This is a genomic window from Pseudoalteromonas sp. S408, from assembly GCF_005886645.1.
GTDB lineage: Bacteria > Pseudomonadota > Gammaproteobacteria > Enterobacterales > Alteromonadaceae > Pseudoalteromonas.
This window is the reverse complement of the sequence record NZ_PNDY01000008.1, coordinates 1-57,671: the sequence shown is the minus strand read 5'-3', so window position 1 is coordinate 57,671 and position 57,671 is coordinate 1. Positions and strand designations below refer to the sequence as shown.

Genomic DNA, 57,671 nt, shown 5'->3' with positions numbered 1-57,671 from the left:
TATCAAACATCGCTAAATTAGCGCTTTTATCGAGCCAGTGAAGAGAGCTTTGTACTAATGTGAGCGTTAAAGTTGACATAAAATATGGGCTGCCTCTTTTAGGGTTTCATCATTTTTTGCAAAACATAAGCGAATAACCTTGTCACCCGGGGGCGTTTGATAAAAAACACTTAAGGGTATTGCCGCAACACCTGCTTGCTCAACTAACCAATGGCAAAATTCAATATCGTTTAAATCAGATACATCACTGTAATCTAACAATAAAAAATAGGTTCCTTGGCTTGGTAAAATTGTAAATCGACTTCCATGTAAATGACGTATAAGTAAATTACGCTTTTGTTGATAAAAATCACTAAGTCTATCTACATGATCGCCTTGTTGTTCTAACATATCGGCCAATGCATGCTGAGCAGGTGTAAAGCTAGAAAAGGTGACATATTGATGAATCTTTCTAAACTCACCTGACAAGTCATCAGGGGCAATGCAGTAACCCATCTTCCACCCTGTGCAATGAAATGTTTTACCAAAGCTCGAAATAACAAAACTTTTAGCTAATAACTCGTGATCGCGTAGTACACTTAAATGTAGTTGCTCATCAAAGGTAATGTGCTCATATACCTCATCGCTAATAACATAAAGGTTGTAAGTACCAACTAATCTTTTAAGCTTTAGAATATCGTGATGTGTAAATATTTTAGCGCTTGGGTTGTGGGGCGTATTTATAATAATAGCGCGTGTTTTTTTTGTGATTTTTTGCTCTACCTTATGCCAATCAATCGTAAAGTCTGGCGCATTTAAAGCAATATGTACTGACCTCCCACCAGCAAGCTCAATAGCTGGCTTATAGGAGTCGTAAGCAGGATCAAATACAATGACCTCATCGTTTGGTCGTACGGCAACAAAAAGGGCTTCGGTTGCACCTGATGTGATAGTTATTTGCTTATCAGCATTAAGCTCTGTAGCGTATTTATTTTGTACCAAATTTGCAATTTGCTGCTGTAATTTAGGCACACCACTTGAAGGGGAGTATTGGTTAAAACCGTTTTGAACATAATGAGTGATCTGACTTTTTAAAAAGTTTGGAGTGTCAAATTCCGGAAAGCCCTGCGAAAGATTAAGTGCAGAGAACTGATTCGCCAACTCGCTCATTTGACTAAATATACTTACGCCAACGTCGGGTAATTTACTATTGAACACGCACTTTCCTTACTTCATTTTTGAAACAGCTCATAATAAACATGCGCCTATTGCGTCTGTTTATTTTTGACTTACTTATAATTTTCGTAAATTTTGTCTAATGGCTCCGAAAGGCCACTTTCTTGCACTATGCGTACATGCTCACGTTTAAGCTCTCGTGCACTTGTTACGCCGCATGAGTGAGCAATAAGCCCCGCGCCATAGTGAATATACTTATTGTAGTTAGCCACTCGCTGCGCTTTATCAGCAACGTTTAAACCGCGCTGCAAGCGTTCGTTATGAGTAGTAATACCGGTAGGGCAAGAATCTTTGTTACATTGCATTGCTTGAATACACCCTAATGCAAACATATGTCCGCGAGCCGATACAACAAAATCGGCCCCAAGCGCTAACGCCCAAGCAACTTTAGAAGGCACAATAAGCTTACCCGAAACAATGACTTTAACGCGATCACGCAGTCCGTGTTTTTCAAGCATATTAACTACTAGCGGTAAACTTTCACGAAGTGGTAATCCCACAGAGTCCATTAAGGGTTGAGGAGCAGCACCTGTTCCACCGTCTGCACTGTCAATAGTAATAAAGTCAGGAGCTGACTCTATACCACGGTGATTTATTTCAGCAAATAAGGTTTCTAACCAGCCATACGCACCAATAACGGCCTTAAAGCCAGTTGGTTTACCTGTAGTATTTCGTACCGTTGCAATCATATCGAGAATATCGCTGGGGTTTTTAATTTCAGGGTGCCCATTTGGACTAATAGAATCTTCCCCCTCAGGGATACCGCGTATTTTTGCTATCTCAGCATTCACTTTACGCCCAGGAAGCATACCTCCCTTACCGGGTTTAGCACCTTGGCTCATTTTAAGCTCAAACATTTTAACCTGCTCGTGTGCTGCAACCTGTTTGAGCTTTTCGATACTGAGCTGCCCATTTTCATCGCGTACCCCGTATTTAGCAGTACCAATTTGAAAAACTAAATCGGCGCCCCCTTCAAGGTGATAAGGGCTCAAGCCACCTTCACCCGTGTTCATCCAACAGCCTGCGAGCTTGGCTCCTTTAGAAAGAGCACGGACAGCGGGTTTAGACAGCGCACCAAAGCTCATTCCCGATACATTAAATAACGAATTGGTTGAATAAGGTGTTTGGCAATAGGGCCCAAGCGTTACTTCACTTGGCGCAAGCGCTTCTTCATCAAGCGTAGGGAAGGCGCAGTTCATAAACATGACCGTACCTGTGACCTCTAAGCTTTGTGTAGATCCAAATGCCGCAGTACGGTCTACGTTTTTTGCAGCACGGTAAACCCAACTACGTTCGGCCCGATTAAAAGGCATTTCTTCTCTATCAAGGGCAAAAAAGTATTGTCTGAAAAACTCGCCTTGGCGTTCAAAAAAATACCTAAAGCGCCCAATTACCGGGTAATTTCGTCTAATTGCATGCTTTGTTTGTGTAACATCGCGGATATAAAAAATAACGACAATTAAAACCAGCAAACCTAAAAAAACAATAAATAGACTCGCAAATACATCAATACTAAACATTATAAAATTATTCATTGTAGGGTTCGCTGCTGTAAAAATAAAAAAGTGCTATGCCCAACATGACATAACACTTTTATGCATTCAAGAATTAACCATCTGTAGGTTAACTCTTCTGTTTGGCTAGCTCTTCATTAATATACAAACGTACTTGCGCCTCTAAAACTGATAAAGGAACAGAGCCATGGCGTAATACCTGATGGTGAAACTCCCTAATATCGAAATTTTGCCCAAGTGCTTGCTCAGCTTCTTTACGTAAACGTTTAATTGTGAGCTCACCAATTTTGTACGACAGCGCTTGGCCAGGCCAAGTTATATAGCGATCGGTTTCGGTTTTCACATTGTGTAACGACAACGCCGTATTTTCGCTCATAAACTGCATAGCACGCTCTCTACTCCAGCCATACATATGCATACCAGTATCAACCACTAAGCGAGCCGCTCGCCACATTTCGTAAGTTAAACGGCCAAATCGGCTATATGGGCTTTGGTAAAAACCGGCTTCAATGCCTAAATACTCAGAGTAAAGCCCCCAGCCTTCACCAAAGGCCGATAAATACGCATCTCGACGATAGCTTGGCAGGGTTTCTAGCTCTGCATTCAATGATATTTGTAGATGATGGCCAGGTACTGCCTCGTGTAAAGTCAACGCTTCTAATACATACAGTGGGCGCTTATCAAGTGCGTACGTGTTTACCCAATAATACCCTGCCTCATCATCCCTATTTGACCCAGAGTATCGACCCGTTGTGTATTTAGGTGCGATGCTCGCAGGTACAGGCGCAACACCATATGGTTTACGGGGTAGCGTATGAAACAGCTTTGGTAGTTGCGCGTCCATTTTTTTAGCTATGTATGCTGCTTCTTTTAGCAGTTGCTCTGGTGTAGTTGCATAAAATTGCGGATCGGTTCGTAAAAAGTGGATGAACTCTGCAAATGTTCCCTCAAATTCTACTTCTTTTATAATTGCTTCCATTTCGCCGCGAATGCGGGCTACTTCCTGCAACCCCAGCTCGTGTATTTCTTTAGGGGTCATTTCGGTAGTGGTGTAATATTTTGCTCTATTTTTATAAAACGACTCGCCGTTTGGCGTATTTGAAATACCTATCGTAGTGCGCGCACCGGGGCGGTATTCCTGTGTAAAAAAAGCTAAATAATTTTTATACGATTCAATTACTTTATCTTTTATTACCAATTTAGCCTGTTGTTGAAGCGATTTAAATTCACTCTCTGACAAAGCTGCGTTATTTTTTAAAAAAGGTTTGTAAAACTCAGATGTTGTAACATCATCAACTATATAGGCCAATATTGACTCTTCGTACCCTTCAAGTACCGCTTTAGGTTGCGTTAAACCTGTTTGAAGACCTTTTTTCATCCAATAAATGTTTTGTTCAAAAAAGCGAGGAAGCTGAGCCAAACGCGCTAAATAAGTTTGATAATCTTGCAGTGTTTTGTATTGGCTACTGTTTACAATATACGATAAGCCAGAATGAAAACCGTACTCAGAAGTTAACGGCATGTAATGAGTATTAAATACATATTCGTCAACACTGTTTTGTACCTGCGCCCGAATAATGTTGAAGTTTATTTGGTTTTCAGCATTTAATTTATTTGTATTAATTGCATCTAACTCAGCCAAAAATTGAATTTTTTTATTGTATTGTTGAGCTAAAAACTCAGGCGATAAATTAGCCAACAAATAACCATTAACGCCCTCAGTGTTAGCATAAGGACTCGTAGTTTGTCGGTAATCTACAATACTGTTAGCTATCGCTGTAAATTGACTATCGACGTTATGGTTTGTGGTTTGACAGGCACTTAAAGTACATAAAAACGTCATGCTGATGAGCGTATTGCGTATTGGCTTGAGTAATAAATGATTCGTCATAATAAAGTTTAGTCAGATAATGAATTTCACAAAACTATCGCAGACTCAGTAAATAGCAAGTAAATGAGATAAGCATCGTTGCTGAGAGTGCCTTTTAGGTTTAAAACTTACTTGATAAAAGAGCTCTTTAAACTCTAAACACTGCTTATAGTACGTATCTTATTTTTATACTAAAAACACAACTGTAAGGTGAGTGTCTAAATAAAAATCAGCCCTAAAAGTACCGTTTAAAATATTTATTAAAACGATAAATCATATTAAATGAGTTAAAAACAAGCCTAATTGATGAGAAAAGCAGCTATTAAGCGACTAAAGTAAAATTTAAGTTCCCTTGGCCCTATTTTTGCTTTTTAATAGCAGTTATAACGATTACTGTAGTAAAAAAATAATAAAAAAGCTCGGACGCACAATCGACTCATGGAATGAAATTATAAATTAAGCATTGATGCGTACTTAGTTGGTATTAAATAATGATGTTCCATGATTCCATGGCTATTGCTCAAGAGAAAATGACTCAAGTGTGTTTGTTCTTAGAACGTTATGCATTGCCGCCAACGCCCCTGAATTTTCAAGTTGTATACACCTATGTTAGCCAAGCAAATCTAAAATTAAATAAAACATTAGATCGCGCTATTTCTACCGATGAAAACATTGATGGTGTATTAATAGAGCAGCTTTACTTTGAGTTTTTAAACGTCGGACACAATACGCAAGTGTCGATGATTCAAAACGTAGACGGTGTTATTACCTCATTATCTAACAATGCACAAAATACAGAAAAGCAAATCAGTCGCTTTGCTGATCAAGTGAGTGAATGTGTTCATTCGCTTGACGAAAATAATATAGAACAAAGCCGCCAAGCACTTAATAAACTTGATAAGCAAACTGCTGAGTTACTCGCCCAGCATAAAAAGTTTAAGCAAGAGCTAGCTAGAGCTAAAAAACTACATGAAAGAACACAAAAACAACTTTCCCAACTTCGAAAACAACACATTATAGACAGTCAAACCGGTTTATTTAAACGTCATTATTTGACCCAGCAAACTGAACTTTGGACAAACCAATCCAAGTCAATTTGTGCCATTGCCATTCAAATAGATAACTTAGCCCATTTTGTGGATAACTTTGGCGATGTTATTGGTGAAGTCATTTTAAATAAAGTGGCTAAACAAGTTCAAAAGTATGTGATGCAAAGTGGTTTACCAGGGCGTACTGCTAAAGATCAGTTCACTGTTTTACTAGCGGACATTGACCCTGAGACAGCAATTCTCATTGCTGAAAAAGTCCGTAAGGGCGTTGAAAAGCTGCGTTTTGTAAGTTCAAAAAGTGGTGCAAAACTGCCTAGTATTAATTTATCATTAGGTATTGCCCAGCATCAGCAAAAAGAAGACTTTAACCAACTGGCTAAAAAAGCGTCTCATGCGGCATTTAAAGCCCGATCACTTGGTCAAAGCAGTTTTACCGCCGGCCAATAAAACACCTGATAAATCATATTCAAATTGCACCTTCGGTGCACAATAAAGTACACTAGTACTTATTGCCACGATAGAGATTAATCATGAACGAAACCCCTGAAAAGACCACGCACTTTGGCTACAAAACCGTTGCTGAAAATGAAAAAGCATCAATGGTTGCAGACGTATTCCACTCTGTTGCGGCTAAGTACGATGTAATGAATGATTTAATGTCTTTTGGTGTACACCGTTTATGGAAACGTCAAACTATAGCCAGTTCTGGCGTTCGTAAAGGCCATCATGTACTCGATTTAGCAGGTGGTACAGGCGATTTAACGGCAAAATTTAGTCAACTAGTCGGTGAAACTGGCCAAGTGGTTTTGGGCGATATAAATTCATCTATGCTCAAAGTAGGGCGTGAAAAGCTTCATAACTTGGGCCTTGTAGGCAATATTGACTACGTGCAAATGAATGCTGAAATGCTGCCATTTCCAGATAATAGCTTTGATGTGATCACCATTGCCTTCGGTTTACGTAATGTAACCGACAAAGACAAAGCACTGCGCTCAATGTATCGCATACTAAAGCCAGGTGGTCGTTTATTAGTATTAGAATTTTCTAAGCCAAAACATGAAGCACTTAGCAAGGCATATGACTTTTACTCGTTCAATTTACTGCCAACAATGGGCAAGCTAGTTGCTAACGACAGTGAGTCTTATCAATATTTAGCAGAGTCGATTCGTATGCACCCAGACCAAGATACGCTTAAAGCAATGATGAATGAAGCTGGATTTGAACAAACAACGTATCAAAACTTAACAGGCGGAATTGTTGCCCTTCACCGTGGTTTTAAATATTAAGGCACAGAGTCATGGCGCTTGATCAAGCAACTGAAAAAACCAGTGATGATACAAATATATCAACCTTTTTGATGCTACCCAACTTTGTACTTTCGCTTGTTGAGCGCATTTTAAACCAAGCACTTAAACTCGACCCTAACGTTGCCCACAAGCTAACTACAGTAAAACAAAAGCGTTTACTTGTTGAAGTTAGAGACTGGCAACAAACCATACAACTTGTTTTTGCTGACGAAAAATTACACCTTTATACCGCAGACAACAGCGATTATAGCGATTGCATGATCAGCGCTGATATCGACACGCTTGTTGCACTTAAAAACCCGGCCATACTTACACAGTTAATTCGCCAAGATAAACTTGATTTACAAGGTGATTTGAATATAGCTCAAGCATATAGCGGTGCATTTTCGGAAATAGACATAGATTGGCCTGAGCAACTATCAGCGTATATCGGCGATGCTCCAGCTCAACAACTTTACATGCATTTAATGTCGCTAAAGCATCAAGGAAGTAAAGTAACAGCAAAACTAAGCTCTACACTTACAAGCTTATTTCAAGACGAATTAGCAGTCACTATTCACCCTTTAGAACTTGCACAATTTAAACAACAAAATAGAGAACTAAAAGGCCAAGTTGCCGCTATAGAGCAGCGTATAAACACTTTATTAAACGCTATAACACGCTAAGGACTTTTTGTGTCTTCTTCACGATTGTATTACATCACTAAAACATTACTTAGCTATGGTTTAGACGAATTAGTACCTAAAAATAAAGCGCCTTGGTTTGCAAAAATTGCCAGAGGGTGCTTATTTTGGTTACGAAATCAGCATAAAGAAAAACCTGCCGGGCTGCGCTTACGTTTAGCATTACAAGAACTGGGCCCTGTATGGATTAAATTTGGTCAAATGTTGTCAACACGTCGCGATCTACTTCCTCACGATATCGCGCAAGAGCTTGCCTTTTTACAAGACCAAGTTCAGCCTTTTGAAGGCGAACTAGCACAAAAAATTATAGAAAATGCACTTGAGATTAATGATATTAGCGAGCTATTTAGTGAATTTTCACAAACGCCATTAGCATCCGCCTCAATCGCACAAGTGCATACTGCAACGCTTATTGACGACAATAATATTGAACAAGATGTAGTTATTAAAGTAATTCGCCCAAACATCCATGAACAAATAAATGCCGACTTAGCATTAATGGAAAAGCTCGCTCAAGTACTTGCCAATGTACATAACGAATCAAAACGTTTGCGCCCCGTAGAAGTAGTAAAAGAGTATAAAAAAACACTGCTTGATGAATTAGACCTAATGCGTGAAGGCGCCAATGGCATTCAATTAAAACGTAATTTTGATGATTCTGATGCGCTTTACATCCCCACTGTTTATAGCGATTACAGCCGAAGCAACGTGTTAGTCATGGAGCGCATTTACGGTATACCCGTGTCAGACACCGAGTCGTTAATAGCGCAAAATACAAACATGAAATTGCTTGCAGAACGCGGTGTAGAAGTTTTTTTTACGCAAGTATTCAGAGATAGTTTTTTTCATGCTGACATGCACCCAGGTAATATTTTCGTATCTCGCGAGCACCCCGAGAACCCTAAATATATTGGTATAGATTGCGGCATTGTTGGCACCCTAAGTAAAGAAGATAAACGCTATTTAGCAGAAAACTTTATCGCCTTTTTTAATCGCGATTATCTTCAAGTTGCACAACTGCATGTTGATTCTGGTTGGGTCCCTGAAGATACCAGTATAGAAGAATTTGAGTTTGCTATTAGAACGGTGTGTGAGCCTATTTTTAATAAGCCCCTTGCTGAAATATCATTTGGTCATGTGCTGGTAAATTTATTTAACACTGCGCGTCGCTTTAATATGCAGGTGCAACCACAGTTGGTATTACTACAAAAAACTTTACTGTATGTAGAAGGGCTGGGAAGGCAACTTTATCCTCAGCTTGATCTATGGAAAACTGCTAAACCCTTTTTAGAACAGTGGGTAAAGGAACAAGTAGGTCCGCTGTCTGTGTTGAAACAAATGTATGCAAACTTACCGTTTTGGGCAGAAAAAATGCCTGAGCTTCCCGATTTGATTTATCAAAACCTAAAGCGCCCCGCACGAAAACAAGTGCCTACACAACCAATATCTCATAAACCTTTAGTGCTTAGTTTGTTGGGGAGTGCTACTTTGGTGGTGTCAGCATTGTGTTATTTACAGCATGATTTCATTGCTGCAGCTCTTACAATAACCTGTTCTATCGCATGTTTTATTGCTGCTTGGCGACACACATAAACAAAGTGCTATTTGCAGTTTAGAGCGTATAATTAGTATTTAAAATATACATTTAATCTTTTTATTAATTGGAGAAAACCATGGGATTGGGCGGCATTAGTATTTGGCAATTATTGATTGTTTTGGCAATCATTGTACTTCTTTTTGGTACTAAAAAATTACGCGGCATGGGTGGTGACTTAGGCGGAGCTGTAAAAGGGTTTAAAAAAGCAATGTCGGATGAAAAACCAACTGAAACAGAGACACCTGAACAAATTCAAAAATCGCAAAATACCGCAGCCACAGACACAGAAAAAACCAAAGATAGTGATAAGGTTTAATTAACATGGGCATGTGGGAGCTAGTTGTTGTTTTTATTGTAGGCTTAGTTGTACTAGGGCCTGAGCGTTTACCCGTAGCAATAAGAACAGTTAGTCGCTGGATCAAAACGGTAAAATCTCTGGCTAACTCTGTTAAAGCTGAGGTCAGTGAAGAGCTGCGCGTACACGAACTCCACGAAAATCTAAAAAAAGCTGAACAGCAGAACCTGCAAGATTTAAGCCCTGAGTTGCAGAGCTCTTTAAGTGAGCTAAAGCAAGCTGCAGAATCGGTAACCCACAGCTATAAAAAACAGCCAAAAGAATCAAAACCTGAACAAATTATTGATGAAAAAAAGTGAATTTAATTTACCTTTATGTGGTCCACTTATTAAATGGTATGAAGAATAATGGCTGAAGAAGTAAAATCGGGATTTGTAGCTCATTTAATAGAGCTACGAGACAGACTTATAAAGTCACTGTTGAGTATATTAGTTATTTTTATTGCAATTGTGTATTTTGCAAATGATATCTATACGTTTGTTGCGCAGCCGTTAGTGTCTCATTTACCAAGCACTGCAACCATGATTGCAACCGATGTAACTGCTCCCTTTTTCGCCCCATTTAAACTGACATTATTTGTCGCTTTATTTGCCTCTATACCCTGGATATTGCATCAAATTTGGGGGTTTATAGCTCCGGGGTTATACCAACACGAAAAGAAAATGCTGATGCCAATTCTTGCTTCAAGCATTTTACTATTTTATGGCGGTATCGCATTTTGCTATTTTGTAGTGCTACCCATTATTTTAGGCTTTTTTACCAATACAGGTCCTGAAATGATGACTCTCGCGCCAGATATAAGTAGTTACTTAGGATTTGTATTAAAACTATTTTTTGCGTTTGGTGTGGCATTTGAAATCCCGGTTGCGATTATGCTGTTATGCTGGAGTGGGGCAACCACAACTACGAGTTTAAAAGAAAAGCGCCCCTACATTGTGGTGGGCGTTTTTGTAGTGGCGATGTTTTTAACACCGCCCGACGTTTTATCACAAACACTTTTAGCCTTCCCTATGCTACTTTTGTTTGAATTAGGTTTAATTTTAGCGAAATTTTACACCGCTAAACCACAAGAAGAAGTTGAGGAATAAAATGAAAAAACAAATACTCTCACTACTGGTTATATTAAGCGCACCTGCATTTTCTGCGCAGTCAGACATTAATACACAAGCACTGAAAGCATGTAGCTTTATCGAAAATGATTTTAACCGTCTATTATGTTACGACAATACAATGGCAGGAAAACCACTTACAAAACCAACAGTGACTCAAAAGCTTACTGCCCCAAGCACTTCAACAAGTACTCCTGCTGTAGCGGTGGTTGATGCGCCAAAAGATGACTTTGGCCTAGAACATAAACAAGATAAAAAAAATAAAGAAAGTGAAATTAAAGCAACGATAACATCAGTTGAAAAAGCCCTTTATGGTGAACTCATTATTACATTAAATAATAACCAAAAATGGCGTCAAATTGGTTCTGATAGCATACGCTTAAAAGCGTCTGATGCTGTAACCATTACCCGCGGGGTATTTAATTCATTTTTACTTAGTAAAGATGGTCAAAACCGTTCTATTCGCGTTAAACGAACCAAGTAATGTCTTACAGACTGGTTGATGCTGGCGTTAACTTAACAAACCACCAGTTTGATGATGAGCATCTGGATGTCATCACCCGCGCTAAAAGCGCGGGTGTTGAAAAAATGCTGCTTATTGGTTGCGACCTTTCATCGAGTGAACAATCTTCAGCGTTAGCTAAAACCTATCAACTTTTTTCGACCGCTGGTATTCATCCACACGATGCCAAAACAGCAACTCACTCACTAGAGAGCCAGTTAACATTGCTTGCCAATCAACCTCAGGTTATTGCAATTGGTGAATGTGGGCTAGATTATAACCGTGATTTTTCCCCTCGAGATATTCAACGCAGCGTATTTAGGCGCCAACTTGCGCTAGCCGAACAGTTAAATTTACCGGTTTATTTGCATGAACGTGATGCGAGTGATGACATGATCAATATTCTTAGCGAGTTTAATGTACGCGGCATACTCCACTGCTTTACAGGAGATGAAAGTGCACTCGAAAGTTATTTAGCATTAGGCCTATACATTGGTATCACAGGGTGGGTTTGTGATGAAAGACGCGGACAAGCATTGCAAGCTTTAGTCCCAAGTATTCCCTTAAAACGCCTACTTATTGAAACTGACGCGCCTTTTTTAATTCCACGAACAGTTGAACCTAAACCGAAGTCTCGCAAAAACGAGCCTTCATTGCTGCCCTATATTTGCCAAACAATTGCTGAACTTTACCAACTTGAGCCTCATGTTATTGCTAAGCAAACAACCGATAACTTTTATACTCTTTTTGGTTTAGAAGCTCGTTAATGAACAGTTTAAAGGCTGCTATTTACCTGTTTATACTGTTTTGCACTTTTTCAGGTGTTGCTTCTACGGTAACAATAAACTCTGATTTTTCGTCCTACTCTGTTAAAAATATCACGTATTCTTTTGAGCCTTCATCAGTAGAGGCGGCTTTAAAACTTGAGCCTAAAAAATGGCATTCGGTTAATCAAAAACTTTTAAACTTTGGCCTAGAAAGTCGCCCTGTTTGGATCTCATTTGAAATAAATAACACGTTAAATAGTCGCTTTAGTCCATTAGTTTTAATAGACAATCCATTTTTAAATGAAGTTCAGCTTTTTCACTTAAATAATGCACAGATATTGTCAGAAATTAGGCTGGGTGATTCATTCTCACTTAATGAACGTCCCATAAAAAGTGAGTTTTTGTTAGCTAAACTGACGCTTCCAGCAAGCTCCACAACTCGGGTTATTCTTAAGGTGAACAATCCATCAGGTTTACGTATTCCGATTAGTTTATGGCAACAAGATATTTATTTAACTAAAAAAGAAGGCTTCAACTTAGTTTATGGATTAATGGTCGGCTTTTTGGCAGCACTAGCATTAAGCTGTTTATTTTTGTATGGATTTTCTCGTAAGCGTTATTTTGCACTAGCGGGAGCGATTACTTTTACCCTAGGCCTTTTTTTAGCGTATTTAGGCGGGTTTGGCTTTCGTTATTTACACCCGAGTATTCCTGCAATTCAACAAGTAATAATGCCAATATTACTTATTTTAATCGCGTTGTTGTTTTTCCCTTTACAGCTACAAATGTGCAAGCTAAACACTTGCAAAATAGCACGTGTGCAAAAGTTAATAACAAAATTGCTCGCGGTATCTCTATTATTTATTTGGCTACTTCCTGACTGGTTAATCACTGCATATTGCCTAATAATAACCCCTATTGTTTTGAGTTTGTATCTTTTAACAACCTACTTATCTACTCGCGCCCACCCTTCAAAATCTAAAAATGCCTTATTACTAGCTTTGGGCTTTTTTAATGCAGTAGCGGTTTATTTTGTTATAACCGTAATGGGGTGGTACACCTTCGAAACAATGGGTTTGATCATTATATCTGTATTCTTTTTTGGTTGTACCTTTTGCTTATGTTACGCGGTTATGAAGCAATTCATAACTGAACGAGATGAGCAGATAATCGAACAACAAACCTTGATAGCAGAGAATACGGCGCAAGATACACTCTTAAAAGAGCGGCTCGCATTGCAAGAAGAAGCGCAATACGAGCTTGAATCGCAAGTAGACGAACGCACATTTGAACTACAAGTAACACTTAGAGAGCTTGAAGAAAAAAACAGAGAACTTGAACAACTGAATACAGAAGATGCGTTAACAGGCGCTAAAAACCGTCGATTTTTTGATAAGAAGTTAGTAATGGAGCTTCGTCGTTCACGCAGAGAGCAAACACCGCTAAGTATTATTATGATTGATATTGATCACTTTAAAGCAATCAACGATACCTACGGACACTTAAGTGGCGATAACGTGATTAAAGCGACTGCTGGCATTATTAAGCACTTTTTAAAACGCCCACTGGATGAAGTCGCTCGCTATGGCGGCGAGGAGTTTGTAATTTTACTACCAAACACCGCAAACCAAGGCGCCTTTGATATAGCAGAGCAAATACGATTAGATATTTATCAAAACCCAGTTATTGTTGAGGGTGCTGAAATTAAATTTACCATTAGTGCTGGTGTTTATACCTTTATTGCTGATGATATAAACACCCCTGAATTATTTACTGAACGCGCAGATAAAGCACTTTATAGCGCTAAACAACATGGCCGTAATAAAGTTGTCAATTTTGAAAACCTACAATAGGAGCATAGCAATATGGCCCAATCTGGACTAGATCTTTTCCCCTACACACGTATGCGCAGAATGCGTCGCGATGATTTTTCTCGTCGTCTAATGGCCGAAAATCAACTTACTGTTAACGACCTCATTTTTCCTGTTTTTGTGCTGGAAGGTAAAAACCGCCGTGAATCCATTGAATCAATGCCCGGTATTGAGCGCTTATCTATTGATCAGCTTTTATTAGAAGCGCAAGAACTTACCGATTTGGGCGTTCCGGCCATTGCTATTTTTCCGGTAACACCTGCAGATAAAAAATCACTCCATGCCGAAGAAGCCTATAATGACGATGGTTTAGTACAGCGGACTGTTCGCGCTTTAAAAGAAGCCTTCCCAGAGCTGGGGGTTATTACTGATGGTGCATTAGACCCTTTCACTACACATGGGCAAGACGGTATTATTGACGATACAGGCTATGTAATAAACGATGTAACTACTGAAATATTAGTTAAACAAGCCCTGTCACATGCAAACGCTGGGGCTGATGTTATTGCCCCCTCAGACATGATGGATGGCCGAATAGCGGCTATTCGTGAAGCACTCGAAGCAGACGGGTTTATACACACTCGCATTTTAGCGTACTCGGCTAAATATGCATCTAGCTATTACGGCCCTTTCAGAGACGCAATTGGCTCAGCAAGTAACTTAAAAGGTGCCGATAAGAAAAACTACCAAATGGATCCTGCTAACTCTGATGAGGCAATTAGAGAAGTAGCACTTGATTTGCAAGAAGGTGCCGACATGGTGATGGTTAAACCCGGCATGCCCTACCTGGATATAGTACGTCGCGTAAAAGATGAATTTGGTGTACCTACTTTCGCATATCAGGTCAGCGGAGAATATGCAATGCACAAAGCCGCCATTGATAACGGTTGGCTAAGTGAAGAGGCCACAATTATGGAGTCTTTACTTGCTTTTAAGCGCGCAGGAGCTGACGGAATATTAACCTACTTTGCCAAACAAGCCGCGCAATACCTCACTAAAAAGTAAGTAATTGATAAAAAGGCGGTTAAACCGCCTTTTTGTTTACATTCATTAACATAATTGTATTATTTTTGTCATTTAGATTCTCTAAACTGGTGTCCCATTTTGGGATTTAAATACACGGGAATAATAAAAAATGTTAAAAACAAAAATAACGCCACTGGCGCTTGTACTAGCAGGTCTTAGTGCACCAGCGTCCGCCAACTTAATCATATCTGAGTATGTTGAAGGCAGCGGCTATAATAAAGCGATAGAGCTATATAACACATCATCATCAGACATCTCTCTAGGTGATTATACATTACAGCGCTACTCTAATGGTTCTAGCACTGTTTCTACTGAATTAACGTTAAGTGGTACTCTCGCTGCTAATAGCACTTATGTTATTGTTAATGCTGACTCAAGAGCTGATGCAGGCCTTATTTCAAAAGCAGATTTATCTGACTCAGTTGTAAACTTTAATGGTGATGATGCTCTAGTTTTAATGCAAGGCACAACTGTTGTTGACAGCTTCGGCCAGCGAGGTGTAGATCCTGGCTCATCTTGGTCAGAGGGTGGTGTAGAAACCGCAAACAAAACGTTAAGACGTAAAGATGGAATAGTAACTGGTCGTGTCACTCCAGATGCAAGCTTTAACCCTAGCGAAGAATGGACCCAGTTCGATCAGAATGAATTTACTGGCCTAGGTTCTCACGCGGGTAATGGTGGCGGAACAGATCCTGAACCTGATCCAATTGAGCCAATCGTATGTGCTGCTGATAAAACGCTAATTAGCGCTATTCAAGGCGAAGGTAACGAAAGCCCGCTAGTAGATACATTAGTAGAATTAGAAGGTATCGTTACTGCCGACTTCCAAGGCGATGATGAACTTAAAGGCTTCTTTGTAACTTCACTTGCCGCTGATGAGGATACAAATCCACTAACTTCTGAGGGTGTATTTGTTTACTTTGCAGATACCGATGTAAACGTTGGCGATCACGTACGTGTTCAGGGTACAGTTGATGAGTACTTCGATTCAACGCAAATTTCTGATGTTGTTCAAGTTGCTGTATGTGCAACGGGTCAATCAGTAAGCGCTACTAAAATTTCTTTACCTTTAGCAAGCCAAGATGATTTAGAGGCCTTTGAAGGCATGCTAGTTACCTTAGACCAAGAGTTAATTGTGACAAATAACTTTGGTTTAGGCCGTTACGGTGAAGTTGAGCTGGCAACTGAACGTTTATACCAAGGCACCCAAATTGCTATGCCTGGCGATGCAGCTAACGCTGTTGAAGTAGAAAACTTAACTAAAAAAATCTTAGTTGATGACGGTTCAACAACTCAAAACTCAGATCCTACTGCTTACCCGACTCCTGGTTTATCAGCAGAAAATACATTACGTACGGGCGATAGTGTAAACAGCGTAACAGGTGCATTAGCGTACAGCTTTAGCACATACCGTATTCACCCAACAGTTGCACCGCAGTTTATCGCAACTAACCCACGTGAGGACGCACCTGAATTACACCCTGATGCAGACCTACGTGTTGCAAGCTTTAACGTTCTAAATTACTTCAATGGTGACGGCCAAGGCGCTGGCTTCCCAACTAGCCGTGGTGCTGACTCACTTGAAGAGTTGGTTCGCCAAGAAGCTAAGTTAGTAAGTGCAATTAGCGCAATGCAGGCTGACGTTGTTGGTTTAATGGAAATTGAAAACGATGGCTTTGGTGAGTTTAGTGCTATTGCAAGTTTAGTAAACGCATTGAATGATGCTGACAGTGCAAACGAATATGCTTTTGTAGACTTTAATGTTAACCAAGTAGGTACTGACGCAATTACAACTGCACTTATTTACCGCGCAAATAAAGTTGAAGAAGTAGGTACTGCTGCTATTACAACTACAGCACCATTTGATTTCAGCAACCGCACACCTATCGCACAAAGCTTTAAATCGTTAGAGTCGCAAGAAGTATTTACTGTTGCAGTCGCCCATTTAAAATCAAAAGGCGGTTGTGGTAGTGCAAGTGGCGCTAATGAAGATCAAAACGATGGGCAAGCATGTTGGAATGAAATCCGTACAGAAGGTGCAAGCGCATTTGCTGATTGGTTAGATAGTAAACCAACAGGTGTAGACGACGAAGATATTATCTTAGTGGGTGATATGAACGCCTACGCGATGGAAGATCCAATTCGCAAATTTGACGAAAAAGGTTACAAAAATGTTGTGGCTGAGCTTGATGGTAACACACTAGCTTACTCTTACAGCTTCTCTGGCCGTGCTGGTAGTCTTGACCACGCTGTAGCTACAGAGTCTTTACTTAGCAAAGTCGTGGCAGCTAAAGATTGGCACATCAATGCCGACGAGCCTATCGTACTTGATTACAATGTAGAGTTTAAGAGCGAAGGTCACCAGTCAACGCTTTACTCAGAAAGTGCATACCGCGCGTCTGATCATGATCCAGTGATTGTTGATATCAAATCTGAAATTGTACTTACACCAGAAGAGCAAACCCCTGTTGTTGCTCCAGATCAAGTTTTCTCTATTGATGAAAACAGTGCTGTAGGTACCGTAATTGGTATGCTTGATTACGCAGATCCGAATCCTGAAGATTCACCTGTTGTTAAATTCATCATATCTGAGAACGATAGTGTCTCAATCAATGATCAAGGTCAGCTAATTGTTGCTGGTGAAATTGATTATGAATTTGAAAACCGAATCACGTTTACTGTACAAGTAGAAGATAGTGTTGGTAACGTATCAAAAGCTGAAAAAGCTGCTGTAAAAGTAAACAACTTACGTTCAGATGATGATAACGATGCAGGCTCTTTACTTTGGTTGTCTCTTCTTTTAGCACCACTTTCTATTGTGCGTCGCTTTAAAAAGAAATAAGTAACATAAAGTAATTAACAAAAAGCCGCTCTTGCGGCTTTTTTTATTCCTCTGTAAAAATAATTCAGACAAGCTTCAGCTATCCTCCCTTAATATCTTTTGTGTTAGGTAAACATATTTAATTTTTTATTGAATACAACTTTGCGACCCCCTCAAAGTCAGTACTTAACATCAAATTTAAATATTAATTTAGGCTTACCCATTAAGTAAAAAAATCACTTTTAAATGTGACCTAGCCGTTTTCATAAAGGAAGGAAAAATGAAGCAACTTACCCAACTAACAACACGATGGCAGTCTCATACTAAATCGATTTTGGGTTTATTTATTGCACTTTCAACATGTGCAGTTAGTAACCAAGTATTAGCAAGCACAACCAAAGCCTCTATTTCACAAAGTAGTTTATTTGATGTGATCAGTGCACGTGCAAAAAAATTAGCCAGTGAAGACTACAAGGCCCCTAACAATATTGAACTTGATTCACTAAATAACATTAATTATCAAGATTACCGCTCCATTCGTTTTAAGCAAAATCAAGCTGTTTGGAAAGATGATGGTTTGTATGAATTACAGTTATTTCATCCTGGTTTTTTGTACAAAACACCGGTGACAATCAATACTGTTGATAGCGACTCAACACACAGCAGGCTTCCTTTTAATACTGACTTTTATAATTACGATGGGACAAGCGCACCACTAAAGGATGAGTTAACTAAAAGCATGACCAACACACAACTTGGCCATGCAGGGTTTAGACTTCACTACCCTTTAAATACTGATAAATATAAAGATGAAATTATGGTGTTTCAAGGAGCGTCTTATTTTCGTGTTGTCGGCCCAAACCAAGTTTATGGCCTTTCAGCTCGCGGTTTAGCAATTGATACAGCGCTCGCGTCTGGCGAAGAGTTCCCAATGTTTAAAGAGTTTTGGCTAGTAAAACCTAAAGCAGAGCAAACTAATATTGTACTTTTTGCATTGCTTGATAGCCCATCAGTATCTGGTGCTTATAAATTTAATATTGACCCCACTACCAACACAACCGTTAAAATAGACATGCAAATATTTGCCCGTAAAGACGTGAAAAAGTTAGGCATAGCACCGCTAACCAGCATGTTCTACCACGGTGAAAACAGTACTAAGTTTTTTGATGATTACCGCCCTGAGGTACATGATTCTGATGGTTTGTTAACTCAATCACAGGATGATAAATGGGTATGGCGCCCACTAAATAACCCATCGCAACTAAGTGTTACGTCATTTGCATATGAAAACCCTAAAGGCTTTGGGCTTGCACAACGCGACCGTGACTTTAATAACTACTTTGACATAGAGGCGCATTACCATGATCGCCCAAGTTTGTGGATTGAACCTCTGGGTGAATGGGGTAATGGCCGTGTTGAGCTAGTCGAAATTCCAACTAATACTGAAACAAACGACAATATTGTTAGCTACTGGGTACCAGAAAAACCCTTTAAAGCAGGTGATTCATTACAGCTGAGCTACACAATGAGTACGTTTAATAGCAGTTTAAACAAACATGAAAAAGCACATGTAGTTCGTACTCGTATCGGCAGTGCAGCCTTGCCGGGTGAAGAAAACCCGCCACCACAAAGTCATCGTCAATTCACTGTTGATTTTTCAGGCCCTGCTCTAGATGCTCTCTCGGAGCAACTTAAGTTAGATGCCGATATTCAACTTACCACAGGTGAAGTAAGCGATGTATCCGTTCAAAAGTTACCTGAAGGGTACGGCTGGCGTGTTGCTTTTAAAATTGAACCACAAGATGACAGTCCGGTTGATATGCGCTTATCGTTAAAACTACGTAATAAAGAAATTAGTGAGGTATGGAGCTATGTTTGGTATCCAAATGACATCAAGTAAGCAAAACAAAGGAACACCTATGCCGTTTAAAACAGCTCGCATATGGCTTTTTGCAATTGCCGCTATATTCATATCAGGCTATGGCATATCAATCATGTTCGACATACTTAACTCTAACGGCATGACCCCACTTGAGTATGCACTACTTGTTTTATTCTCAATTACATTTGCATGGATAGTGACGGCCTTTTGTAGCGGTACAATAGGGTTTGTATTACAGCTATTTCGTATCGATCCACTTACCTTAAAGCGCATAAAACCAATCGCGATTCACGCCCAAGCTATTGCTAAGCAAAAAACAGCGGTTGTAATGCCTATTTACAATGAAGACACACACCGTGTAATTGCTGGTTTTGAAGTAAGCCTAGCGTCACTTCAAGAAACGGGACAGCTTGAACACTTTGATTTTTATTTGCTAAGCGATACACAAGACCCACAAATAGCCAACAATGAACTCAGTGCATGGCATGCACTGTGTGAACGCTTAGGTGATACCGCTAAACATATTTTTTACCGTCGCCGTGAAGACAATAAACATCGAAAAGTAGGCAACTTAACAGATTTTTGTGAGCGTTGGGGCAGTAAATACGATCATATGATTGTACTTGATGCAGACAGTATAATGACTGGCAAGTGTATGCTTGAGCTCACAACTAGCATGCTCAATAACCCGCAAGCGGGCCTTATTCAAACTATCCCTATTCCTGTTCGTCAAGATACCTTTTTTGGCCGTTTTTTACAGTTTGCATCAGTGCTTTACAGCCCAATGCTTGCTACCGGCTCTGCTTTTTGGCAAACCGATCAAGCTAATTACTGGGGACATAACGCAATAATTAGAATCGATGCCTTTATAAAATGTTGTGGCTTACCTACGTTAAAAGGAAATGCACCTTTTGGTGGTGAAATTCTCAGCCACGACTTTGTTGAAGCTTCTTTACTTCACTCAGCAGAGTGGGATGTACTGCTGTTATCTGAAATTGAAGGTAGCTATGAAGAGGTTCCAAGCAATATATTAGACTACGCAATTCGTGATAGACGATGGGTACAAGGCAATATTCAACACCTTGGTTTATTGTCATCAAATAAATTAAAGCTTATGAGTAAGTTTCATTTTTTACTGGGTGCCACAGCATATATATCGTCGCTTATTTGGCTGTCAATGCTCGCATTAAGTACTATCGATGCCGTTACCCGCGCACTTAATAGTGATGTGTACTTTAACCGTGCTTATCAATTATTTCCTACTTGGCAGATTGCAAAAACAGATTTAATTGATTCATTACTTTACCTAACCATTGTTATTTTATTACTGCCTAAGTTAATGGGTTTAATTGTCACCTTAATACATAGAAACAAGCGTTTTGGTGGGTCAATTAAACTCATAGCTGGTTCAGTCATTGAAACTATATTTGCCGTTGTAGTGGCCCCACTAATGATGGTTTTTCATGCTTACTTTGTTATATGCGTATTTTTAGGTAAAAAAGTAACGTGGGATGCTCAACCGCGAGAAGGCCGCATGGTGTCGTGGAAAGAAGCGTTTGGTTATACACTGTTTTCAACTGTCGTTGCAGTTGTTTGGGGCGGGATTGCTTATTACTTTACCCCTGTATTTTTCTGGTGGTTATCCCCTATTTTATTAGGGTTGCTACTTGCAGCACCTATTGTTCGTTACTCTAGCAGTATTGAGTTTGGCATCGCACTCAGAAAACTAGGTATATTTATATGTCCGAGTGAAGTCGATAACGATAAAACGCTAGCTGCACTTAAGGGGCACCTGAAAAGCATATTAGTACCAAGTAAAGGACAATACCCTGAAACTTTACCAATACTACCCGCAGAGCAATTAACAACAATGCCAGTACAGCGCTTTCATCGTGTTCGTAAGCTTAAAATCAAAACCCTTAAAGCAAGGCTAATTAGAAAGTTTACTTAATCATTCTATAACACTAAAAAGGAGCACTCAGAGCTCCTTTTTTTCTGCTTAAAATAAACGCTAGCTATATATTAAAAAAGTCACTTGAAATAATTTTCAACCAATAAAAAACCCGCAACATGTGCGGGTTTTTTAGAGTTTAAAAGACTAATTACTTAGCCGCTTTTTTCTCTTTTTCTGCAGCGATTACCGTTTCAGATACGTTAGCTGGACATGGTGCGTAGTGTGAGAACTCCATAGAGAACTGACCACGGCCTGATGTCATAGTACGTAGTGAACCGATGTAACCAAACATTTCTGATAATGGTACGTCAGCTTTAATACGAACGCCTGTTAAACCAGCTTCTTGGTCACTTAGCATACCACGACGACGGTTAAGGTCACCGATTACGTCACCAACGTGATCCTCTGGCGTGAACACGTCAACTTTCATGATTGGCTCAAGAAGCTGTGCGCCCGCTTTAGGGATTGATTGACGGAAAGCGCCTTTAGCAGCGATTTCGAATGCAATTGCAGATGAATCCACGGCGTGGAAGCCACCGTCGAAAAGTTCTACTTCAACGTCAAGTACTGGGAAGCCAGCTAGCACACCCTCTTGCATCATTGATTTAAAGCCTTTCTCAACTGCAGGCCAGAATTCTTTAGGTACGTTACCACCAACAACTGATGATGTGAACGTGAAGCCTGAACCCACTTCGCCTGGCTTGATGCGGTAATCAATTTTACCGAACTGACCAGAACCACCAGATTGTTTCTTGTGCGTGTAGCTATCTTCGATTTCACGAGTGATAGTTTCACGGTAAGCAACCTGTGGTTGACCAACGATAAGATCTACACCGTAAGTACGCTTAAGGATATCTACTTTGATATCTAAGTGAAGCTCACCCATACCTTTAAGGATAGTTTCGCCTGAATCTTCATCAGTCTCAACTTGGAAAGATGGATCTTCTGCAACCATTTTACCGATAGCAACACCCATTTTCTCATTACCGCCTTTATCTTTAGGCTGTACAGCAATCGAGATTACTGGCGTTGGGAATACCATTGGCTCAAGTGTTACTGGGTGCTTAGGATCACAAAGAGTGTGACCAGTTTGCACGTTCTTCATACCTACGATTGCAATGATGTCACCCGCTTGTGCTGAAGTAAGCTCTTTACGCTCGTCAGCTTGCATCTCAACCATACGGCCAACACGCTCTGTTTTACCAGTAAACGCATTAAGGATAGTGTCACCCTTGTTAAGCTTACCAGAGTATATACGTACGAATGTTAATGCACCAAAACGGTCATCCATGATTTTGAATGCTAGCGCTTTGAAAGGTTCGTCTGCAGATACAATTGCGAACTCGCCGTTTTCGTTACCTTCTTCGTCCATAAGAGGTTGAGGATCAACTTCAGTTGGAGCCGGTAAGTAATCAACAACAGCGTCAAGTACTAATTGAACACCTTTGTTTTTGAACGCTGAACCACAGAACGTAGGGAAGAATGCAAGGTCACGAGTACCTTTACGGATACAACGTTTGATATCTTCAACAGAAGGTACTTCACCTTCCATGTACGCTTCCATTAGGTCATCGTCTTGCTCAACAGCAGTTTCGATAAGCATTTCATGGTATTCTTCAACTTTGTCAACCATGTCAGCTGGAACGTCTTCGATTGAGTAGTTTTCTGGAAGACCAGTGTCATCCCAAACGTATGCTTTTTTCTCTAATACGTCTACAACACCAACAAAGTCATCTTCAATACCGATTGGTAAAGTCATGATTAATGGTACTGCACCAAGTACTTTACGTACTTGCTCAGTTACACGGTAAAAATCAGCACCCATACGGTCTAATTTATTTACGAAAATAATACGTGCAACTTCTGATTCGTTCGCGTAGCGCCAGTTAGTTTCTGATTGTGGCTCAACACCACCAGAACCACAGAAAACACCAACACCGCCATCTAATACTTTAAGTGAACGGTAAACTTCAACTGTGAAGTCAACGTGTCCAGGAGTATCGATAACGTTGAAACGGTGATCTTTCCAGAAACAGCTTACTGCCGCAGACTGGATAGTAATACCGCGCTCAGCTTCTTGATCCATGAAATCGGTAGTAGATTCACCATCATGAACCTCACCTGTTTTGTGGATAGTACCTGTAAGCTTCAGGATACGCTCAGTAGTAGTGGTTTTACCCGCATCAACGTGCGCGAAAATACCAATGTTTCTGTACTTCGATAAATCTGCCATTATTTTACTCTTAATAAAGTCGATAAATTATTCGGCGGGAGTATAGCATTACTTAAAGCGAACATCACCATAGAAGTCGCTTAAAATGCAATCAATTCACTATATTTTTTTTGCAAAGAGAATATATTAACGGTACAACACGCTGTTTATTATATAAACCAATAAAAACGTTAGGCTTTATTTCATAAACACTGCATTTTAAATAATGCTTTTTAATTTTGTAATGGTAACTTAAAAGGCCTTATATACATCGAGCATATTGTTATTTTTAATAATTTTTACTGTAACTGCATCCTTTAAGGAATAAATAAACAGTCGTAAATTCCCCCACAAGCACATTGAAGAAAGGTTTATTTAATTAAAATCAAAGCAGAGCGAGCATTTAAAAATAATACAATACTAAAGCTCTTCACATGTCATTCAATATGGTAATATCGATTAAAAATAGGCCACTATATGAACCCAAAGTGGTATAGCTTTAATAAAAAATAATAAGAATTAACAATGAAACGGATATTTCTATACTTTATTTATTGGCTGCTAATATGTAGTTCTTTTCTGATTAATGTACCTGCTTATGCTACGCAATATAAAATAGATGTACCTGGTGATTGGGTCACCCTACATGACGTAAAACAACCCCAAATAAGTGATATGACAAAAGTGCGAGATGGCACACTCTACCTATTACTCGACAACCAAACCTATGTCCCCGAACGTCAAAAGCAACAACGTTACACACGCTTAGTTATGCAAGCACTTAACCAAAGTGGCGTTGACTACATAAGTCAACTAAACCTAGATTTTGACCCAAGCTATGAAAAATTAACCCTGCATACACTTTCTATTCTCAGAGAGGGCAAACGCATCGATAAACTTTCAACTGCGAGGTTGTCGGTTATCCAAAGCGAATCTGACCTAGCTGATAAAATTTATAACGGTAGGCTGTCTTTAAATATTATTGTTGACGATATGCGAAGCGGAGATATGCTCGACTATAGCTACAGTGTCACCGGCAGCAACCCTATCTACGACAATAAATTTAGTACTCGGCGCACTCTTAGATGGTCTGTGCCTGTAGTGCAACAAAACATGCGTGTTTTATGGGGTAAGCAAACACCTCTTAATATAAGAACAATGAATGGCAATGCCGAAGTAAAACAAACAAGTAATCAATACGGTACTGACTACTCTATTTCTGAGTTTGAAGCGCCGTTACTCACACAAGACTCTGAAACACCCACATGGTACAACCCGTACATGCAAGTTTACCTCTCTGAATATAGCCGTTGGGACGAGGTTGTTAATTGGGCATTACCACTTTATGAGTCAGCAATCGAAACACCTAATAGCATTAACGCCGTAGCACAATCTATACAGGCACAGCATACTAATACAGCCGATAGAATTACCGCAGCATTACGCTTTAGCCAAGACGAAATACGCTATTTAGGCTTAGAAATGGGCACGAATTCTCATCAGCCAACACCTGCTTCAGAAACGCTATCTTTACGGTATGGTGACTGTAAAGACAAAACAGCCCTACTGATTTCGTTATTAAAAGCGATGAAAATAGAGGCGCACCCTGCCCTTGTAGACACAGAAGAAACAAAGCGCTTAATAGATCTACCGGCCACCGCAAGTGTTTTTAACCACGTTATTGTTACGCTTACTCACGAGGGTAAACGCTATTGGTTGGATCCAACCATTAGTTATCAACGAGGTACACTTGCCTATTTAGCACAACCTGATTACGGTTATGCCCTTATTATAAAAAATGGCGAAAGTACCTTAACCTCTATGGCACAAACGCCTGTGCATAAAAAGGTAATAGTAAACGATCAATTTTATATCCCGAACACTGTAAAAGAGCCTGTCCATTTTACCACCGAATATTCTTATGCCGAGTTTCAAGCTATTAATCGCAGAAGTAATTTAGCGCGCAACGGGCTAGACAGCGTTGCAAAATCATACCTTGAATACTACCAAGGTTTTTTTGACGAGCTCAAAATCGACAAGCCTATGGAGGTAAGTGAAGACAAACAAACAGGCCAGCTTATTACTAGGGAGTCGTACCTTATTGGCCAATTTTGGGAAGAAACCAGTGACGGATATGAAGCTGACTTTTACGCTTCTGAAATACAAAACAGTGTTTACGAGCCAAAACAAACTGATCGCACAAACCCATTTTATTTTGAATACCCCAACATAATTGATACCCGCATAAAGCTTCATTTTACAGAAAAGAACTGGGCGTTTGATAATAGCCAAGACGAAATTGATAACGACTACTTTTACTTAAAAACATCTGTTAATTTTAGTGATAATATTTTAACGCTAAGCTACCACTTTTATTCAAAACAAGACCATATTCCTGCTGACAACATAAACGATTACCTAGCGCAGCGAAACAAGCTTATTTCAGCCACACACTACTCAATTTTAAAGTACGCCGACAAAACTGAAGTAGCTCAAACAACAGCCGACATACTCGATAACTTAGGAGGTAACTGGCTTAAATATGCACTCGCCGGTTACCTTTTATTGCTTATTTTCTTCTTTGCAGATTGGCGACTCGAATCCGCCAAGCGCCCTACTTTTGAAAATAGCCCATTTTACGCGGTATCGGTCAGTAAATTTATTATTTACAGCATTTTAAGCTTAGGTATTTATATTAATTATTGGTGCTACCGTAACTTCAAAGCTATAAAGCAACAAAACAATGCCAACATAATGCCTATTGCCCGCGGTATTTTCGCCATTTTATGGTATTACCCGCTTTATCAAGCACTGAAACAACACAGTGAATTGCAGTCAAATAAAAGTAAACTAATCCCTAGCTGGGGGGCTGCTATTTCATTTTTATTAATACTTGCAACCACATTGGTTTACCGCATGGAAGAGTACGCCACTATCGCATTGCTGGTTATGCCTTTTCTATGGCTTCCATTAGTGAGTTACATAGAGCATGCAAACACCAACCAAAAAGCGCTGCACTACAACTCTTACTGGCGAGTCAGGCAATACCTTATATCACTAGCGCTAGCGCCAATATTACTATTTGGTGTGCTTCAAGAAGCTAATATTTTACCTAATAGCGCTATAATAAAAGGAGAAAAATTATGGGCCTATCAAACTCACTTTTTAAAACGGCATCGCTTAACACCCGAGAACGAAACGATCCTATATTTTTATAGTGATGCAATATTTGATTACCGCAATGATGGTAATGGCATCACCAAAAATTATATTTTTAGTTACTACAAAAACGATGATGGACAGCTTGAATCAGAGCTGAGTCATTTTAATGACATTGATAAAATAGAAACCTCATACGGAAAAACTGAGCTTGATAACACCACTATTAAAGTAATAAAAACAGATGGAAGTGACTTTTTACTTATTGTTAGCAGGTTTAATAAGCTCGATGAAGTGCTCGTAGATAAAATAAATTTACGCTTAAGTGAAAATAAAAAAGAATAGTTATTTAACGCTAAAATACCGATTTTTAAGAGAATAAAAAACACACATCAAGATAATGATAATTATTTGCATTTGAGTGTTGACAGCCACGCAAATCTAATTGATAATCACTATCAACAAGGCGAAACACTGCCTTGTAACGGAATGAATAATTTGTTTCTCGACCCTGAAACAACGTGTGGCGCACGTTAACAGCTATGGTTACTTGTTATTAACCGCAACGCCCCTTGATGTTGATGATAAGTAACCGCCCTACTATTTTACTTGCTACATTGCTCATATCGGTGACGGTAGATATGAAACTAAAAAAGCCCTTACGGGCTTTTTTTATGTCTGTAATTTAGTGCTCTCAGCCTTAAAATTAACGACGATTTTTACGTGCACGTGATCGGCGTTGTTTTTTCTCTTCTTCTTTAGCTGCTTTTTTCGCTTCAGCGGCGGCGCGTAACCCAGCAACCATTATTTCTTCTTCTTCACGCATCGCTGGTGTTTCCATGGTAATACGACCAATAATGCCATCACGAAGTTCGTTAATAAGTATTTCAGACATTTTATACGTGTCTATTTGGTTACCACCACGAATACAGCCGCGCTTTTTACCCGCCATTTCCACAAATTCCCAATCGTTTTCTGGCAATTCATCTAATTTATAACGCGTTTTTAAAAGATCAGGATAAGCATGCAATAAATACTCAGCGGTGTAACTTGCCACCTCTTCGTATTCAAGTGCAGTGTCGCGTATTGCACCCGTTGCACCTAAACGATAGCCTGAGTTTTCATTCTCTACTTTTGGCCAAAGCATACCTGGCGTATCGTACAGCATAATACCGTCTTCAAGTTTAATACGTTGCTGCGCCTTAGTAACCGCAGGTTCATTGCCTGTTTTGGCCACTATACGACCTGCTAATACATTAATTAATGTAGATTTACCCACGTTTGGGATACCCATTATCATGGCTTTAATTTGTTTGTCGGCGCCCACCTTATGCGGCACTAACTTTTTACAAAGCTCATTAATACGGTGTACTTCAGCGGCCTTATCATGGCCAAAAGCAATCGCTTTAACACCACTTTCTTGCTCAAAATAATCTTTCCACACTTGAGTCATTTTAGGATCGGCTAAATCAGCCTTATTTAATATTTTGATGACTGGTTTGCCTTCGCGTAAGGTTGTCACCATTGGGTTTTCGCTACTATAAGGAATGCGTGCATCAAGCACTTCAATGATCACATCCATTTGTGGCATTATTTCTTTAATTTCATTTCGGGCTTTATTCATGTGCCCAGGGAACCACTGGATAGCCATTTTTAACTCCTAACGTATATTTAAGCGCTATTTTAACTGGCAATTCATTTAATTGCGCTATACTGGCGAAAATATTTTTAGATTAGTTGTTATGGCTCTTAAATCAACCATTATGAAGGCACAATTATCGCTTAGCGATATGGATCGCCATGTTTATCAAGATACAAATTTAACTTTGGCTCAGCACCCATCGGAAACTGACCAGCGGTTAATGATCCGCCTTCTCGCGTTTGCACTTAACTATTGTGATGGTTTAGAGTTCACAAAAGGCTTGAGCGCTGATGACGAACCAGAGCTTTGGCACGTTAATTACAGCGAAGAAATAGAGCTGTGGATTGAACTGGGTTTACCAGACGAAAAGCGCTTAAAAAAAGCCTGTAATAAATCTAAAAAGGTTGTGCTTTATACCTATGGTGAGAACAACCAAGCAATATGGTGGCAAAAACACCAACCAAAATTGTACGAATTTAAAAATTTAAGTATTTTTAGTTTAGACTATGTAGCAACACAAGCACTTGCAGCCCTAGTTGATCGCAACATACAGCTTACAGTCACCATTCAAGATGGTGAGGTATGGGTGAACACTGATAATACGAATATTGAGATAAAACCACAGCAATTAATGTAATTGCATTTGCTTTAGGGGTTATATGAAAGTTAAACACGTTATTGTTTTACATGGCTTGTATATGTCTGGCTTTGTTATGCGCCCCCTTTGCTCTAGATTAGAGAGCTCAGGCGTTAACGTGTTAAACCTTACATACAATACGCTTGACCCAAATCGTGATGCTATTTTTACACAAATAGATGAGTTTATTGGCAATGAACCAACAGCTTTAGTATGCCACTCTATGGGCGGATTAGTAGCTAGAGCTTACTTAGAAGCTAACTCAGGCGCCAGCCAATTAGTTACAAAAGTAGTAACGCTTGGTACCCCCCATCAAGGCAGTCACATCGCACAAAAAATGAAGCAAAAAGGATTTGAGGCTTTTTTAAAAAATAGCGTTGAGTTTTTACTCACGCAAAATGGAAACTGGCCATTTAAAGCTAAGCTTTATAGTATTGCCGGCGACCTCCCAATCGGCTTAATGCCTCTCATTGTAAAAGGCAGCAAGTCAGACGGTACCGTTCTTCTTGACGAAACTAAACTCAAAGGTATGGCTGAACACAAAGTCTTTCACTTAAGCCATACCAGTATGATTTACTCGCGTGAAGTGGTCGATTATATTTTAAAATGCTTAGGCGAAGGCAGTTAATCTTCTGCTGCCTCAGCTATTTTATAACTTAGTAAAACTATAACTCCAAGTACCAACGGAATTGGCGCAGCTATATAACCAAATACGTTTGAGTTAGCAATACTTGCACCCGCTAAATGAGCTACCAAACCGAGCACAAATGCCACCAGCGCAATGCATACTACTATTAACTCTGCTTTATTTTGTTTGCCTGTTTTTTCGTGCATGTTCACTCTCCTAATAAATCCAACATCATTATTATGCGCTTTAAAAAAGAGTGATTTTTGACCTAAATCAAAAAATAAAATAACAATTTTAATAACACCTTCTAAGCTTGTTTTAGATCATATTTTACGCAACAAACTGGTGAGTTTTAATAATTACACCCCATATCTATATATATTGAACAGAAACGTTTTCACCAGTCGCGCAATAGGTTTTAACTATCAACTATATAGATATAAACAGTTTTACTAATCTAACTTAAAAAGTAATACTTTACTCAGGTTAACAAACAATCGGTTTTTTAAGGAGCAAGTTATGTCACAAGTAAATGCAATTGGTTTAAACAGCGAAAAAAGCGACGATATTGTAAAATCACTTAATACTCTGCTGAGCAGCTACCAAATACAGTATATGAATGCTCGTGGTTTTCATTGGAACATTAAAGGCCGTAACTTTTTTGAATTACACGTTAAGTTTGAAGAAATTTATAATCTGTTACTTTTAAAAGTAGACGAAATTGCAGAGCGTATTTTAACGCTCGATGGCGCGCCATTACATGCATTTTCAGATTACCTTGAAGTCAGTGAAATTAAAGAAGCAAAAGGCATAAGTGATGGAGTTACTGCCGTAGAAAACATATTAGCGGGCTACAGTACATTAATTAAAAAGCAACGTGAGATTTTAAACCAAGCGGGTGATGCAGGCGATGAAGGTACAGCATCATTAATGGGCGACTACATCTCTGAACAAGAGAAGTTAGTTTGGATGCTAAAAGCTTATTTGGATTAGGCTAAACGTTATTCTTATTTTGAAAGCCTCAGCTAACACTGAGGCTTTTTTGTTTATTTAACAAAATGTATCATTCAACCAACGCAATAAAAAATGCCATTTCAAGTGCTTTTTCTTCCAAGCTTTTAAAGCGTCCAGATGCGCCGCCGTGACCTGCATCCATATCAGTTTTAAATACTAAAATATTATTATCTGTTTTGTATTCTCGCATTTTAGCAACCCACTTCATGGGCTCCCAATATTGTACTTGCGAGTCATGCAGGCCTGTAGTGACTAATATATTAGGGTAATTTTGTGCGCTTATATTGTCATAAGGCGAATACGCCTCTATTACATCATAAAATTGCGGATCGTTAGGATTCCCCCACTCATCATACTCGTTAGTGGTAAGCGGAATGCTTTCATCAAGCATCGTAGTCAGCACATCTAAAAATGGCACATGACACCCTACACCACAATATAACTGTGGGGCTTGATTAAGCACGGCGCCCATAAGTAAGCCCCCCGCACTGCCGCCTGATGCAAAAACTTTGCTACTGTCACAGTAGTTTTGTGCAATCAGCGCCTTCGTTACATCAATAAAATCACTAAAACTATTTTGTTTATGTGTTTTTTTACCTTGCTCATACCAATTGCGGCCTAACATTTCGGAACCACGCACATGTGCTATTACATAAACAAAACCACGGTCTAGTAAACTGAGCGACGTGCTAGAGAAGCTCGGATCAATTGTGTAACCATAAGCTCCATAACCATATTGAAACAGTGGATTGGTGCCATCTTTATTAAAACTGTCTTTTCGGTATACAACAGAAACAGGAACTTTAACGCCATCACGCGCGGTAACCATCAACCGCTCAGATTGATAATCAGTCGCGTTAAAGTCACCTAGTACCTTTTGTTGTTTCAATAAGGTTTTTTTACCCGTTTTTAGGTCAACATCGTATAAAGAACCCGGAGTAGTTAAGCTTGAGTAATAGATGCGCGCCGTTATAACATTTGGCTCTGGGTTCATTGCAACAGCAGCGTAGTAACAAGGGTCGTCAAACTCAAGCGCCATACGCTCGCCTTCTTTGTTTACTACAACAAACCGTGCTTGACCTTGTTCACGCTCACTGAGTACTAAAAAGTCATTAAATAACTCAACGCCTTCAAGTAATACATGCTCTCTGTGGGCTGTATGCTCTTGCCACTGAGTTTTATCGGCAATGGTCTGCTCGGTTGCTGTCATCAACCTAAAGTTTTTAGCTTGCCAGTTAGTAACAATGTAAAACGTATTGCCTAGCTTATCCACATCGAACTCATGGCACTCTTCTCGCGGCATAAGTGCACTAAAATTACCTTGCGGATTATTTGCATCAAGCACCCAGGTGTCGTTCGACTCGGTAGACGCCAAGTCTATAATAATAAGACTTTCATCGCGGCTTTTACCCAGTCCCATAAAAAAGCTGCTGTCGTGTTCTTCATATACCAAAACATCTTGATCTTGCTCACTTCCCAGCTCATGTCTAAACACTTGGTAACCTAATAAAGTTTGCAGATCTTTTTTGACATAAAAAACGGTTTTATTGTCGTTTGCCCAAACAACTTGGCCTTCTGTATTTTCAAGCTCATCTGCAAGCATTTCGCCTGTTGATAAATTTTTAAAGCGAACGTTATAAATACGGCGACCCTCAGTATCTTGTGAATACGCCATAAGCTGCTCATTAGGGCTTAATGCAACTTCCCCAAGGTCAAAAAATTCAAAATCTTGTGCAAGCTCGTTTACATCTAGCAAAAGGGCTTTATTTTTAGCTTTAATACTTGTGCTACGATAATGACGCGCATATTCATCGTCACCTCGTACTTCAGAGTGATACCAGTATTTGCCATCTTTAACTGGCACAGAATTGTCGTCTTTTACAATGCGCGCTTTTAACTCTTCGAACAAGGTATTTTGCAAGGGTTTAATGCTTGCTAATTGCTCATCGCAATAGTTATTTTCGGCTTGTAAGTGCGCAAGTACTTTTTCATTTTTGCGCTCATCATCACGCATCCAATAGTAATCGTCGTTCCGCTTTTTATCATGAGTAATGAGTGTTTTAGGCTGCTTTTTAGCAACAGGGGAATGAGGCAATACGCTTAAAGAATAGTCTGAACTAGACACAAAAAACCAATTTAAAAAAATAATAATGTTCGCAGTTTATCATAAAAATAAAAAAGCCCACTCAATAGTTGAGTGGGCTTAAAGGTAACCGATTTATTCCTAAACCTGTAATACCTATGGGAAGAAACATGTTTTTACCTAGTTGATAATTGCAGCCAAGCCATAGCCCAGCTTTTACCTATACCTGGTTCAAATATTGAGTGTGTATCCTTTGCCTTTCGACAAAGCTCATTAAAAGGCCAAGGCCTACATTGATATATGCAACCATCTTTAGGCTGTAATACTTTAGTACCCGCGTTATAGCGTTCGCTATGTTCAGGGTAAACATACTCATAAGATTGCGTACTTACTTCACGCTCGTCGCATTTCGCAATACAATGAAAATCAATATGTGCTTTGTATATACCGCTACTTTGCAATGCAAATATTTTGTTATTCCGATAAGCGACGATTAAACCTTGTTCCGTCATTTTTCCTGCACTAACCAAAGGAATATGAACATTAATGTGTTCTGCTATCAAACGCGGCCAAGCGTGAGGCTCCCCTTGTTCAAACGAAGTAATTTTGAAGTCAAACGATAAGCTAATTAGCTCTCCTTGCATGTCGTAAAAGGTTACTTTCACCACATCACCAATAAATAATTGAGTGTGATGATTTAAGCAACCAATTGTTGACCATTCCCCGCAGGCCAACGACGTATGCATAAACACGGCAACACCTTAAGAGTGACATTGTTTATTCATTATGAATAAACAAAAAGCACCAATAACAACAAGTAATACTGTCATACTACGAACAGCTCACTTGTCAGCAAAGTACTAATTATATGCATCCACTACTTAACAATCAAACAAAAGAATGTAACCGAGATTTACAACCAGTAATTAAGTACTGCTTTAAAAACCAATTCATCCAAATAAGTACTGTAAAGGCTCTTGCCCCCAAGTAAATGCAAGCAATAACAGTAAGCCTACAAATATAGCCCACGCGAGCCAAGGCGACTTAGTTACGGGTCTTTCTACATCGGTTGATTTTAATGCCTTTTCTCCGGTGATCATTGCTTTGACTAAAGGCTTACCTTTAATTCGGTATACAACAATTGCCGCTATGTGCAAACCTATTGCATACAGTAATATGTCAAAATTGAGGCGATGCAACCAATTAGCAAAATCTACGGCATCACTCGATACATATTCAACAAGCGGGCCGTCAGTTAAAATGCCATTACTGCTCATCAGCCCGGTAATTAATTGCGTTGAAATGAGCGCAAAAAAAGCAAGGACCATATAGCTTCCTGGGGCAGAGTGCCCTATGGTGTCTACCGGCTTTTTGAGCCCCTGAAACAGAGCCTTAGGTGAGTGAATCAAGCCACTTAATTTCGCTGTTCTACTGCCAACAATCCCCCATACTATCCGCGTAACAATGAGCGCTAAAGTAAAGAATCCAGCAACAAAATGTAGCTCAATCATCCCCTCTTCTACACTAAAATATAAAACGGCAATACTTATGACTAACAGCCAATGAAAACACCGAATAAACCCATCCCATACTTTTATTGTTGTCATTATATTTACCCTCTAAAAAACATTATCATTCAATAATAATTAATCTGAACCCTAGCTAGAGATTTTCAGTGAAAACATAAAAGTTTATGCGTTACTAACTGGCCTAATGCAAGTAAATTCAACCAAGTTAGCACTGCAACTAACTGCTTGAGAAAGATTTATTATCCAGAGCTCATGTTAATCACTTTCACCTTATAATAAGGTATCATTATCTTCCATTCTACAAGCCAGCAAGGTAAATGCTATGCAACCAGTTAAAAAAGCGATTATAAAAGGCTTTTTAGATATGCTTCCGCTTTGCTTAGCCGTTATTCCATGGGGAATATTATGTGGCTCTTTAGCTATTCAAAATGGGTTTACTGCACTTGAAACGCAAGCTATGTCGTTACTGGTTTTTGCAGGATCGGCTCAACTTGTCGCGATTGAACTTATGGCGGGCAACACGCCCTTGCTGACCATATTATTCACTACGTTTATCATTAGCTCTCGTCATTTTTTATATGGGCTTGCTGTCAGGCATAAAGTGATTGATCAGCCAATGCGCTGGCGCTTACCTGTTAGCTTTGTATTAACCGATGAATTATTTGCCTTTTCTCACCACCGCAAAGCTTATCGCACACAAGTGCGTTTAGTTTATGCGCTAAGTGCAGGCTTTAGTTTTTACATTGCATGGAATATTTGGACATTAATAGGCATTGTTGCAGGCTCTATGCTTCCCGATTTAACTAACTTAGGGCTCGACTTTGCAATTGCAGCTACTTTTATTGCCTTAGTTATCCCAGGTATTAAAAATGCCGCATCTTTAGTCACTGTTATTGTTGCAGGTGTTACTGCTACATGGTTAAAAAGCACAGGGTTTGAGTTATGGCTAGTGTGCTCCGCATTATTAGCAATGAGTGCTGGTTATACAACGGCAAGACTTTCAGCTAAAAGGGAAACTAAACCATGATGACCACTATCTTACTTATGGCCTGTATTACATTCTTTACCCGTTACTTGTTTTTACACCGCTCACTACCTTTTAAAGTAGGGCCCAAAATGCAGCAGTTTTTGAGCTTTAGCGCACCGGCCGTTCTTACTGCTATTTGGGTACCTATCGTATTTTTGAACGACGAAGGCATAAATTTGCATTGGCAAAACCCTTATTTAAGTGCCGCTATTGTAGCCATTATTGTTGCTTATAAAACGCATAATATTTACTACACAACACTTGCTGGTATGGGCTTGTTTCTAATTTTAAATTAAGGTTTATTGACCTCTTAAAATTGAATGTTTAGTAGCCTAGGCTATTTACTCTTTGTTGCCTACATAGAAGTAGTAAAAGGTGTGAGAAGAGCGCGGAAGCCTTATTCACTTTTTACTGAGATCACTGGTTTTTATACCTCACGGCACGATTAAATTTTATACTTTATGTAACCCTCTTACCGCGTTAAAATATGCTCCAACAAAAAAAACAAGAAGCAACTATGCAAAAGTTTCATCAATTAAGCGCAACAAGCCTACAAGGCAAACCTATAAACTTTGATGACTTTGAGGGAAAAGTTGTCCTCATTGTTAATACAGCAAGTAAATGCGGGTTTACCTACCAATACGCATCTTTACAAGCGCTTCATGAGAAATACGCCAGTCAAGGGTTAATGATTATAGGTTTTCCGTGCAATCAATTTGGCCAACAAGAGCCTGGTGATGCCTCGCAAATAGAGCAAGGGTGCTTAGTAAATTACGGGGTCAGCTTTTTAATAGCAGACAAAGTTGATGTGAATGGTAAAAATGCACACCCTGTATTTCGATTTTTGAAATCAGCATTACCGGGGTTTTTAACTCGAAAAATAAAATGGAATTTCACCAAATTTTTAATTGCAGCCGATGGCACGCCAATTAAACGCTATGCCCCTTTTACTAAGCCAGAAAAGTTAGAGCTAACGATACAAAAAGCATTAACTAAGGCTAAAAGCGCGCAGTAAAAAGTAATAAAGAGGCAAATAGCCTCTTTATTGCCAATGTAACAACCTATTAAGCGTACATGCCTGTGCACTTAACCGGCGGTTATTTATTGGTAGTGTATTTATACTAGTGCAATTTAATCGATGTAATCGCTTAAGTCATCTTCGCCTAGATTTTTACGCAAACGTTTTTGCTCAAGGTAGTCTTCCAACTTTTTCTTAACCTTTTGCTTGTTTTTATCGTGTTGATTTCGACCGACCATTTCGTATTCGTCTTCAACAAAATCATCATCTAGCGCATCGTAACTAAATGTCTTACCCACAACCCACTCCATAAAGTGTTTGAGACCAATTACGCTTTAATTAATGTAATTGGTAAATTAAAAAATTTAACACCAATATGCTGTGCAAATTAGCATCAAAGTAAAGCCACAAAGCTATAGTAAATAGCCTTTATGTCATTAATGTGAATAAATAGCGCTAAATTGCAATTGTGGAAAGTGAGAGTTTTTTATCGTATCGATAAATTTTTTTTATAAATTTATATTCGTTGGTTAAATTCACCAAAATATAGCCTAATAATAAAAACAAAACAGACCATCAACCCCAACAAAAAATATAAACCATTGCTTTTGTTAATAAAAAAATAGTGGCACCAAACTTGTTATTAGTTATTTGTTATCAACAAAAAAATAGAGTCATCACATGAAAAAATTACTATTAGTTAGCGCATTAATCTGTACACCTGTTGCTATGGCACACAACAACAGCGATTCAACAATTTCATTTAGCAACGATCAATGCGATGTGGAGTTTAAAAATGATGTTCGCATTAAGCCAAACGAACTAGAAATTTTTACAGCAAAAAACCAAGCTATGCAATTTAACAATAACGGCGATTTAATGGTAAATGGTGAGTTTGTTGCACTTAATAACTCACAACGCCAAGCACTTACTCAATACTCCGATAGCTTACGCACACAGTTACCGGAAGTCGCTAATATTGCATTAGACGGTGTAAAAATCGCCGGTGTCGCTTTAGAAGAAGTAGGCAATGCGTTTAACATTAACGGCTTAGACGGTATGTCGTCGTTAATGGACGATATACGCTTGGAAGTAGAAAACACGTTTTATCAAGAAGGCACCTTTGTTATGGGCCAGCAAAGTTTTAACCAATTTGGTGAAAACTTTGAACACCAGTTTGAAAAACAAATAGAAACTGCCGTTGAATCAGCAGTCATGCAATCTATGGGCAGTATATTGGTCGCGCTTGGATCTGAATTATTAGGTTCGGGTGGTGATATGGATGCATTTGAAGAGCGCATGGAAAACATGGGCGCACAAATTGAAGAAAAAGTAGAGTTACACGCAAATAATTTAGAGCAACGCGCTAATTCACTGTGCGGTAATTTTGCTGAAATTGCAAAACAAGAAGAGCAGCTAGTAACGTTAGTTCCTGAGCTAGAAGGTTATCAATTATTTACCTTTAAACACGTTAAATAACCCGCACTTTATTCACCCTATTTAACATCCCTTCAGCAGCATTTTATTTTATTGAATGCTGCTTTTTTGTATCTGCTTTCTCTCTTTTCCCTCGTTTATGTTGTTCGGCTCAGATTACGGGGCATTGGTCTGGTTAGCACTTGCCTTAGTAAACAGCTTTGTGGCTTTATACAGATACAGACTTTGTTCACCCTTTTACCTATTTAAATAATAAGTATAAAAACAGCGTCATTACGTTAGCTTTCTCACTTTTAACGTTTTTATAGACTTAAATTTAGCTCATACGCCTTACTCTGTTTTTGATAACACTAGCGCTTTAACCACCCAATTTAGAGTCGCTGCGCAAGGCTAAAGTATTCAGTAAACGATTAGCTCTTAAATTAATGCCCTTAGCAAAAAGCTGAGCGGCTCCATCCCCAGTTAGACACGTTTAAACGTAACTAACACTAAAGCGCCTACCTTAAAGTAGGCGCTTTTTATTTACTAAAAGACCCAACATTGAAAAAATTATATTTTTAGGTCAATTAATATTTTAAATATTAAATTAATAACGATTTTTTATTGCACTGAACACTCCTATCAAGCGCCATGAAAAATGCTATAAACATTACAAGTAAAAACCAAAATAAAATAATCTGAATAATTACCCAATAAAAATAATGGAATATGCATAAATAAAAAGCGAAATAAAAAATAAGCCTTATTGAGCAATAACTTAAATAATAAATAAACAATATAAAAATCAAAAAACAGAAAGAACACAATTAAACACTTAGTTAACAAACGTCAATTCAGATAAATATAACTAATGCCTCACATGTAATTTTTATCGTTTTATTTTTGTACGTTTCGCATGCAAAATGCGCATGTTTTCAACAAACCTAAACCCGGAGCCAAGTGATGAACCCTATAAATACATTAAACCAAACAGCAAACACACAAATTGCAGTTAAACCAACTAACCGAAAAGCAAAAATGCTAGCTAGACTTAATACGCTTGGTAAAAAACTAGCACTTGGCGGCGCAGCTCAGTACAAATAATCATCCAACCATGATTATTTTTGGTGCAGCCAACACCCAACCACTAAAAACCTTTTTTAGCTCCCTTTGTTTGCTGCAACCTCTTTATTTTATTAAAAATAGTATTAATTCCCCTCTATTTACAAAAAAACACGCATTTACGTCTATTTTTTAGGCAAACAAACATTTTGCTATTTACACACCCCCTCCACCTAAGTATTATTCTGCGTCACGGAGAGATGGCAGAGTGGTCGAATGCACCGGTCTTGAAAACCGGCATAGGTTTGTAGCCTATCTAGGGTTCAAATCCCTATCTCTCCACCATATTTTAGTTGGTGGTTTTTTAATATCATTAACACAACCGGTTATGCGTTGGAGAGGTGTCCGAGTGGCCGAAGGAGCTCCCCTGCTAAGGGAGTATAGAGTTTGTAGCTCTATCGAGGGTTCGAATCCCTCCCTCTCCACCATATACTAGATATAAACCACTTAATTGTGGTTTTTTTGTGCCTGAATTTTAACTCCGTTAAAAACGGGGAGGGTGAGAACCCTCGACAGGGTTCGATAAAATGTCTGGAACAGTTTAGACCGCTGCAAGCGTGGCGTAGCGGCTGATTACATGGATGTAAGCAAGTCTATCCCTCCCTCTCTACCGCATACTAGATTTAAACCACTTAATTGTGGTTTTTTATGACTAAAATTTATTAAAATTAAACAAATTGTAACCCGTTATAACTTAGTGCATTATTAATAAAACTATAGCCACTTCAGGTTTCGCTATGAACCGATTCATATTGTTAATTACATGCACAGCGCTACCTTTTTTTTCTTTTTCGCAAAATACAACGGTATACAAGTGTGTAATTAAAGGCGTTCCTACCTTTAGCCAAACACCGTGCGCAAAAAATGCGGAAGTTATCACTGTAAAAGAAACAAACATTATTGAAGCCTACAAAAACAGTACGCCAAGTAACAACATTACAGACTCTTCAGTAGATAACTTTTTAGAAGTTCAGCAAATAGAGCGTGAAATAAGCAAACTACAATTAACGCTTAAACAAACAGAAAAAGCCTATCAAGAGCAAGTACAGCAAGCCAGCTATGTAACACAAGATCAAGCTAACCGTTTAGGCGCTTCTTCTATTGCTGACGCCATTGCAAAAAAAACCGCACCAATTACTAGCGCCTATGAGTCAAAAGTCACGCGTACACAACAGCAAATAGACGCTTTGCGTCAACGCAAGCAGTTACTTAGTCAAATTCCTTAAGGGCTTGCTTTATGATTTTGATCAGCGCGTTGATATCTTCTTTAGTTGTATAAATATGCGGTGAAACTCGCACTCCGTATTTGCGCTCATCAACGCTAATGTTTGCTTTGCTTAGCGCGGTTAATACCTGCAGCTGTTTTTTATCAAAAAACAAAATAACTGTTCCACTGCATTGGCTGCTATGTAATGGCGATACAACAAATTCACTTAAATGCTGATGAATATCCGAAATCATCGCTAGATTGTGCCTTCTTACCTTGTTTGCTGTTAGCTCTGCAAAATAAGAAATACTATGGGCAGCAATTACATAAGGCGCAACAGAGGGTGTTCCCCCCCAGAATCGAAGTGCGCTATGGTGATAAGTAAAATTATTAATATTAAACTCAAAGGGGTTTTCGTGAGAAAACCACCCTACATCTTTAGGTTTACACTGTGCTAGTTGGTCTTTATTAATCCATAAATAAGCAGCACCGGGTCCACCGCACAACCACTTAACACTCGATCCAATCATGAAATCGGCATCAAGTGTCGTTAAATCTACAGGCAACACTCCAGCAGATTGCGCCACATCAATTATTGAAAGACTATTAGTAGTCTTACTGCGCAATACAATATCGTTTATCGGTGCTTGCACCCCCGTATTTGAATAAACATGGCTTACAAAAACCATATCTATATCGCAAGTTAAATAACGCTCCCATACAGATAGTTCACTTAGGTTTTCCTCTTCGGGAATAAAAACAATTTGCGCACAAGGCGGTAGCGCCTTTTGCATGGCAAACCCCATACTCGGAAAGTCACTTTGCGCCATAAGAACTTTGCAGTGCTTTCGTTGCAATTGAGGATGCGACATCACTAACTTAGTTAATCCGCTTGATAAATTAACCTGTGGGCAAAACTGTGAGCTTGGTGAATTAAATAACTTACCTAACGCAGAAGTAAACGCGTCTATTTGAGGTAGCCATTGCTGCCATGGCTCTTTATTTGAATCTTGCCATGGTGATAGGTAATGTTCTGCAAAATGCCGCTCCATGCTTTTTAACGGCTTACCGACAGAGTGGCTTAATAAATAACTCCCTTCAGCTATGCAAAAATCATCTTTAAACATATTACTTTACCCACTCTTTTAATAAGTTAAGATCGTCAAATCGCGTTTTTATATCGTCTCTTTGTGCTGCTGCGCGCCTGTCTCTTAATTTTTCAAGCGAATCTAACAATACATTCAATGGTGGCCCACTTGCCGTAACTTTACTTAAATGCTGTTCTTGCATTCGCTTAGATGGTTGCGCGATAAACTTTTCTACCAGTTGGTTATGATGACCGATAGCGGTGTCACCATGAAGCTTACATACCTGTATAAAAAGCTGCGCATGACGCTTAAACCAGTGAGCGCTTTTGCTGTTATGAGCATGCAAAAAATCATCCATAAAACTTTGAATACGCATAGATTCTCTTAATATTTGCTGATCTTCTGGCATCATATATAAAAACTTGTCCACCAGCATTTGTGAGTAACTGGGCTCATTTGCACTGCATAGGCCAAGTAACATATCAATGACGTTAATTCCGGCAAAATCGCCTGCGTTTGCACCTCGATAAACCTCTTTTCCCACTCTATATGGTTTGTAATAAGGGCGAACACAATTAAAAAAACGCTCGGTATCAAGCTGTTTGTATAACGCATTATTTGATTCAATCACATTCATGAGCGCATCTTTTGCAACATTGAGTAATTCACCACATAAAGGGTGTGATATGCCAAGCGGAACTATTTTTAACAAAGCATCACTTGCTCGCTTGTACGCCAAAATACCTTGGGTGTTATAGTCTAAAAAGAGTTTTTCATCAGGTAATTGAGTAAAGCGTTTATAGTTGCCGTTAACAGCTTTATTGTGGGTAGTTAAATGCGCTGTAGCGAACCGAGGGGTTACACCAATCGACGCACCAATATGCATTGCCAATGCCGATGCCTCTACCAGGGGTGATGTGGTTTCTCTGCTAGGTTCTGTTATCTCATGGCGACGACATGCAGCCATAAATAAGCCAACATTGCCCAATAAATCAAATGCACGATCGAACCCTTGATCGGTATTTCCCTCTGCTAATAAATGTGAAATTAGCGCATTACCTTGATTTTTTAGCTGCAACTTTAACGCTTCGCCAACACCTTCAACATGTGCTTTATCGGTTTGCTGCCAATAAAGATGCTCTAGCTCAGTGTTTATTTCTACAAACTCAGTTCTTATCCAATCATCAAATATAGCCGTATGTGTATTCATTATTATGCTCTTTTATTTTTATGACTAAATGCTAACAGAGTCATGGGAGCGTAAATCGTCAAAAAAATGTATAAAAAAGCTTATACTTAGGGGAAATCACTAAAATAATAAAAGTAGTTACCAAAATATGTTAGATAAAAAAGATCAGCAAATACTTACTACCTTGCAAGCAAATGCCAGAATATCGGTGTCTGACCTCGCAAATACAATTAGCCTATCTGATACCCCCTGTTTAAGACGGATTAAAAAACTAGAAAAAGAACATATTATTACGGGCTATCACGCTGCAATTAATCCTAAAGCGCTTGATCTCAATGTATTGGTGTATGCTTTTATTAGGTTAAATCAAAATTCAGTTAGCGCGGCAGATCAATTTGAACAATCCGTAGAAAAACTTTCTCATGTATTAGAGTGCAGTGTAATATCAGGTAGTTATGATTATTTATTGAAAATTATTGCCAACGATCTTGAAAGCTATGAACAATTTGTAAAGCATCAATTAGGTGGCTTAAGTTGTATCGCTAACATAGAGTCAACGGTGGTACTTAAGCAATCATTTACTAAAAAGCAGCTTCCGTTGTAATAGTGCTGCAAATAAAGTGTTGTTAGCTATACTAATATTTTAAAAACCAAAACATAAATATATGGATATTATGTGAAAATATTCACCTCAACTTTTCAATCAATTATTTTCTACATACTATTTGCCCTAGCATACTATTTACTGGGTATTGGCCTTACTGCGTTTGCATTTAATTCGCAAATAGTGCCTATTTGGTTACCCGCGGGGGTTGCTTTAATTGGCTGTTATATTTGGTGGTGGCGCTTTATTCCCCCTTTATTCGCTGCAGCAATTGCATTTAACTTAAATATATTCGATAACTCAGCTCATGAAGTAATGCTGGTCGGCAATACGTTTACTCAGGCCATTTACATTGCCTTTGGCGTTATTATCCAGGCTATGGTAGGTGCTGCATTACTTAGGTATTGGTTGGGAAATCCGCTTTATTTTCGTAAACGAAAAAACATTGCTTATTTTATTGCTGTAGTTGCTGTTTTAGTAAGCTTACTATCATCGAATATTGGTGTATTTGCGTTAAGTAACTTTAACCCACTTTATAGTATTGAGGACCATTGGCTTCATGTTATTTATTGGTGGTTAGGAGATATATTAGGGGTACTTATTGCCTCACCTTTTTTATTGTCGTTACTGCCCAAAGCACCAGGACAACGTAGAGTTTTAGCCTTTGAAACCATTGCAGTTTGCTCTATTTTATTTATATCTGTGGCGCTTACAGCACAAATTTACGAACGCGAAAACAGCAAAAATACCATTAAAATTGCAGAGCGAGAAGTTGAAGTTATTGAAAACAGTTTATACCGGTATATAAATCAAAGTATTATCGCCGTGCAAAGCTTAGCAAGCCAAGTACAATCATCATCTGAGTTTAATGAGCAAGACTTTTACGCTTCAGCAAATAAACTACTTGAAAAACATTCATTTATTAAAGCATTGTCTTGGAATGTACAAATAACACAAGCGCAGCGTCAAGCACTCAGCGATACAATGTCAAAAATTTATCGGAAAAATATAAACATTGTTGGTGATCCGCTCGAAGATGATGACCCTGTAGTGGTCGTTAAATACATAGCACCTTTAAAAAGTAACCAAAAGGCGGTTGGCTTTAATGTATATTCAAACCCAGATCGAAAAGCATCTTTGCAAAATCCAGCTATTAAGTATTTGCCTATTAGCACTAAAATCATTCAATTAGTCCAAACAAATACGCCAACACCCGCCTACCTATTATTTGCGCCTGTCTATGGTCAAAATGAAAATATAAAGGGCTATGCCACCGGTGTATTTTTGGCGCATAAAATTATTGAACAAGCTATTACACAACAGCAATCTGAAATGTTTTCTATTGATGTGTTTGAATATGACAACGAACCCGCCTTTTACAGTAACGACTCTCAAAACTTTGAGCAAGCAACCCAAAGCCAGTTAATGTCATTCAATATTAATTTTGGTGGGCAACAATGGGTCATAAAATTAGCACTTAAAGAAAACTATGTTTCTCAGAAAAACATTGAAATGTCTTTATTTTTACTTATGCTACAAACCGCTGTGTGTTTACTTATTATTGTAGTGTTAATGCTATTTAACCAGCAGCAACTAGAGCTTAGTCGTCAAGTAGCCAAACGAACAAACTCACTGGTAAAAGCTAAAAAGCAGTCTGATTTAGCCAATAGCGCTAAAAGCCAATTTTTGGCTAATATGAGTCACGAAATTCGCACTCCATTGAATGCCATTATTGGCCTATCGTCACTTGCCAAAAAAGATGATGATGCTGAAAAGCTTCACAACTATCTCGAAAAAATTTACTCATCTTCAAATAGCTTGTTAAATTTAATAAACGACGTGCTTGATATCTCTAAAATCGAGTCACAACATTTAATACTTGAGTCGATTGCGTTTGACCCAAAAGCCCTTATAAAACGCATAGACACTATGTTTGAGCAGAGTGCGGAAAATAAGAATATTAAATGGATGATCAAGTGTAACTTACCAGTCGATACTTGGTTTGTAGGTGATGCAATGCGCATTGAGCAAATACTACTGAACTTGTGTAGTAACGCGATTAAATTTACTAATGACGGAAGCGTCACCCTCGATATAGACACTGAGTTTGTATCTATTAACAAAGTGAAGTTAAGCATAAAAGTAACCGATACTGGCATAGGCATTGAAAAAAGCCAACATAACACCTTATTTAACGCATTTACCCAAGCCGATAGTTCAACTTCTCGTAAATTTGGAGGGACTGGCCTTGGTTTAACAATAGCTAAGGAGTTATGCCAACTAATGGGAGGAACGCTCAATTTACAAAGTGATTTGGGTAAAGGCTCAACCTTTAGCTTTACCGTAAACTTACACACCACAGAGCCCGAGTTAAAACCCAACGTTATATCAAAAGATATTAATATTGCCTCTTTAAATATATTGGTAGCAGAAGATAATCCCGTCAATCAAATGGTGATAAAAGCGATGTTAGGGTCATTAGGCATTGTTCCACACTTGGTTGAAAATGGGGAAGAAGCAATTGAAATGATAAAAAAACAAGCATTTGATCTTGTGTTAATGGACTGTCAGATGCCAGTAATGGATGGCTACAAAGCAACTGAATTAGTACGCGAGTTTAAATCACAACAAGAGCTTCCTATTATTGCATTAACCGCTGACGCCATGCCAGAAGATAAAATTAAAGCTAAAAGAGCGGGCTTTAATGAACATTTAGCAAAACCTGTAGAGCTTACAAAACTAACCGAGTGTTTAAACCAGTTTGTAAAAGTAGGCACTAAATAATGTTAATCAACTCTTGCATAGCTTTAAATTGACTTGTCACTTAGCGTAATAAACAGTTAAATCCACGTATACTCAATATAATTAAAATTTGTGTGCGTAATTAAAAATTACGTGTATGTAAAAGGTCAGATGTTATGCGCAGCTTTTCTCATCGATGGTTTAAAAATATTACTGAAATAGAGCAAGCGCAGTGGCATGCTTTTTTTGGTGATGAACCTTTTACTCAACATGCCTTTTTATACGCCTTAGAACAAAGCCAATGTGTAACACCGCAAAGTGGTTGGCAGCCCTATCATTTAGCTGTTTATGAAGGGAGTAAGTTAATAGCGCTTGCACCAGGTTATTTAAAAAGCCACTCATACGGTGAATATGTATTTGATTGGGCATGGGCTGAAGCATACGAAAAAAATGGTCTTCGCTACTATCCTAAATGGCTCTCAGGCGTGCCATTTAGTCCAATTGAAGGTAAACGCATTGCCATTCATCATACAGACCACATTGCTGTATATAGCTATATTACAGATCAACTCTGCAAACACGGCATTGACCAAGGATGGTCTGGTTGGCATATTAATTTTTGCGACCAAACACAAGCAAAGTTACTCACTACGCAGCATTCTATGCTAAGAGAGGGCGTTCAATTTCAATGGTTTAATAAAGGTTTTGATACCTTTGATGATTTTTTAACCACGCTAAATTCGCGTAAACGTAGATCGCTAAAAAAGGAACGCGCTAAAATAACACAGCAAAATATCAGTATTGACTGGCTACAAGGTGCAGATATTACACCTGAAACCATGCAGGTGTTCTGCGAGTTTTATCAGCGCACTTACCTGAAGCGATCAGGGCATCTAGGCTATCTAAATAGCGAATTTTTTACCCTTTTACATGCACTGATGGCATCACAGTTAGTTATTATGCTTGCCAAAAAAAACGGCGAAGTCGTTGCTGCAACACTTAGTTTAATTGGTGAAAACACGCTTTACGGCAGATACTGGGGGGCAAGCGAAAATATTGACGCCCTTCATTTTGAGCTATGTTATTACCAAGGGATAGAGTTTGCTATTAAACATAAACTCGACTGCTTTCATTCAGGTGCACAAGGGGAACATAAAATAGCGAGAGGCTTTGAGCCCGTCACTACTTACTCTGCCCACCATATTGTTAACAATGATTTTAACAGTGCTATAGAAGACTACTTGTTTCGAGAGCGCCAGCATATTGCACTTTACAAAGCGCAGTGCACTTCATTACTGCCGTTTAAAAATGAGTAATTGATTATTAGCAGGCATAGCATGATCACTTATAAGCTTAAGTCCTACTTGTTGTGCTAAATGCTCAACAGCTTCAAAGTCTCTTATGCCGCTCAAAGGATCTCGCTCAGTTAAAAAGGTGCAAAACTCCTGATTACTTTGACTAGTGTATTCACCTTTGTACTTAAAAGGACCATAAATACACACAACGCCTTCATCATTCAAATGGCGTTTAACCCCGTCAAAAAACCGTTCAACTAGTGACCAACTTACAATATGAAATGTATTTGCAGTATATATTGCATCTACTGTGTCGATAGGCCATGGCTGGTTTAAATCAAGCTCAATAGGGGGATGTAAATTAGCTAAATCCACTTCACCATGCCATAGCGTAATACCTTCATGATTAATCACGCGATCACTTGTATACCATTGTAGATAAGGTAATTTTTCAGCAAAAAATACACTGTGCTGGCCAGTTCCAGAACCAATTTCTAGTACTGTTTTAACGTTTATTAACGCGCTGTTTAAATGCTCTAAAATAGGGCCTTTATTGTTTTCACATGCTTGTGAAAATGGCTTTTTCATTGAGTGCACCAAAATTGTGGATATTTGCACAATAGTAAAGCAAATTTGCAATATGTTGTCGTGACTAATTATGCTTTATTTATTAAGTTAAATATAATCATGCGGTTAGATATAACCCGCTTGGTTGGTATGTATTATGCAGCAATATAATTAACCCATTTAAGGGTTAATTAACTAATCACAAAAGGATAAAATTATGCATATGCCTCCCTATACCGCTGTTGACGCAGCAGTAGCTATAACCGAAAAAAGTACCGACGATCACAGTGAAACCCTTGATATGAGAGCAACAGTAATTGATTTACTTTCTCACCCTAAACATAATCAGAAGGCGATCACTAAACATGAAACAGACCAGATATTTATTCTCGGCTACAATTAAAATTCACGCCGTAAATAATTTTTATAATAACTATTTACACTGAAACCGATTAAATGTAATGATAACTATTATCATTAGTTGAGTCGGTTTTTTTATGTCTTCAAATCACGCCTTAAATAGCTACCAGCCTACCCTATCATTTAATTCCAAACGACCAGGCCTGCATGCCCCAATGCTCGTTGCTCATTATATAGACGCGGCTCTTGACGTGGCTAAAAACTTTGAACAACTTAATAACCCGCTACTTCAAGAGTATTACCTTAGACGCACACACCATGAAATTATAAATAAAATGTGCGACCCTCTTACTCATAATGCAATTCGCAAACAATGCCTACACCAGCTACACAAACCATTACTTGCATTAAAGCGTTTCTACATAAGCCACAATAGTCGTGCTAAATTTTTATTACTTGAGCGTGAAGCTCGCATTCTTAGTCACGAATTCAACCCTTTTTAAGGAGCAGATCAATGAGCAACTTTAGAACAGAATCAGACAGTATGGGCGAGTTACAAGTACCTGTTAACGCTTTATATCAAGCGCAAACGCAGCGCGCTGTTAATAACTTTGCTATTAGCTCTCTCACTATGCCAGCACAATTTATAAAGGCACTGGCATATATAAAACAAGCTGCAGCACAAAGTAACTATGAGCTAGGGCATCTTAATAAAACCAAGGCAACCGCAATAGAGCTCGCTTGCCAAACGATTATTGATGGTGAGCATTATGACCAGTTTCCTGTTGATGTATTTCAAACAGGTTCAGGAACAAGCTCTAATATGAACGCCAATGAAGTAATCGCAACCCTTGCCAGTACTCAGCAGGATCCTGTACATCCCAATGATGATGTAAATATGGGGCAAAGCTCAAACGATGTAGTCCCTACAGCTATCGCGCTAAGTAGTGCCATAGCCGTAAGACAATCATTACTACCCGCCCTTGAGAAGTTATCGCAACATTTAAAGAATAAAAAGAGCGAGATAGGCGCTATTGTTAAAACGGGTCGCACCCACTTAATGGACGCGATGCCTGTTACATTTGAGCAAACCCTTAATGCATGGCAATCTCAAATTAATCATGCTGCTACGGGCATTGACCGTTCACTCGAACGGGTATGTGAACTTGCACAAGGTGGCACAGCTGTTGGTACGGGTATTAATGCCGACCCAAAGTTTGCTGATGTATTTAGCAAGAACCTGACTAAAAATGTAGGTATACAGTTTTCGCCAAGCAATAACTTTTTTTACAATATTGGTTCGCAAGATGCCATTGTTGCACTATCTGGGCAATTAAAAGTACTCGCTGTAGCACAAATGAAAATAGCGAACGATCTACGCTGGATGAACTCAGGCCCTCTTGCAGGATTAGGCGAAATAGAACTTGAAGCCCTACAACCAGGCTCATCCATTATGCCGGGTAAAGTAAACCCCGTTATACCAGAAGCCGCTGCCATGGTTAGCGCACAAGTGATTGGTAATGACGCCACAATTACTGTTGCAGGCCAATCTGGTAACTTCGAACTAAATGTGATGCTGCCTGTTATTGCCTATAATATTTTGCAAAGCATAGAGCTACTAGCAAACAGCGCCCAAGCTTTAGCAGAAAAAGCCATCGCCACATTTGTCGTCAATCAAGCTAACATTGACCGCGCGCTTGCTAAAAACCCTATTTTGGTAACTGCACTTAATCCGGTGATCGGTTACGAAAAAGCGGCCAAAATAGCGAAGCAAGCCTATAAACAAGCGCGTCCCATTATAGATGTTGCAGAGCAAGAAACCGATTTACCGCGTAGCGAACTTGAAAAACTGCTTAATCCAACCAAGCTTACACAAGGTGGCCTTTAAACTAGCCTGTATACTTTGGCTTTAATTACTTGATTATATAGTTTTTATTGCCGTTAAAAATGCACCGTGTATGATAGTGATGAATTATTCATCACTATCAAGGTATCTTATGCGCCCTGTATTATTAGCTCTTGTTTTACCCCTTTGTTTAAGTGCGTGTTTAGAAAAAACACCAGCAGAAAAAGAATCAGTAACTACTGCTGAAGTAATAAAACCACAACAACAAACACTAAAAGAAACCACTCAAACAAAAAGTGACGTTGACGCACTTTCAAATACAAGTGTAGAAGCGGTATCAGTTGAAGATATTACAACAGCTAAAGCCCAGTTAAACACTCTTATTGCAGATACAAGCTGCGATACTAGTATGCAATGTAAAGTTATTGCAGTAGGTAGTCGTGCATGCGGTGGCCCTAGTAGCTTTGAAGTTTACTCAACTAAAGCAGCAAGCGACGAACAAGTAAAAACACTCAGTAAAACAATCACCGAGCTTGAAAGTAATTTTAATGCGCAAAAGGGAATGATGAGTATTTGTCAGCATTTAACAACACCAAGCACTCAGTGCGTTGAAAATAAGTGTGTTAAACTTGAAGGCTCAGCGGTAAGTGTATTTTAAGGATAACAATATGAGTGGTTTAACATTGACAGTTAAATTATCAATTTTTAGTGTTGCTGCTAGCATTTTATTACTCAGTGGCTGCTCAACCACAGCACCTGAAAATGGCGCTAAAGGCCAAAGCTTGTCGGCTTTAAATAGCCAACTTGCCAATATAGTTGATAACAACGGCTGTACGGCAAGCTTTCAGTGCAAAGTACTTGAAGTAGGAGCGCGAGCCTGCGGTGGACCGAGTAAATATGCCGTTTATTCAACGCTAAATACTCCACAAGAACAAGCAGAAAGCATTGCGCAGCAAATCACCGAACAAGAAAAAAATCAAAATGAACAGCAATCATTAACTGATTGTTTACCGGTTATTGAAGTACAATCGCTATGTATTAACCAGCAATGCCAATCAATCGATATCAAGTAATGAAGTGTTGAGGGGGATTTCAGCGTTAACTTAAGTACGGAATAAGCGCTGAAATAACCACGACCAACAGCACGCATATCCCTGCTTTAAGTATGTATTTCATTGGCATTGTTTTTAGTATCCAGTACGCATATATAAAACGCACAAAATAACTTGCTGCAGTACCAAATAACGCAAAAATAATTAGGTAAGTAATCAGTATAATATTCAAAGCAGTACTTCTTTATCGTTGTTACCTTTAGTGTAAGGGCTTAATACAAAGAACGCAAAAGCACTGCTTTAGTTAACTTAAACTCTGGTTAATAGCTTTACGAGTACAATGTAAAATAACCTTTTCAAACGTGATATTCTCTAGCCGAAATAATTGCTTGATATAGATTCATTACCCAGAGATCAGGTTAACTATTTTGTTTTTTTAGTATGCGCAATTAAAAGCTCTGCAACTTGTTGCTTTACCGCACGCTTATCTTCACTGGGTACATCAAAACGGCTCGCTAATTGCGCTATCTCATCGTCATTTAAATTGAACGATAAGCGCTGACGCGTTTTTTTTGACTTTACATCTAAGCCAAGTATTTTCCGGATCATATCTGATGGTGTGAGCTCTTGGTCAATTGCTTGCTTTTTTATTTGCTTTTGAACATCGCTACTTAAATCAAATGCCATTTGTGTAGCACGCACGGCCTGCTCTTGGCGTAACCACTTATCTTTAGCATCACTCACTTCGCGTCTCCAGGAAATAAATCCACAATATCGGTAATTGGACGCGTAAGTGTTAATGACACTTCGGTTTCGCCGCCATCCCAAATTTCAATATTTAGACTATGCCCTTCATCAGGCGATGCTAAACATATCATTTCACAAGGTTCGCCACCGTCTTGCTCATAGCGAGGTAGGCTTTGACCACGAAAGTCTTTATTATGAAAATAACAAACAAACGGCGACTCAGTTTGTTGGTAACTTTTAGCCAAAAACTGCATAAAACGCTCGGGGGTATTTTTAACTGCAATATGCGTTAATGACTCTTCATCAAATATACGAGCAAATTCATCAAGAGTGAAAATATCATCAACTTCATCTCGCTGAACTTTTATCGAAAAATTAGCCCACTGCTCACCGTCTTCTTGTGCAATTTGCAAAAATACGACTTGCCCGCTGTTGGTCTCAAGCACAAACTCAGTGTCACTACTGTGCTGATATTGATAAGTTTGTACATCAATAACACGCAACGTCTGTCCTTTTAACCAAGACGGATAAGCGAACGAATCGATCACTGTGAACATGTCGCCTTTTTTTAACTCACTTGCATGATTAAGCTGACGTTCTGGCTCTTTTTTAGATTTGAAAAAATTAAACATAATGAAGCATCCCTTAAGCAAAAAAGGTAACTAAGCACAGCTTAATTACCTTTCATTAATAATGTACGTACTATTAGCCGTTTTGCTTAGCTTTAATACGCGCTAAAATGTCAGCACTTTTTGGACTGGTGTCACCAATACCCGCTTCAGCCATTTTAGCTTTTAAATCGTCGCCATTCACTTCCGACTCAAGCTCTTTTGCAGCACCTAACTGGTCGCTACGATCTTGTTGGCGTTGCTTAATACGCTCAAGTGATTGTCGAGCTGAGGTCATCGACGAGCTATTGGTATTAAGTGTACTGTTAACAGCCATTGTTGCTTGCTGTACGCTCTCAGTGGTTTTCACCATAGTAAGTTGGCGTTGGTTTTCTTTAATCGACTTTTCAGCATCTTTAACTTGCTGCTTAAGTGTCACAATGTGATTGCTAAAGCCCGCTAAAACTTGCTCATTTTCTGCCTTTTCAGCTTCAAAATCACCAATTTTTTCAGCAATTTCTAATGCTAAAGCTTCATTGCCTTTTTCAAGTGCTTGGCCTGCATAAGCCTCGTGCTCGGCAATTGATGCATCTACTGCGCTAATTTTACGCTTAGTCTGCATTTCTTTAGCCATTACTTCTGTCAGGCTCTTTTTAGCACGGTGAAGTGCATTTTGTGCATCCGCAATTTCTTGTTCAAAAATACGGATACCATTTGCATCTACAATTGCTTCGCCTGCTTCACGTGCACCGCCACGTACAGCTGTAAATAATTTTTTTAATATACTCATAATCTTAACTCCACTAACTAGTTACTAATCGTTTAAATACAAGGTCACGGCTTCTAGTGCGTCAATAGCGTTATCAGCTAATGTCACTAGTTCGTGGGTAACGTCATCTAATGATGAATTTACCGACAGTGCACCAAAAATCGCGTATTTATTATCGATTTTAGCAAATGCACTTAGTGGAATCGGCACGTTTAAACGTAGTAATGTTTCGTTTAACTCGTTGCGTAATTCACTCTTTACTTCGTCTTCGCCAAACAAGTAGCTAATACATAACAACTGCTCTTGAGTTTGCGTAACAAAAATTGGAAGTTCATCATTTCCATCAACAATTACTTGTAAAACATCTTGCTCACCTGGATTGGCAATCAAGAAAGACTCAAAGTTAGCACCTTCAGTTTCAAAAGAAGCTAATTTTATTGAAAGTTCGTTTAGTTCCATGTCTCTGCCTTTGTGTTGTTTGACATATTATGTCTGAGTTAAGATTCGCACGGGAGACATATTATGTCAACCATGTTTTGTTAGTTTTTATACAGTTCACTTTCTATTTGCCATGCTGATCGGTAATAATCATAAAGCTGACCAGACCCTAACCTATTGACCTCAATCTCTTTTATTTGTTCAAAGTACTGATTAGGGAATGCAAAACTTGCAAGTAAATATTTTTTACTTATCCATCGTGACGATACCGGCAAAATGTCTATATTATTTATTCTTGCACTTGCTGGTTGACCCATTTTTGTAGCAATTGTCCATCCCCACTGGCCAAACGATGGAATATTTTGTTGATATTGCTCCACGTAATCAAACCCAGCCGCCTTTACCGTTTTGGCAATACTCAAGAACGCCTTTTTTGCATGATACGGCGACGTTGATTGCACGGCCATAGCCCCATCAGGAGCCAGTAACTGACGTACGTGATTATAAAAATAATCGCTGTAAAGCTTATTCAAGTCTGGGTGATTTGGATCAGGTAAATCAATAATAACAGTATCAAACTGTTTATTTTGATCGAGTAACTTTTCCACTTCTAAAAAGGCATCACCTACAATAACTTTTGCTCTGGGGTCTTTCATTGAGTCGTTATTAAGGTTTACCAGCCGCTGCGTAATAGCCGCTGGTGAGTGAAACTTATCATCTTCATGACCAAATAAATCAAGTAGTTGTCCATCTAAATCAATTAGAGTGACTTCGTTTACTGACCATTTTAAAACATCCCTGAGTGCTAAACCGTCTCCCCCGCCAATAATCAACACCTTATCGTGACGGTTAGAGGCAAGCATAGCCGGATAAACGAGCATTGAATGGTATATTTGTTCATCAACACTAGAGAACTGTAAGCGACCATTTAAGTACAGGTCGGTAATAGGTTGCGCTTGGTTTTTGCTTAGCCTCTCGGTTAAAACAACATGTTGATATTTAGTCGCTTGAGAATAAATAACCTTATCTTTGTACAACACGTTACTTAGGCTATTCATCCAGCTACTACCGAGTACTAAAATAAAGCCAAACAACACCAGTAGTAAAATATGGCAAACCAATAAGGCTTTAGCAAAACGTACATGGGCATGGTAACGCCATAAAAAGGCAAGACCTGCAATAATATTAAACAAAGCAGTCCATGCGGCGGCTTGCATTATCGGCATAGCAAGCATTATGCTCACCCAAATTGCTGCGCCAATACCTGCACCAATATAGTCTGCACCATAAATTGTACCCGCGTTATTTTCTAAGAATCGGCCATACACATGCTGACGAATACGCGCTATAAGCGGTATTTCCATGCCAATAAATAATCCTAAAATTAAGCCAAATACATAAGGCAAAAAGCGCGACCATTCTTGCAGCTTTTGAAATACGTAACCATTGAGCACAACATCAGGGGGCAGATTAAAAATACTTGAAAATAGATGAGGAAGTGAATAACTAACCGCAATGACACTGGCTATCGCTAAAATACAGCCCATACCAATCAAAGCAATTATGCTTTCTAACCAAGCAAATGCGGTAAAGGCATCTTTAAACCAACGCGCTAAAAATGCCCCTAACCCCATGGCAACTATCATGGTACCAATCATAGCGTAAATAGCACTTTCTACAGAGCCTAATACTCGACCAGCGTAATGAGAGAGTAGGTATTCATAAATAAGGCCGCACCCAGCGAGCACGGCCATTACAGTAATAAGTAGTATATCATGCCCAAGTAAACTTGATTTACTTGGGCTTTGGGTTGTAGTTGACACTGATTATGCGCCTAATAAAGTTGCCATTGTGATGCCTACAGCAAACGACACAGCTGCAGAAATAGCTGCTACACCAACATTTTTTTGACGGTTAACTTCATCAGAAATATCACAGCCCGATAAAATTATTTTAATAGTCACCAAATGCAAAATAATAAACGCAACCAAGCTCACAATTGCACTAACAGCCCAATACAATAAACTAGCATTAATATTATCAGCAGCGTAAGGAGCAATCCCCGTCGCCGCTGTGATAGCTAATGCACTTCCAACTAAATAGCCTGCGTAACGAATGCCAACGGCTAAGTTATCATCAATGATAGCTTGTTGAAGACAATCGCCATTTTTATTGGTTTGCTTGAATAACATAACTCTGTATTGGCTCACAAACAATAATACAATACTGCCAATAACAAAGGCTGCAATAACAACAGGTAAACCATGCCATCCTTCTGTAGCAACCCACAGCAATGCAGAGCGTATAACCACTGCAACACTGACTACGTGGCCAAAATCAATAATTGACGCAGTAACATTACCTTTGACTATTTCATCGTGCAGACTTACTTTACGCAGCGCTACTTTATCTTGAAAGAAGTGACCTAATTTAATTAATACGATAGCAAGCGCGCCATAACCAATCATTTGTAACGCTTCTTGCTGAAGTGTTGCAGCAAACGCCCCGCTACTAACACCCGTTAATACAATTGCAAGCGCAACTAAACCAGCAGCAAAGCTTATTCCGAATGCAAAGTTATCGCGCTCGGTAATTTCATCATTGGCATGTAAATTAGACACCCAGCCTTTAATGTATTTAAGGCTCACAAATAACAACACAATTACAGCGAAGTCGATTGCCAATGCTTGCAGCGACCACATAGTTATTCCATTAAATTCGTACATATTATTATAACTCCAACTTTATTCTTTACTTACCACGGCTCACGCCACGAGAGGTTCTGCTACCACTGTCACGAACCGAACCGGAGCTATTACTATAGCTACTTGATCGCGAGTAACTGCTACGGCTTTTAGGCGGTGTATAACTACTGCGACTCAAACCTGAAGCCCCCGTCTTTTTACTCGCATAAGGGCTTGTGAATTGCTTGCCTTGACGTTGGTATGTTTGACGTGTGCGTGTTTCTAATGCGCTTTGTGTTTTAATTTGTTTAGGGCTTGAGTAGCGATAACGACCGTAGTCATTGTAATAACTATACTTACGGCGTTTACTCCAGCTTCCATATTCAACCCTGTCAAATACGTCACCCAAAATCCGGTACATACCGTACCACTGCCAAAAGCTGATGCCACTGCTATTAGTCTGCCAGTTTCCATAATTAGGGTTGCCGACCATTTGGTTGCCTACCCCCTCACCTTCAGCTTGCTGGCTAATAGCACCAACACGTGCCAATGAGCCATTCGACATGTCGGCTAGCATATTTACAGGATCGGTTAACGCATCAGAAAACAAAGTTGGCTTTGCTGCTTCGCGTAAAAGATCGATACTGTGTAAAGTATCTTCATATGGAGGAATTAAGTAGGTACTTTTAATCTCTTTAAGTCGCTGTGATAAACCACTATAAAGTGCACCTTGGCGAGAGGCATCTAAGGTAATTACATCAACAACATTTGCAAGTTCTGGCTGTTGTTTTTTTAGAAGCGCACCATACTCTTTGAGTAATACAGCATTGCGTATACTGCCATTATCTAGCGCACTACCTAACTGCGATAGCTCAGTATCCGCCTTTTTTATAGACTCTTGGATTGTTTGTTGCAGTTGCTCTTCTTTAGATTGACATCCTACAAGCACCGTAAACAAACAAAACAGGCCTATAAGTTTCCAAACTTTACTATTCGACATTCATGTCACCTGATTTACTAAATTAACATCAGTAGTCTTACACAGCTCACTTAGTAAGCCAAGAATGAAATTGCAACAAAATGAGAAGAGATGTAAAGAATAATACGTATAACAAAATGTAAAAGCTTATGCTCTAAGCACTGGATATAACTAACTTAATTTTTACGCTGATTAAAATCTTTGAGGAGTGGATCGTAGCTTGGTGTTTACTTTATCCCAAACAGTAAAAAAAACACCACATTGCTGTAATGGGTTTCGCTTATTTGAAGTCGGTGCGCTACAAAGTAGAATATTGTGATGCCCACCGCGGTGAAAAGTCACAGTGAAATGTTGCACTACCATCGCTCAATGCATTCAATAGCCAAAACACTGTTCACAAAGAGGCGCTTCGCTTTAGAGAAGAAAATGCTTAATTTTACTTTTCTATAGACGTAAAAAAGCCCGACTCTTTCGAATCGGGCTTTCT

General features: G+C 39.0%; 54 protein-coding genes and 2 tRNA genes (1 of these 56 running past the window's edge). 34 read left to right on the top strand and 22 right to left on the bottom strand.

What is annotated here, in order from left to right; translation table 11 throughout:
• From CWB62_RS08615 to CWB62_RS08600, 4 genes are all read right to left on the bottom strand, one after another.
• On the bottom strand, window positions 1–79 hold the start of the coding sequence (locus tag CWB62_RS08615) for an amidohydrolase (RefSeq protein WP_058404690.1). The gene continues 695 nt to the left of window position 1, outside the view; the window shows 79 of its 774 coding nt (coding positions 1–79); it begins with the start codon at window positions 77–79; its stop codon lies off the left edge, out of view.
• Window positions 67–1,197, bottom strand: a complete 1,131-nt coding sequence (locus tag CWB62_RS08610; RefSeq protein ID WP_138531010.1) for a methionine aminotransferase — start codon at window positions 1,195–1,197, stop codon at window positions 67–69. The genes CWB62_RS08615 and CWB62_RS08610 overlap by 13 nt, the downstream gene beginning before the upstream one ends.
• Before the next feature lie 71 nt (window positions 1,198–1,268).
• Window positions 1,269–2,750, bottom strand: a complete 1,482-nt coding sequence (locus CWB62_RS08605; RefSeq protein WP_058404692.1) for an FMN-binding glutamate synthase family protein — start codon at window positions 2,748–2,750, stop codon at window positions 1,269–1,271.
• A gap of 88 nt (window positions 2,751–2,838) precedes the next feature.
• Window positions 2,839–4,620 carry a DUF885 domain-containing protein gene (locus CWB62_RS08600; protein ID WP_138531008.1) on the bottom strand — a complete coding sequence of 594 codons (1,782 nt, stop codon included), beginning with the start codon at window positions 4,618–4,620 and terminating at the stop codon, window positions 2,839–2,841.
• Between the two features lie 488 nt (window positions 4,621–5,108).
• Here CWB62_RS08600 and CWB62_RS08595 point away from each other — a divergent pair, with 488 nt between their 5' ends.
• The 14 genes from CWB62_RS08595 to mdoH all read left to right on the top strand — a co-directional run bounded on the left by CWB62_RS08595 (window position 5,109) and on the right by mdoH (window position 21,519).
• Window positions 5,109–6,095, top strand: a complete 987-nt coding sequence (locus CWB62_RS08595; protein ID WP_058404719.1) for a GGDEF domain-containing protein — start codon at window positions 5,109–5,111, stop codon at window positions 6,093–6,095.
• Window positions 6,096–6,178: 83 nt separating this feature from the next.
• Window positions 6,179–6,934, top strand: a complete 756-nt coding sequence (ubiE, locus tag CWB62_RS08590; protein ID WP_058404694.1) for a bifunctional demethylmenaquinone methyltransferase/2-methoxy-6-polyprenyl-1,4-benzoquinol methylase UbiE — start codon at window positions 6,179–6,181, stop codon at window positions 6,932–6,934.
• Between the two features lie 11 nt (window positions 6,935–6,945).
• Entirely contained in the window at window positions 6,946–7,620 is a 675-nt protein-coding gene (locus tag CWB62_RS08585; RefSeq protein ID WP_058404695.1) for a ubiquinone biosynthesis accessory factor UbiJ, read from the top strand.
• A 9-nt stretch (window positions 7,621–7,629) separates the two neighbouring features.
• A complete protein-coding gene (gene ubiB, locus CWB62_RS08580; RefSeq protein WP_138531006.1) occupies window positions 7,630–9,231 on the top strand; it encodes a ubiquinone biosynthesis regulatory protein kinase UbiB in 1,602 nt (533 codons plus the stop codon).
• 80 nt (window positions 9,232–9,311) lie between these two features.
• Complete coding sequence (tatA, locus tag CWB62_RS08575; RefSeq protein WP_058552747.1) at window positions 9,312–9,551, top strand: Sec-independent protein translocase subunit TatA; 240 nt, start codon at window positions 9,312–9,314, stop codon at window positions 9,549–9,551.
• 5 nt (window positions 9,552–9,556) lie between these two features.
• A complete protein-coding gene (tatB, locus tag CWB62_RS08570; protein ID WP_058404698.1) occupies window positions 9,557–9,889 on the top strand; it encodes a Sec-independent protein translocase protein TatB in 333 nt (110 codons plus the stop codon).
• Window positions 9,890–9,937: 48 nt separating this feature from the next.
• On the top strand, window positions 9,938–10,678 hold the full coding sequence (tatC, locus tag CWB62_RS08565; RefSeq protein ID WP_138531004.1) for a twin-arginine translocase subunit TatC: 741 nt from the start codon (window positions 9,938–9,940) through the stop codon (window positions 10,676–10,678).
• 1 nt (window position 10,679) lies between these two features.
• Window positions 10,680–11,183: a hypothetical protein gene (locus CWB62_RS08560; RefSeq protein WP_058404699.1), complete on the top strand. Its 504-nt coding sequence runs from the start codon at window positions 10,680–10,682 to the stop codon at window positions 11,181–11,183.
• Window positions 11,183–11,968, top strand: coding sequence for a TatD family hydrolase (locus CWB62_RS08555; RefSeq protein WP_138531002.1), 786 nt, complete (start codon window positions 11,183–11,185; stop codon window positions 11,966–11,968). The genes CWB62_RS08560 and CWB62_RS08555 overlap by 1 nt, the downstream gene beginning before the upstream one ends.
• Complete coding sequence (locus CWB62_RS08550; protein WP_138531000.1) at window positions 11,968–13,821, top strand: sensor domain-containing diguanylate cyclase; 1,854 nt, start codon at window positions 11,968–11,970, stop codon at window positions 13,819–13,821. The genes CWB62_RS08555 and CWB62_RS08550 overlap by 1 nt, the downstream gene beginning before the upstream one ends.
• Before the next feature lie 12 nt (window positions 13,822–13,833).
• On the top strand, window positions 13,834–14,844 hold the full coding sequence (gene hemB / locus CWB62_RS08545; protein WP_058404702.1) for a porphobilinogen synthase: 1,011 nt from the start codon (window positions 13,834–13,836) through the stop codon (window positions 14,842–14,844).
• A gap of 130 nt (window positions 14,845–14,974) precedes the next feature.
• Window positions 14,975–17,707, top strand: a complete 2,733-nt coding sequence (locus CWB62_RS08540; RefSeq protein WP_138530998.1) for an ExeM/NucH family extracellular endonuclease — start codon at window positions 14,975–14,977, stop codon at window positions 17,705–17,707.
• 259 nt (window positions 17,708–17,966) lie between these two features.
• Entirely contained in the window at window positions 17,967–19,586 is a 1,620-nt protein-coding gene (locus tag CWB62_RS08535; RefSeq protein WP_138530996.1) for an OpgD/OpgG family glucan biosynthesis protein, read from the top strand.
• The gene (gene mdoH / locus CWB62_RS08530) at window positions 19,558–21,519 is read left to right on the top strand and encodes a glucans biosynthesis glucosyltransferase MdoH (RefSeq protein WP_138530995.1); all 1,962 of its coding nucleotides are present in this window, start codon (window positions 19,558–19,560) and stop codon (window positions 21,517–21,519) included. Before CWB62_RS08535 ends, mdoH begins: the two co-directional genes overlap by 29 nt.
• Window positions 21,520–21,670: 151 nt before the next feature.
• Here mdoH and fusA read toward each other — a convergent pair whose 3' ends face one another.
• Complete coding sequence (gene fusA, locus CWB62_RS08525; RefSeq protein WP_058404706.1) at window positions 21,671–23,755, bottom strand: elongation factor G; 2,085 nt, start codon at window positions 23,753–23,755, stop codon at window positions 21,671–21,673.
• A 504-nt stretch (window positions 23,756–24,259) separates the two neighbouring features.
• Between fusA and CWB62_RS08520 the strand changes: the two genes are divergently transcribed.
• Window positions 24,260–27,238, top strand: coding sequence for a DUF3857 domain-containing transglutaminase family protein (locus CWB62_RS08520; protein WP_138530993.1), 2,979 nt, complete (start codon window positions 24,260–24,262; stop codon window positions 27,236–27,238).
• A 361-nt stretch (window positions 27,239–27,599) separates the two neighbouring features.
• Here CWB62_RS08520 and ylqF read toward each other — a convergent pair whose 3' ends face one another.
• Window positions 27,600–28,544 (bottom strand): ribosome biogenesis GTPase YlqF, encoded by a 945-nt coding sequence (ylqF, locus tag CWB62_RS08515; RefSeq protein WP_138530991.1) that lies wholly within the window; start codon window positions 28,542–28,544, stop codon window positions 27,600–27,602.
• A gap of 91 nt (window positions 28,545–28,635) precedes the next feature.
• On the opposite strand from ylqF, the gene CWB62_RS08510 reads away from it, so the two are divergent.
• Window positions 28,636–29,172, top strand: coding sequence for a YaeQ family protein (locus tag CWB62_RS08510; protein ID WP_058404720.1), 537 nt, complete (start codon window positions 28,636–28,638; stop codon window positions 29,170–29,172).
• A gap of 22 nt (window positions 29,173–29,194) precedes the next feature.
• The gene (locus CWB62_RS08505; RefSeq protein ID WP_138530989.1) at window positions 29,195–29,800 is read left to right on the top strand and encodes a PGAP1-like alpha/beta domain-containing protein; all 606 of its coding nucleotides are present in this window, start codon (window positions 29,195–29,197) and stop codon (window positions 29,798–29,800) included.
• On the opposite strand, the gene CWB62_RS08500 is transcribed toward CWB62_RS08505, so the two are convergent.
• Window positions 29,797–30,006: a hypothetical protein gene (locus CWB62_RS08500; protein ID WP_058404710.1), complete on the bottom strand. Its 210-nt coding sequence runs from the start codon at window positions 30,004–30,006 to the stop codon at window positions 29,797–29,799. The two genes, CWB62_RS08505 and CWB62_RS08500, sit on opposite strands and share 4 nt — an antisense overlap.
• Before the next feature lie 313 nt (window positions 30,007–30,319).
• On the opposite strand from CWB62_RS08500, the gene CWB62_RS08495 reads away from it, so the two are divergent.
• Window positions 30,320–30,793, top strand: coding sequence for a Dps family protein (locus tag CWB62_RS08495; protein ID WP_058552762.1), 474 nt, complete (start codon window positions 30,320–30,322; stop codon window positions 30,791–30,793).
• Between the two features lie 70 nt (window positions 30,794–30,863).
• Here CWB62_RS08495 and CWB62_RS08490 read toward each other — a convergent pair whose 3' ends face one another.
• The 3 genes from CWB62_RS08490 to CWB62_RS08480 form a co-directional block, all read right to left on the bottom strand.
• Window positions 30,864–32,939, bottom strand: a complete 2,076-nt coding sequence (locus CWB62_RS08490; protein WP_138530987.1) for a S9 family peptidase — start codon at window positions 32,937–32,939, stop codon at window positions 30,864–30,866.
• A gap of 134 nt (window positions 32,940–33,073) precedes the next feature.
• Window positions 33,074–33,643, bottom strand: coding sequence for a chitin-binding protein (locus CWB62_RS08485; protein WP_138530985.1), 570 nt, complete (start codon window positions 33,641–33,643; stop codon window positions 33,074–33,076).
• Between the two features lie 204 nt (window positions 33,644–33,847).
• On the bottom strand, window positions 33,848–34,504 hold the full coding sequence (locus tag CWB62_RS08480; RefSeq protein ID WP_138530983.1) for a cytochrome b/b6 domain-containing protein: 657 nt from the start codon (window positions 34,502–34,504) through the stop codon (window positions 33,848–33,850).
• A 244-nt stretch (window positions 34,505–34,748) separates the two neighbouring features.
• On the opposite strand from CWB62_RS08480, the gene CWB62_RS08475 reads away from it, so the two are divergent.
• The 3 genes from CWB62_RS08475 to CWB62_RS08465 all read left to right on the top strand — a co-directional run bounded on the left by CWB62_RS08475 (window position 34,749) and on the right by CWB62_RS08465 (window position 36,468).
• Entirely contained in the window at window positions 34,749–35,453 is a 705-nt protein-coding gene (locus tag CWB62_RS08475) for an AzlC family ABC transporter permease (RefSeq protein ID WP_058404714.1), read from the top strand.
• Complete coding sequence (locus CWB62_RS08470) at window positions 35,450–35,749, top strand: AzlD domain-containing protein (protein ID WP_138530981.1); 300 nt, start codon at window positions 35,450–35,452, stop codon at window positions 35,747–35,749. Before CWB62_RS08475 ends, CWB62_RS08470 begins: the two co-directional genes overlap by 4 nt.
• Before the next feature lie 221 nt (window positions 35,750–35,970).
• Entirely contained in the window at window positions 35,971–36,468 is a 498-nt protein-coding gene (locus CWB62_RS08465; protein WP_138531017.1) for a glutathione peroxidase, read from the top strand.
• A 116-nt stretch (window positions 36,469–36,584) separates the two neighbouring features.
• Here the strand turns inward: CWB62_RS08465 and CWB62_RS08460 are convergent, their stop codons facing one another.
• A complete protein-coding gene (locus tag CWB62_RS08460) occupies window positions 36,585–36,770 on the bottom strand; it encodes a PA3496 family putative envelope integrity protein (RefSeq protein ID WP_010558095.1) in 186 nt (61 codons plus the stop codon).
• Window positions 36,771–37,152: 382 nt separating this feature from the next.
• Here CWB62_RS08460 and CWB62_RS08455 point away from each other — a divergent pair, with 382 nt between their 5' ends.
• The 5 genes from CWB62_RS08455 (at window position 37,153) to CWB62_RS08440 (ending at window position 40,235) form a co-directional block, all read left to right on the top strand.
• Window positions 37,153–37,950: a YggN family protein gene (locus CWB62_RS08455; RefSeq protein ID WP_138530979.1), complete on the top strand. Its 798-nt coding sequence runs from the start codon at window positions 37,153–37,155 to the stop codon at window positions 37,948–37,950.
• A 900-nt stretch (window positions 37,951–38,850) separates the two neighbouring features.
• Window positions 38,851–38,991 carry a hypothetical protein gene (locus CWB62_RS18635; protein ID WP_008128321.1) on the top strand — a complete coding sequence of 47 codons (141 nt, stop codon included), beginning with the start codon at window positions 38,851–38,853 and terminating at the stop codon, window positions 38,989–38,991.
• 212 nt (window positions 38,992–39,203) lie between these two features.
• A tRNA-Ser gene (locus CWB62_RS08450) sits at window positions 39,204–39,294 on the top strand.
• Window positions 39,295–39,344: 50 nt separating this feature from the next.
• A tRNA-Ser gene (locus CWB62_RS08445) sits at window positions 39,345–39,437 on the top strand.
• Window positions 39,438–39,746: 309 nt separating this feature from the next.
• Window positions 39,747–40,235 carry an RNA-binding protein gene (locus tag CWB62_RS08440; protein ID WP_138530542.1) on the top strand — a complete coding sequence of 163 codons (489 nt, stop codon included), beginning with the start codon at window positions 39,747–39,749 and terminating at the stop codon, window positions 40,233–40,235.
• Here CWB62_RS08440 and CWB62_RS08435 read toward each other — a convergent pair.
• The gene (locus CWB62_RS08435) at window positions 40,219–41,343 is read right to left on the bottom strand and encodes an aminotransferase class V-fold PLP-dependent enzyme (protein ID WP_138530544.1); all 1,125 of its coding nucleotides are present in this window, start codon (window positions 41,341–41,343) and stop codon (window positions 40,219–40,221) included. The genes CWB62_RS08440 and CWB62_RS08435 overlap by 17 nt on opposite strands.
• A 1-nt stretch (window position 41,344) precedes the next feature.
• Window positions 41,345–42,514 carry a PrnB family protein gene (locus CWB62_RS08430; protein ID WP_138530546.1) on the bottom strand — a complete coding sequence of 390 codons (1,170 nt, stop codon included), beginning with the start codon at window positions 42,512–42,514 and terminating at the stop codon, window positions 41,345–41,347.
• Between the two features lie 127 nt (window positions 42,515–42,641).
• Here CWB62_RS08430 and CWB62_RS08425 point away from each other — a divergent pair, with 127 nt between their 5' ends.
• The 3 genes from CWB62_RS08425 to CWB62_RS08415 all read left to right on the top strand — a co-directional run bounded on the left by CWB62_RS08425 (window position 42,642) and on the right by CWB62_RS08415 (window position 47,155).
• Window positions 42,642–43,097: an Lrp/AsnC family transcriptional regulator gene (locus CWB62_RS08425; protein WP_058552770.1), complete on the top strand. Its 456-nt coding sequence runs from the start codon at window positions 42,642–42,644 to the stop codon at window positions 43,095–43,097.
• Between the two features lie 72 nt (window positions 43,098–43,169).
• Entirely contained in the window at window positions 43,170–45,881 is a 2,712-nt protein-coding gene (locus CWB62_RS08420; RefSeq protein ID WP_138530548.1) for an ATP-binding protein, read from the top strand.
• Window positions 45,882–46,015: 134 nt separating this feature from the next.
• Window positions 46,016–47,155 carry a GNAT family N-acetyltransferase gene (locus CWB62_RS08415; RefSeq protein WP_138530550.1) on the top strand — a complete coding sequence of 380 codons (1,140 nt, stop codon included), beginning with the start codon at window positions 46,016–46,018 and terminating at the stop codon, window positions 47,153–47,155.
• Here the strand turns inward: CWB62_RS08415 and CWB62_RS08410 are convergent.
• Window positions 47,132–47,722 carry a DUF938 domain-containing protein gene (locus CWB62_RS08410; RefSeq protein WP_138530552.1) on the bottom strand — a complete coding sequence of 197 codons (591 nt, stop codon included), beginning with the start codon at window positions 47,720–47,722 and terminating at the stop codon, window positions 47,132–47,134. The two genes, CWB62_RS08415 and CWB62_RS08410, sit on opposite strands and share 24 nt — an antisense overlap.
• A 196-nt stretch (window positions 47,723–47,918) precedes the next feature.
• Between CWB62_RS08410 and CWB62_RS08405 the strand changes: the two genes are divergently transcribed.
• From CWB62_RS08405 to CWB62_RS08385, 5 genes are all read left to right on the top strand, one after another.
• Window positions 47,919–48,104, top strand: a complete 186-nt coding sequence (locus tag CWB62_RS08405) for a hypothetical protein (protein ID WP_010558102.1) — start codon at window positions 47,919–47,921, stop codon at window positions 48,102–48,104.
• A 94-nt stretch (window positions 48,105–48,198) separates the two neighbouring features.
• Entirely contained in the window at window positions 48,199–48,564 is a 366-nt protein-coding gene (locus tag CWB62_RS08400) for a hypothetical protein (RefSeq protein WP_235591519.1), read from the top strand.
• An 11-nt stretch (window positions 48,565–48,575) separates the two neighbouring features.
• Window positions 48,576–49,949, top strand: a complete 1,374-nt coding sequence (locus CWB62_RS08395) for a class II fumarate hydratase (RefSeq protein WP_138530554.1) — start codon at window positions 48,576–48,578, stop codon at window positions 49,947–49,949.
• Window positions 49,950–50,058: 109 nt separating this feature from the next.
• The gene (locus CWB62_RS08390) at window positions 50,059–50,565 is read left to right on the top strand and encodes a hypothetical protein (RefSeq protein ID WP_058552774.1); all 507 of its coding nucleotides are present in this window, start codon (window positions 50,059–50,061) and stop codon (window positions 50,563–50,565) included.
• Window positions 50,566–50,575: 10 nt separating this feature from the next.
• On the top strand, window positions 50,576–50,980 hold the full coding sequence (locus tag CWB62_RS08385; RefSeq protein ID WP_058405884.1) for a hypothetical protein: 405 nt from the start codon (window positions 50,576–50,578) through the stop codon (window positions 50,978–50,980).
• 25 nt (window positions 50,981–51,005) lie between these two features.
• Here the strand turns inward: CWB62_RS08385 and CWB62_RS08380 are convergent, their stop codons facing one another.
• The 8 genes from CWB62_RS08380 to CWB62_RS08345 form a co-directional block, all read right to left on the bottom strand.
• Entirely contained in the window at window positions 51,006–51,191 is a 186-nt protein-coding gene (locus tag CWB62_RS08380) for a hypothetical protein (RefSeq protein ID WP_058552775.1), read from the bottom strand.
• A 191-nt stretch (window positions 51,192–51,382) separates the two neighbouring features.
• On the bottom strand, window positions 51,383–51,703 hold the full coding sequence (locus CWB62_RS08375; RefSeq protein WP_058405885.1) for a hypothetical protein: 321 nt from the start codon (window positions 51,701–51,703) through the stop codon (window positions 51,383–51,385).
• Window positions 51,700–52,338 (bottom strand): DUF4178 domain-containing protein, encoded by a 639-nt coding sequence (locus CWB62_RS08370; protein ID WP_058405886.1) that lies wholly within the window; start codon window positions 52,336–52,338, stop codon window positions 51,700–51,702. The genes CWB62_RS08375 and CWB62_RS08370 overlap by 4 nt, the downstream gene beginning before the upstream one ends.
• A gap of 73 nt (window positions 52,339–52,411) precedes the next feature.
• Entirely contained in the window at window positions 52,412–53,104 is a 693-nt protein-coding gene (locus CWB62_RS08365; RefSeq protein ID WP_006793819.1) for a PspA/IM30 family protein, read from the bottom strand.
• A 24-nt stretch (window positions 53,105–53,128) separates the two neighbouring features.
• On the bottom strand, window positions 53,129–53,542 hold the full coding sequence (locus CWB62_RS08360) for a YjfI family protein (protein WP_006793818.1): 414 nt from the start codon (window positions 53,540–53,542) through the stop codon (window positions 53,129–53,131).
• Between the two features lie 80 nt (window positions 53,543–53,622).
• Window positions 53,623–55,344, bottom strand: coding sequence for a polyamine aminopropyltransferase (locus CWB62_RS08355; RefSeq protein ID WP_138530556.1), 1,722 nt, complete (start codon window positions 55,342–55,344; stop codon window positions 53,623–53,625).
• 3 nt (window positions 55,345–55,347) lie between these two features.
• The gene (locus tag CWB62_RS08350; RefSeq protein ID WP_138530558.1) at window positions 55,348–56,247 is read right to left on the bottom strand and encodes a DUF350 domain-containing protein; all 900 of its coding nucleotides are present in this window, start codon (window positions 56,245–56,247) and stop codon (window positions 55,348–55,350) included.
• 25 nt (window positions 56,248–56,272) lie between these two features.
• Complete coding sequence (locus tag CWB62_RS08345; protein ID WP_138530560.1) at window positions 56,273–57,205, bottom strand: CHAD domain-containing protein; 933 nt, start codon at window positions 57,203–57,205, stop codon at window positions 56,273–56,275.
• Window positions 57,206–57,671 lie beyond the last annotated feature (466 nt).

What these genes read in the sequence shown, in the direction of transcription:
- CWB62_RS08370 (WP_058405886.1), bottom strand. Translation starts at nt 52,338, where the DNA reads ATGTTTAATTTTTTCAAATCTAAAAAAGAGCCAGAACGTCAGCTTAAT.
- CWB62_RS08350 (WP_138530558.1), bottom strand. Translation starts at nt 56,247, where the DNA reads ATGTACGAATTTAATGGAATAACTATGTGGTCGCTGCAAGCATTGGCA.
- tatC (WP_138531004.1), top strand. Translation starts at nt 9,938, where the DNA reads ATGGCTGAAGAAGTAAAATCGGGATTTGTAGCTCATTTAATAGAGCTA.
- CWB62_RS08400 (WP_235591519.1), top strand. Translation starts at nt 48,199, where the DNA reads ATGTCTTCAAATCACGCCTTAAATAGCTACCAGCCTACCCTATCATTT.
- CWB62_RS08605 (WP_058404692.1), bottom strand. Translation starts at nt 2,750, where the DNA reads ATGAATAATTTTATAATGTTTAGTATTGATGTATTTGCGAGTCTATTT.
- CWB62_RS08360 (WP_006793818.1), bottom strand. Translation starts at nt 53,542, where the DNA reads ATGGAACTAAACGAACTTTCAATAAAATTAGCTTCTTTTGAAACTGAA.
- CWB62_RS08495 (WP_058552762.1), top strand. Translation starts at nt 30,320, where the DNA reads ATGTCACAAGTAAATGCAATTGGTTTAAACAGCGAAAAAAGCGACGAT.
- CWB62_RS08600 (WP_138531008.1), bottom strand. Translation starts at nt 4,620, where the DNA reads ATGACGAATCATTTATTACTCAAGCCAATACGCAATACGCTCATCAGC.
- CWB62_RS08435 (WP_138530544.1), bottom strand. Translation starts at nt 41,343, where the DNA reads ATGTTTAAAGATGATTTTTGCATAGCTGAAGGGAGTTATTTATTAAGC.
- CWB62_RS08560 (WP_058404699.1), top strand. Translation starts at nt 10,680, where the DNA reads ATGAAAAAACAAATACTCTCACTACTGGTTATATTAAGCGCACCTGCA.
- mdoH (WP_138530995.1), top strand. Translation starts at nt 19,558, where the DNA reads ATGTTTGGTATCCAAATGACATCAAGTAAGCAAAACAAAGGAACACCT.
- CWB62_RS08385 (WP_058405884.1), top strand. Translation starts at nt 50,576, where the DNA reads ATGAGTGGTTTAACATTGACAGTTAAATTATCAATTTTTAGTGTTGCT.
- CWB62_RS08520 (WP_138530993.1), top strand. Translation starts at nt 24,260, where the DNA reads ATGAAACGGATATTTCTATACTTTATTTATTGGCTGCTAATATGTAGT.
- tatA (WP_058552747.1), top strand. Translation starts at nt 9,312, where the DNA reads ATGGGATTGGGCGGCATTAGTATTTGGCAATTATTGATTGTTTTGGCA.
- CWB62_RS18635 (WP_008128321.1), top strand. Translation starts at nt 38,851, where the DNA reads ATGAACCCTATAAATACATTAAACCAAACAGCAAACACACAAATTGCA.
- CWB62_RS08585 (WP_058404695.1), top strand. Translation starts at nt 6,946, where the DNA reads ATGGCGCTTGATCAAGCAACTGAAAAAACCAGTGATGATACAAATATA.
- CWB62_RS08440 (WP_138530542.1), top strand. Translation starts at nt 39,747, where the DNA reads ATGAACCGATTCATATTGTTAATTACATGCACAGCGCTACCTTTTTTT.
- CWB62_RS08485 (WP_138530985.1), bottom strand. Translation starts at nt 33,643, where the DNA reads ATGCATACGTCGTTGGCCTGCGGGGAATGGTCAACAATTGGTTGCTTA.
- CWB62_RS08410 (WP_138530552.1), bottom strand. Translation starts at nt 47,722, where the DNA reads ATGAAAAAGCCATTTTCACAAGCATGTGAAAACAATAAAGGCCCTATT.
- CWB62_RS08415 (WP_138530550.1), top strand. Translation starts at nt 46,016, where the DNA reads ATGCGCAGCTTTTCTCATCGATGGTTTAAAAATATTACTGAAATAGAG.
- CWB62_RS08555 (WP_138531002.1), top strand. Translation starts at nt 11,183, where the DNA reads ATGTCTTACAGACTGGTTGATGCTGGCGTTAACTTAACAAACCACCAG.
- CWB62_RS08365 (WP_006793819.1), bottom strand. Translation starts at nt 53,104, where the DNA reads ATGAGTATATTAAAAAAATTATTTACAGCTGTACGTGGCGGTGCACGT.
- CWB62_RS08510 (WP_058404720.1), top strand. Translation starts at nt 28,636, where the DNA reads ATGGCTCTTAAATCAACCATTATGAAGGCACAATTATCGCTTAGCGAT.
- CWB62_RS08390 (WP_058552774.1), top strand. Translation starts at nt 50,059, where the DNA reads ATGCGCCCTGTATTATTAGCTCTTGTTTTACCCCTTTGTTTAAGTGCG.
- hemB (WP_058404702.1), top strand. Translation starts at nt 13,834, where the DNA reads ATGGCCCAATCTGGACTAGATCTTTTCCCCTACACACGTATGCGCAGA.
- CWB62_RS08470 (WP_138530981.1), top strand. Translation starts at nt 35,450, where the DNA reads ATGATGACCACTATCTTACTTATGGCCTGTATTACATTCTTTACCCGT.
- CWB62_RS08425 (WP_058552770.1), top strand. Translation starts at nt 42,642, where the DNA reads ATGTTAGATAAAAAAGATCAGCAAATACTTACTACCTTGCAAGCAAAT.
- CWB62_RS08345 (WP_138530560.1), bottom strand. Translation starts at nt 57,205, where the DNA reads ATGTCGAATAGTAAAGTTTGGAAACTTATAGGCCTGTTTTGTTTGTTT.
- CWB62_RS08540 (WP_138530998.1), top strand. Translation starts at nt 14,975, where the DNA reads ATGTTAAAAACAAAAATAACGCCACTGGCGCTTGTACTAGCAGGTCTT.
- CWB62_RS08535 (WP_138530996.1), top strand. Translation starts at nt 17,967, where the DNA reads ATGAAGCAACTTACCCAACTAACAACACGATGGCAGTCTCATACTAAA.
- CWB62_RS08550 (WP_138531000.1), top strand. Translation starts at nt 11,968, where the DNA reads ATGAACAGTTTAAAGGCTGCTATTTACCTGTTTATACTGTTTTGCACT.
- CWB62_RS08505 (WP_138530989.1), top strand. Translation starts at nt 29,195, where the DNA reads ATGAAAGTTAAACACGTTATTGTTTTACATGGCTTGTATATGTCTGGC.
- CWB62_RS08500 (WP_058404710.1), bottom strand. Translation starts at nt 30,006, where the DNA reads ATGCACGAAAAAACAGGCAAACAAAATAAAGCAGAGTTAATAGTAGTA.
- fusA (WP_058404706.1), bottom strand. Translation starts at nt 23,755, where the DNA reads ATGGCAGATTTATCGAAGTACAGAAACATTGGTATTTTCGCGCACGTT.
- CWB62_RS08405 (WP_010558102.1), top strand. Translation starts at nt 47,919, where the DNA reads ATGCATATGCCTCCCTATACCGCTGTTGACGCAGCAGTAGCTATAACC.
- CWB62_RS08465 (WP_138531017.1), top strand. Translation starts at nt 35,971, where the DNA reads ATGCAAAAGTTTCATCAATTAAGCGCAACAAGCCTACAAGGCAAACCT.
- CWB62_RS08455 (WP_138530979.1), top strand. Translation starts at nt 37,153, where the DNA reads ATGAAAAAATTACTATTAGTTAGCGCATTAATCTGTACACCTGTTGCT.
- CWB62_RS08395 (WP_138530554.1), top strand. Translation starts at nt 48,576, where the DNA reads ATGAGCAACTTTAGAACAGAATCAGACAGTATGGGCGAGTTACAAGTA.
- tatB (WP_058404698.1), top strand. Translation starts at nt 9,557, where the DNA reads ATGGGCATGTGGGAGCTAGTTGTTGTTTTTATTGTAGGCTTAGTTGTA.
- CWB62_RS08430 (WP_138530546.1), bottom strand. Translation starts at nt 42,514, where the DNA reads ATGAATACACATACGGCTATATTTGATGATTGGATAAGAACTGAGTTT.
- CWB62_RS08480 (WP_138530983.1), bottom strand. Translation starts at nt 34,504, where the DNA reads ATGACAACAATAAAAGTATGGGATGGGTTTATTCGGTGTTTTCATTGG.
- CWB62_RS08595 (WP_058404719.1), top strand. Translation starts at nt 5,109, where the DNA reads ATGGCTATTGCTCAAGAGAAAATGACTCAAGTGTGTTTGTTCTTAGAA.
- CWB62_RS08475 (WP_058404714.1), top strand. Translation starts at nt 34,749, where the DNA reads ATGCAACCAGTTAAAAAAGCGATTATAAAAGGCTTTTTAGATATGCTT.
- ylqF (WP_138530991.1), bottom strand. Translation starts at nt 28,544, where the DNA reads ATGGCTATCCAGTGGTTCCCTGGGCACATGAATAAAGCCCGAAATGAA.
- ubiE (WP_058404694.1), top strand. Translation starts at nt 6,179, where the DNA reads ATGAACGAAACCCCTGAAAAGACCACGCACTTTGGCTACAAAACCGTT.